The sequence below is a fragment of the Dendronalium sp. ChiSLP03b genome, assembly GCF_034531165.2.
Classification (GTDB): Bacteria; Cyanobacteriota; Cyanobacteriia; order Cyanobacteriales; family Nostocaceae; genus Dendronalium; species Dendronalium minutum.
Genome location: NZ_JAVRBR020000052.1, coordinates 1 through 57,671, shown reverse-complemented (window position 1 = coordinate 57,671; position 57,671 = coordinate 1). Strand labels below are relative to the sequence as shown.

The 57,671-nt window shown below is 40.0% G+C and carries 43 protein-coding genes and 1 pseudogene (1 of these 44 running past the window's edge); 29 read left to right on the top strand and 15 right to left on the bottom strand.

Annotated features, from left to right (window positions below; genetic code table 11):
- The 5 genes from mobV to RMY31_RS13675 form a co-directional block, all read left to right on the top strand.
- Window positions 1–602: the end of a MobV family relaxase gene (gene mobV / locus RMY31_RS13695; protein WP_322657186.1), read on the top strand. The gene continues 1,135 nt to the left of window position 1, outside the view; 602 of the gene's 1,737 nt are visible here — the last part of the coding sequence; its start codon lies off the left edge, out of view; it ends in the stop codon at window positions 600–602.
- A 226-nt stretch (window positions 603–828) separates the two neighbouring features.
- Window positions 829–2,448 (top strand): ATP-binding protein, encoded by a 1,620-nt coding sequence (locus RMY31_RS13690; RefSeq protein WP_322657187.1) that lies wholly within the window; start codon window positions 829–831, stop codon window positions 2,446–2,448.
- Window positions 2,449–2,451: 3 nt separating this feature from the next.
- A complete protein-coding gene (locus tag RMY31_RS13685; RefSeq protein ID WP_322657188.1) occupies window positions 2,452–3,006 on the top strand; it encodes a DUF192 domain-containing protein in 555 nt (184 codons plus the stop codon).
- Window positions 3,007–3,464: 458 nt separating this feature from the next.
- Entirely contained in the window at window positions 3,465–3,623 is a 159-nt protein-coding gene (locus tag RMY31_RS13680; protein WP_409877911.1) for a hypothetical protein, read from the top strand.
- On the top strand, window positions 3,596–4,555 hold the full coding sequence (locus RMY31_RS13675; protein WP_322657189.1) for a tyrosine-type recombinase/integrase: 960 nt from the start codon (window positions 3,596–3,598) through the stop codon (window positions 4,553–4,555). The genes RMY31_RS13680 and RMY31_RS13675 overlap by 28 nt, the downstream gene beginning before the upstream one ends.
- Before the next feature lie 120 nt (window positions 4,556–4,675).
- Here RMY31_RS13675 and RMY31_RS13670 read toward each other — a convergent pair whose 3' ends face one another.
- The gene (locus RMY31_RS13670) at window positions 4,676–5,308 is read right to left on the bottom strand and encodes a hypothetical protein (protein ID WP_322657190.1); all 633 of its coding nucleotides are present in this window, start codon (window positions 5,306–5,308) and stop codon (window positions 4,676–4,678) included.
- A 553-nt stretch (window positions 5,309–5,861) separates the two neighbouring features.
- On the opposite strand from RMY31_RS13670, the gene RMY31_RS13665 reads away from it, so the two are divergent.
- The 13 genes from RMY31_RS13665 (at window position 5,862) to RMY31_RS13605 (ending at window position 22,001) form a co-directional block, all read left to right on the top strand.
- The gene (locus tag RMY31_RS13665) at window positions 5,862–6,464 is read left to right on the top strand and encodes a hypothetical protein (protein ID WP_322657191.1); all 603 of its coding nucleotides are present in this window, start codon (window positions 5,862–5,864) and stop codon (window positions 6,462–6,464) included.
- 234 nt (window positions 6,465–6,698) lie between these two features.
- Complete coding sequence (locus tag RMY31_RS13660) at window positions 6,699–7,007, top strand: hypothetical protein (protein WP_322657192.1); 309 nt, start codon at window positions 6,699–6,701, stop codon at window positions 7,005–7,007.
- Window positions 7,008–7,081: 74 nt separating this feature from the next.
- On the top strand, window positions 7,082–9,928 hold the full coding sequence (locus RMY31_RS13655; protein WP_322657193.1) for a hypothetical protein: 2,847 nt from the start codon (window positions 7,082–7,084) through the stop codon (window positions 9,926–9,928).
- 98 nt (window positions 9,929–10,026) lie between these two features.
- Window positions 10,027–10,716: a hypothetical protein gene (locus RMY31_RS13650; RefSeq protein WP_322657194.1), complete on the top strand. Its 690-nt coding sequence runs from the start codon at window positions 10,027–10,029 to the stop codon at window positions 10,714–10,716.
- 123 nt (window positions 10,717–10,839) lie between these two features.
- A complete protein-coding gene (locus tag RMY31_RS13645) occupies window positions 10,840–11,958 on the top strand; it encodes a hypothetical protein (protein ID WP_322657196.1) in 1,119 nt (372 codons plus the stop codon).
- Between the two features lie 20 nt (window positions 11,959–11,978).
- A complete protein-coding gene (locus tag RMY31_RS13640) occupies window positions 11,979–12,776 on the top strand; it encodes a hypothetical protein (protein WP_322657197.1) in 798 nt (265 codons plus the stop codon).
- Complete coding sequence (locus RMY31_RS13635; RefSeq protein WP_322657198.1) at window positions 12,773–14,323, top strand: TrbI/VirB10 family protein; 1,551 nt, start codon at window positions 12,773–12,775, stop codon at window positions 14,321–14,323. Before RMY31_RS13640 ends, RMY31_RS13635 begins: the two co-directional genes overlap by 4 nt.
- The gene (locus RMY31_RS13630; protein ID WP_322657199.1) at window positions 14,320–15,081 is read left to right on the top strand and encodes a hypothetical protein; all 762 of its coding nucleotides are present in this window, start codon (window positions 14,320–14,322) and stop codon (window positions 15,079–15,081) included. The genes RMY31_RS13635 and RMY31_RS13630 overlap by 4 nt, the downstream gene beginning before the upstream one ends.
- Window positions 15,078–16,292, top strand: a complete 1,215-nt coding sequence (locus RMY31_RS13625) for a hypothetical protein (RefSeq protein ID WP_322657200.1) — start codon at window positions 15,078–15,080, stop codon at window positions 16,290–16,292. The genes RMY31_RS13630 and RMY31_RS13625 overlap by 4 nt, the downstream gene beginning before the upstream one ends.
- 144 nt (window positions 16,293–16,436) lie before the next feature.
- A complete protein-coding gene (locus RMY31_RS13620) occupies window positions 16,437–18,239 on the top strand; it encodes a type IV secretory system conjugative DNA transfer family protein (RefSeq protein ID WP_322657201.1) in 1,803 nt (600 codons plus the stop codon).
- A 96-nt stretch (window positions 18,240–18,335) separates the two neighbouring features.
- Window positions 18,336–18,890, top strand: coding sequence for a hypothetical protein (locus RMY31_RS13615; RefSeq protein ID WP_322657202.1), 555 nt, complete (start codon window positions 18,336–18,338; stop codon window positions 18,888–18,890).
- Between the two features lie 57 nt (window positions 18,891–18,947).
- Window positions 18,948–21,173: a DUF3854 domain-containing protein gene (locus tag RMY31_RS13610; protein ID WP_322657203.1), complete on the top strand. Its 2,226-nt coding sequence runs from the start codon at window positions 18,948–18,950 to the stop codon at window positions 21,171–21,173.
- Window positions 21,174–21,188: 15 nt separating this feature from the next.
- Window positions 21,189–22,001, top strand: a complete 813-nt coding sequence (locus RMY31_RS13605; protein WP_322657204.1) for a hypothetical protein — start codon at window positions 21,189–21,191, stop codon at window positions 21,999–22,001.
- Here the strand turns inward: RMY31_RS13605 and RMY31_RS13600 are convergent.
- Both RMY31_RS13600 and RMY31_RS13595 read right to left on the bottom strand, forming a co-directional pair.
- Window positions 21,998–22,237, bottom strand: coding sequence for a hypothetical protein (locus RMY31_RS13600; protein WP_322657205.1), 240 nt, complete (start codon window positions 22,235–22,237; stop codon window positions 21,998–22,000). The two genes, RMY31_RS13605 and RMY31_RS13600, sit on opposite strands and share 4 nt — an antisense overlap.
- Window positions 22,221–22,982 carry a HAMP domain-containing sensor histidine kinase gene (locus tag RMY31_RS13595; RefSeq protein ID WP_322657206.1) on the bottom strand — a complete coding sequence of 254 codons (762 nt, stop codon included), beginning with the start codon at window positions 22,980–22,982 and terminating at the stop codon, window positions 22,221–22,223. The genes RMY31_RS13600 and RMY31_RS13595 overlap by 17 nt, the downstream gene beginning before the upstream one ends.
- A gap of 266 nt (window positions 22,983–23,248) precedes the next feature.
- On the opposite strand from RMY31_RS13595, the gene RMY31_RS13590 reads away from it, so the two are divergent.
- A complete protein-coding gene (locus RMY31_RS13590; RefSeq protein WP_322657207.1) occupies window positions 23,249–23,953 on the top strand; it encodes a response regulator transcription factor in 705 nt (234 codons plus the stop codon).
- A gap of 1 nt (window position 23,954) precedes the next feature.
- Here the strand turns inward: RMY31_RS13590 and RMY31_RS13585 are convergent, their stop codons facing one another.
- From RMY31_RS13585 to RMY31_RS13555, 7 genes are all read right to left on the bottom strand, one after another.
- On the bottom strand, window positions 23,955–24,566 hold the full coding sequence (locus tag RMY31_RS13585) for a DUF6753 family protein (protein ID WP_322657208.1): 612 nt from the start codon (window positions 24,564–24,566) through the stop codon (window positions 23,955–23,957).
- Between the two features lie 35 nt (window positions 24,567–24,601).
- Window positions 24,602–25,279 carry a hypothetical protein gene (locus RMY31_RS13580; protein ID WP_322657209.1) on the bottom strand — a complete coding sequence of 226 codons (678 nt, stop codon included), beginning with the start codon at window positions 25,277–25,279 and terminating at the stop codon, window positions 24,602–24,604.
- Between the two features lie 10 nt (window positions 25,280–25,289).
- Window positions 25,290–26,147 (bottom strand): hypothetical protein, encoded by an 858-nt coding sequence (locus RMY31_RS13575; RefSeq protein WP_322657210.1) that lies wholly within the window; start codon window positions 26,145–26,147, stop codon window positions 25,290–25,292.
- A 77-nt stretch (window positions 26,148–26,224) separates the two neighbouring features.
- Window positions 26,225–27,058: a hypothetical protein gene (locus RMY31_RS13570; RefSeq protein WP_322657211.1), complete on the bottom strand. Its 834-nt coding sequence runs from the start codon at window positions 27,056–27,058 to the stop codon at window positions 26,225–26,227.
- Window positions 27,059–27,320: 262 nt separating this feature from the next.
- Window positions 27,321–30,806: a plasmid replication protein, CyRepA1 family gene (locus RMY31_RS13565; RefSeq protein ID WP_322657212.1), complete on the bottom strand. Its 3,486-nt coding sequence runs from the start codon at window positions 30,804–30,806 to the stop codon at window positions 27,321–27,323.
- A gap of 657 nt (window positions 30,807–31,463) precedes the next feature.
- Window positions 31,464–31,766, bottom strand: a complete 303-nt coding sequence (locus RMY31_RS13560) for a fertility inhibition FinO-like protein (protein WP_322657213.1) — start codon at window positions 31,764–31,766, stop codon at window positions 31,464–31,466.
- A gap of 11 nt (window positions 31,767–31,777) precedes the next feature.
- Complete coding sequence (locus RMY31_RS13555) at window positions 31,778–33,286, bottom strand: ATP-binding protein (protein WP_322657215.1); 1,509 nt, start codon at window positions 33,284–33,286, stop codon at window positions 31,778–31,780.
- Between the two features lie 520 nt (window positions 33,287–33,806).
- On the opposite strand from RMY31_RS13555, the gene RMY31_RS13550 reads away from it, so the two are divergent.
- The 5 genes from RMY31_RS13550 (at window position 33,807) to RMY31_RS13530 (ending at window position 42,518) form a co-directional block, all read left to right on the top strand.
- Window positions 33,807–35,672: a serine/threonine-protein kinase gene (locus tag RMY31_RS13550; protein ID WP_322657216.1), complete on the top strand. Its 1,866-nt coding sequence runs from the start codon at window positions 33,807–33,809 to the stop codon at window positions 35,670–35,672.
- 93 nt (window positions 35,673–35,765) lie between these two features.
- Complete coding sequence (locus tag RMY31_RS13545) at window positions 35,766–36,803, top strand: hypothetical protein (RefSeq protein WP_322657218.1); 1,038 nt, start codon at window positions 35,766–35,768, stop codon at window positions 36,801–36,803.
- Window positions 36,804–36,998: 195 nt separating this feature from the next.
- Window positions 36,999–39,776, top strand: a complete 2,778-nt coding sequence (locus RMY31_RS13540; protein ID WP_322657219.1) for a Mu transposase C-terminal domain-containing protein — start codon at window positions 36,999–37,001, stop codon at window positions 39,774–39,776.
- The gene (locus RMY31_RS13535; protein WP_322657220.1) at window positions 39,745–40,944 is read left to right on the top strand and encodes an ATP-binding protein; all 1,200 of its coding nucleotides are present in this window, start codon (window positions 39,745–39,747) and stop codon (window positions 40,942–40,944) included. The genes RMY31_RS13540 and RMY31_RS13535 overlap by 32 nt, the downstream gene beginning before the upstream one ends.
- Window positions 40,941–42,518, top strand: a complete 1,578-nt coding sequence (locus tag RMY31_RS13530; protein ID WP_322657222.1) for a TniQ family protein — start codon at window positions 40,941–40,943, stop codon at window positions 42,516–42,518. The genes RMY31_RS13535 and RMY31_RS13530 overlap by 4 nt, the downstream gene beginning before the upstream one ends.
- Window positions 42,519–42,660: 142 nt before the next feature.
- On the opposite strand, the gene RMY31_RS13525 is transcribed toward RMY31_RS13530, so the two are convergent.
- The 3 genes from RMY31_RS13525 to RMY31_RS13515 form a co-directional block, all read right to left on the bottom strand.
- Entirely contained in the window at window positions 42,661–45,111 is a 2,451-nt protein-coding gene (locus RMY31_RS13525; protein WP_322657223.1) for a CHAT domain-containing protein, read from the bottom strand.
- Window positions 45,112–45,169: 58 nt separating this feature from the next.
- Entirely contained in the window at window positions 45,170–47,671 is a 2,502-nt protein-coding gene (locus RMY31_RS13520) for a filamentous hemagglutinin N-terminal domain-containing protein (RefSeq protein ID WP_409877909.1), read from the bottom strand.
- A gap of 370 nt (window positions 47,672–48,041) precedes the next feature.
- Window positions 48,042–49,391, bottom strand: a complete 1,350-nt coding sequence (locus tag RMY31_RS13515; protein ID WP_322657225.1) for a cytochrome P450 — start codon at window positions 49,389–49,391, stop codon at window positions 48,042–48,044.
- Window positions 49,392–50,009: 618 nt separating this feature from the next.
- Between RMY31_RS13515 and RMY31_RS13510 the strand changes: the two are divergent.
- Window positions 50,010–50,717, top strand: a pseudogene (locus RMY31_RS13510) (DUF1822 family protein).
- A 179-nt stretch (window positions 50,718–50,896) separates the two neighbouring features.
- Here the strand turns inward: RMY31_RS13510 and RMY31_RS13505 are convergent.
- Window positions 50,897–51,169, bottom strand: coding sequence for a hypothetical protein (locus RMY31_RS13505; protein ID WP_322657226.1), 273 nt, complete (start codon window positions 51,167–51,169; stop codon window positions 50,897–50,899).
- A 282-nt stretch (window positions 51,170–51,451) separates the two neighbouring features.
- On the opposite strand from RMY31_RS13505, the gene RMY31_RS13500 reads away from it, so the two are divergent.
- Entirely contained in the window at window positions 51,452–52,387 is a 936-nt protein-coding gene (locus tag RMY31_RS13500) for a hypothetical protein (RefSeq protein ID WP_322657227.1), read from the top strand.
- A 136-nt stretch (window positions 52,388–52,523) separates the two neighbouring features.
- Here RMY31_RS13500 and RMY31_RS13495 read toward each other — a convergent pair whose 3' ends face one another.
- Window positions 52,524–54,041: a cryptochrome/photolyase family protein gene (locus RMY31_RS13495; RefSeq protein WP_322657228.1), complete on the bottom strand. Its 1,518-nt coding sequence runs from the start codon at window positions 54,039–54,041 to the stop codon at window positions 52,524–52,526.
- 207 nt (window positions 54,042–54,248) lie between these two features.
- Between RMY31_RS13495 and dinB the strand changes: the two genes are divergently transcribed.
- The 3 genes from dinB (at window position 54,249) to RMY31_RS13480 (ending at window position 57,557) form a co-directional block, all read left to right on the top strand.
- Window positions 54,249–55,361: a DNA polymerase IV gene (dinB, locus tag RMY31_RS13490; RefSeq protein ID WP_322657229.1), complete on the top strand. Its 1,113-nt coding sequence runs from the start codon at window positions 54,249–54,251 to the stop codon at window positions 55,359–55,361.
- A gap of 72 nt (window positions 55,362–55,433) precedes the next feature.
- Window positions 55,434–56,981 carry an FAD-binding domain-containing protein gene (locus RMY31_RS13485; protein ID WP_322657230.1) on the top strand — a complete coding sequence of 516 codons (1,548 nt, stop codon included), beginning with the start codon at window positions 55,434–55,436 and terminating at the stop codon, window positions 56,979–56,981.
- Between the two features lie 279 nt (window positions 56,982–57,260).
- Window positions 57,261–57,557 (top strand): metalloregulator ArsR/SmtB family transcription factor, encoded by a 297-nt coding sequence (locus RMY31_RS13480; RefSeq protein ID WP_322657231.1) that lies wholly within the window; start codon window positions 57,261–57,263, stop codon window positions 57,555–57,557.
- Window positions 57,558–57,671: the final 114 nt, after the last annotated feature.

Below are 57,671 nucleotides of genomic sequence, written 5' to 3'. Positions count from 1 at the left end.
GGCAATTAGTTTCTAATTACCTCACCCAAAAACGGAGCATCCCACCAAAATTTGTAGAACTTCTACACCAACGGGGGCTGATTTATGCTGATGATCGGCAAAATGCTGTGTTCGTCATGCGGAATCTTGAGGGGATTCCCCAAGGAGCCTTCTTGCAAGGGACACAGAACAACACTTTCAAGGGTTATCTTAAAGGCACTAAGCGCCGTGATAGCTGGTTTTACTTTCATTTAGGCAAAGAGCCTACCGCACCAGCAGAAAGATTAGTGCTTTTGAAATCGCCTATTGATGCCATATCTTTTGCCATGCTGGAATATCAAGTCAAAGGCGGTTTACCACCCACTAGAACACTCTTTCTGGCAGTCGATAGCCCTAAAAGCTTACCAGTAGAGCGATTGCAAAATATTCCGATTGTGCAAGTGGCTTTTGACGGTGATGACATTGGTAATGCCAATGCACGGGCTGTTAAGAAATTGCTGCCACAAGCTAAAAGGAACAAATCTAAAGCTACTGACTGGAATCAGGAATTGGTTAATTTCTCTTGTAAATTGCAACAACATCGTTATCGTTTACCTCAATTTCACCCAGAATTAGAACTGTAAACTGCCTAAGTCAAACTTCGCTCACACGCATCAGCACAGCTCGCTATTGCCAACTACAAATTGCGAATTGCGAATGGGAACAAGCGAATTGGAATTGACTCCTGCATTCTTCTTCCTTTAATTCGTAAAAGCAATAGCCAAAAGTACGAAAAATAAATCGTACTTTCAGCTATTGCTTTTATTTTCAAAACTTTTATTATCTGGTTGGCTATACTACGTCAAACCAATGAGTTCAACATTAGTCAACCAAGTATTTGACCTGATAAAACTGAATAATAAGTTGATTGCCATAGAATCTCCCCTGCAAGAGAGAATTAAACTTTTCAAAAACCTTGCCAGTGAATGCCAACAAAAAAACATTAACTGCTACCTGTGGACACTGGAAGATGATGCACTGCATCAGCTGGTTATCAATGAGCAGGATTTGATTTTACAACCTGTAAGCCAATATCAGGCGAGCGCCAAAAACCGACGCGAACATTACTTTGAAATTCTGCGTTTTTGGAAAACCACTGAACTTGAAGGCATTCTCATATTAGAGGGGATATTCCCCTGGCTAGGAGAATCAACCACTGACCCCGATTTTTTCTTAACTGCTGAGTGGATCAAGTCGGCTCTCATTAACCTCAAGCTCTACAACCGTAACTCACAAAAGACTGCTATCCTTCTGGGGCCAAACGCCAGTTTGTCATCTGATATTGCACCGGAAATACCCATTCTTATTCAACAGTTGCCAACCGTTGAGGAAATCAGCACTCACTTGCCTTTGATGCTACCCAACTACAGCCAAACGGAAATTTACTCTGTAGCGATCGCATCTGCCGGGATGTACTTGGCTGATATTGAGTATGGCATCAAACAGGCACTTGCTTCTGGATTTTCTACTGCTCAAGAACTGCTCGAAAAACTAAGAGCTTACAAAATCGACCTGTTCAAGCGAGTTTACAATATTGAGTTTATGCAACCACCAACTATCTCAGTTGGTGGGCTGGAACTGATGCAAGAAGCCTTCAAGAAATACAAGCGCCTCTTGACTCCACTGGCTAAAGCTTACAATCTTCGCCTACCCAAAGGTATTTTACTGATCGGCCCGCCCGGTACTGGAAAATCTTACTCGGCTAAAGCTTGTTCTGGGCGCTTGGGACTTCCCTTAATTATGGTTGAATGGGGCAGCTTTCGCAGTTATGGCAATTTGGCTGAGTACAAGCTGAAAAACTTGTTGGCACTGGTAGACCGAATCAATCGTGTCATCCTGTATTTGGATGACTTTGATAAGGGATTCGCTCTTGATGATGACTTGTCTAGGCGGCTGGCGGGGATGTTGTTAACCTGGATGCAAGAGCGAACTAGTGAAGTATTAATTTTGGCTTCAGTGAATCGCTTGGATTGGCTACCACCAGAACTGACTAGAAGTGGTCGCTTTGATGACATCTTCAAGGTGGATTTACCTAATAACGGAGAACGCCACTCTATTTTCAAGATTCACTTAGCTAGATTTGACAAGCGTTTCCGTAGTGGAGATGGTTTTACAGAAGAAGAATGGCGGAGATTGCTCAAAGCCACACATCGCTGTGTCGGCGCTGAAATTCAAGCGATTGTGGAGAGAGCAGCTATTTCTACTTTCTGTCAAATGTTTCCAGATAATGTTCCACCTGTGGGTGAACTGCCACCGCTATTAATTACATTGTCCGCATTGTTAGAAGCAAGGCAGAATATTAACCCTCTGGCCATCCGCGAAGCTGACAGAATTGAAGGTATACGAAACAAAGCTGATTTACAAGGTTTGCCGTCCAGTCCCGTGGACTCTTCTATATATAGTGTCGGCAATATCGATATTTTTGGGTAACTTATGCAGCTTAGAAAAATCCGTTCTCAAAATGACTTATTTGGTGAGGCGCTAAAACTTCTAAACTTTCTTGGGCCTGTCGCTGGAGTATCAATTATTGTCGCTTCAACAAGCATTTGTTACTTACAAACTCGACCCCAGCATTTACCTGTCACTCATACCCTTACCCACAACAGGCGGACATTTCAGTTGGAAGTTGCCACCACAGCAGAGGAATTAGAGAAGGGGCTGAAGTTTCGCTCCTCCTTAAGGGGCGATCGCGGAATGTTATTCATCCTCGGCAGAGAGTACAAAGATGTCCCCTTTTGGATGTCCCAAGTCAAAATTCATCTGGACATTATTTTTCTCAAGGACAATGTGGTGACAACTGTGGTTTACAATGCTCCACCCTGTACCGAAAATCCTTGTCCAATTTACAAGGGCAGGGTTGCTACCTCTGTTTTGGAACTCACCCCTGGTGCTGCCAAAATTCGAGTTGGTGACAGGCTCAATATCCAGCCCGTTTTACCTAAGAATGATATCGGTTTTGATAGCAAAACTCCAGTTGCTGGAAAATGATTTGTGGGATTACCACTATTGCTGTGATATCAGTATTGCTATCGCCATTGTGTGGACGACAGTAAAGACAATATTCTACACGAATCGACTTTCAGCGCTGCGTTCAAATTTAGCGTGTGGAATACAGTGCAGAAATTCATCTATATTCATTAGCCCCGTCCTGAAATTTTTAGGACGGAGCAACACAGTTGTCAGTTTGTGTGCGATGAGCTACAACGGGGCCTATCCCGGAAGCAAATTTCCAGAAAACCGATCTGCTCACCCCGTTCATTCTTTAACTCTTGCTGGGAGTGTTGGCACTTTACTTGAGATTTTTCACTTTCTGGGTCACAACTTTCATCTCATGTGAAACCCGACATTGATAAGCCTTTGAGAAAATATCAGCCAAAATAAGTTATGGAAACTGGACTTTACCAAAACTATTTTTAGGGATGAGAGGGCGATCGCCTATTAGACTTGTGTACGGAGATAAAAAAGTTCTACCTACAATTTCTGGCCTTAGCCCCAAGGCGATCGCGTGCATCGTATTGGTGAGAAGATGGAGATGTACCCTACCTGATACAGAAGGTGTTGTGGCGCAACACGGAGCATGGCAGAACAATCGACAAGACAAATAGATTTAGTGCTGACCACACCGCCGCCTTTGACACTTCATCCTGCGGCAGTCTATTTGTCTAGTTTGACTGCGGGTTCACGGCGGACAATGCAAAAAGCACTCAATGTCATTGCCCGATTGTTGACAAAAGGTGAATGCGATGCTTTGTCGTTAGATTGGTCAAAGTTAAGCTACCAGTATACAGCAGCAATTAGAGCTATATTAATGGAGCAATATTCTCCAGCGACAGCCAACCGAATGCTTTGTGCTTTACGGCGAGTGCTAAAAGAAGCTTTACGGTTAGGGTCGATGAGTGCCGAAGATTATACTCGTGCTGTAGACCTCAAAAGAATAAAAGGCGATTCCCCGTTACGGGGAAGATTATTAAAAACCGAAGAAATTGCTAGGCTTTTGCACGATTGCTACCTTGACCAAAACAAAATTGGGATCAGAGATGCAGCACTGATTGCAATTCTAAGTGGTTCTGGGGTTCGACGTTCTGAGGCTGTAGCCTTAGACAAGAAAGATTTTCACCGAGAAGATAACTCGTTGAAGGTACGCAAGGGGAAAGGGGGAAAATACCGCACTGTGTATTTGCCACCAGGGGCAGTTGCCGTTTTGGATGATTGGCTCAAGATTAGAGGTAAATCCCCAGGAGCTTTAATTTGCCCTGTCAGGCGTGGCGGACACATTCATATCCGCCAGATGACAGACCAAGCTGTGATGGCAATAGCCCAAAAACGCGCCGTCAGTGCAGGGATAGAACGTTTTAGCCCTCATGATTTTCGGCGGACGTTTATCACTAGATTACTAGAATCTGGTGTTGATGTTTTAACAGTCTGTGAACTAGTCGGTCATGAATCTCCAGCGACAACTCAAAAATATGATTTGCGGTCTGAAACTGCTAAGCGTCAAGCTGTTCAGTTTTTGAACGTGCTTTATGACCAAAACTAGGCTGAGTGGGTGTAGAGTCGGCAAACTACCCGAAGTCAAATACAAGAATGGTTGCAATTAAAAAAATTCAGCTATTCTGACTCCTGAATTCAGGATAGCTGAATTCTTTGTTGTTAATACTCAAGAGTTACTATTGTTCTTTTCCCAGTCATTAAATGATTGGCAATCGTCACCACCAAGCAAGCCTAATGTCTGATAGTCCCTTGTCAGTTCGACATTAGCAACTTGCTGACGGATTTTACTCTCTTTTTCTTCTTTTGAGAGACGTTCGGCTTTGATATTGCTAGATGTAACTGGGGCATTTTTATCAACAACAAATCCTCGCACCTTGTATAACTGCTCATTCTTAGGCGTTCCTGATGTTAGGCATCCTCTTGATTTGATAAAGGCAGTAGCATATATTACTCCCGGTGATATAGGATTGGTTTTTTGATCCACTTGAACCTGTCCTATAGGGCCCCACATAAATAAAGGTTCTTGAAATCCCTGAGTGGTAGGTTCTTTCGCCTCATCACATCCACCGTTGAACTTCCGAGCCAAGTTTACCTTTTTATCTTGGCAGACCTTCCAAGAAACTCGATATATATCAGGAGTACTGGATATCAAAGCCTTGATTTGTTGTTCTTTTTCGGCTCTTGCTGTTTCAATCTCCTTTTTTCTCGCTTCTGCTGCTTTCTGTTCTGGTGATTGGCACGATACTACAGCAATACTTAAAAGTGAGATAAGTGCGCTAATCAAGTATTTTTGATTCATATTCGATAAACTTTGCGCTTTACAAAAGTTTTTAGTTAATTCAAAGCGCAGATTTCTCTTTAAGTAAGTATAGAGCTTGCAAATATATTTATATTGACATCATTTAGATCGATATTAATCCTTAATTTTTCTTCTTTCAAATATTTTATTTGAAGGGGGAGGGTTTGAAGCTTTTATTCACAATGAAAATAGTGCAACTTGTAGGCACAACAGCTTAACGGGACATGGCACGTAGACCTTTCTATATTTTGTACCCCCAAGGAGCGGTACGACCAGCATGACCCAAGCCTTTATCAATGAACAGCCCCAGCCTCAAACTTTGTCATCTCACTCTCATCGCATTGCTCCCGTGCCGCCAAAAGTACGATTTTTTTCTCGTACTTTTGGCGGCTAATTGCTCTTTTAGTCGCCAAAAGTATGATTAATTTATCGATATTTCGGCTATATCTTTTTTGAAAAAAGGCTTGAATAATGTTCTAGGTAGTTTAGTTGGAGGTGAATTCTTACAGCTAGACTCCATTCAACTGAGAGTAAGTTATTCAAGTAAAGATAAATGCATACAGATTACAATACCGAAGGTTTTACCAATACAGCAGTGCTAACTCCACCCAAAAATCACAACAGGATGAAGAACAGCACACTCATTCTAATGGGTATAACAGGTGTGTTGATGATCGCATCCATGTCAATCCACAATATTTTAGTAGGTGGATTGATGATTGCAGCAGCTATCATAATTGCACTGCCAAAACAATCTCGATACCTGCTGACCAATTTTGACAAACTACAACGCAAGTACGGCATCAATCTCTACGCAATTTTATTCTGTATTCTTGCAGTAATTTGTGTACTAGATTTCGCTAGCGCTCCCGCACAAGCACAGTTCTTTCAAAACGCACAAACCTGGATGACTACCAACTTTGGGAATGGAGGTAATGCTCAAACAACAGCAGTAATTACATTATTTTTTAATGTGCTAAGGGGGTTATTTTTGCTGTATGTGGGCATTTCCCTTGTTCGGATAATTCAAGCAGCTCGAAACGATGAAGATTGGCAATCTCTTGCCAGAACTCCACTAATTATAGTGTTGGCAGTTCTTGTAGGAGATTTAGTAACAAGTTTAATTATTGGTACTGGTGGCGCTGCGGCAGTGTAATCAATGAAGTCGGAAGTCGGAAGTCGGAAGTCGGAAGTCGGAAGTTGGGAGCCATTCGCTTGCAGACAATTCGCTCATTAATAATTCAAAATTCAAAATTCAAGAAGGGGAAGTAATTTTGAATTTTGCCCCCGTGAATTTTGCATTGTTCTGACTCCTAACTCCTGAATTCTGTTTTGATAACTTTTCTCCCCTCAGAAAGTTGAGTTAAAGCCAATTTAATGGTTTCAAATTATGAGAAATGAACAGAGATTTAGGACTGTAAATAGAATTCTAGGAGACAGACCCAGGCTAGGGCCATTTCCCGCTGACCAAATATTTCCTTGGTCATTAATAGTAATACTCAATGTATTTGTGTTCAACTATATGCTGAAAGCAAGTTGGTTGGGAACTGGATTGAGTATTGCTTGGGGGTGGGCTACTTGGTGGGTTTTATCCTCAAACAAAGATTTTTTTGGTAAGTTCGTCAATGTTCCTCGAATTAGCAGAGGCTATATGCCTTATAGGACATTAAAAAAATCAGGATTAAAAGGCAATAGGTGAAGCAGTGTGGTCTTGGGGGTTTCCCCCATGAGCAACTGCTGAACCCGAAGGGCAATAGAGAAACCATAATTAAAATGAAATTTAGTAAGTCGAAAGTTACTGATAAATTAGGTAAGAAAGCTCTAGAAACAGAGCAGATTAACGTTGTCAAAACACTGACACCTTTTGAGGACATTATTCATTTAGCAGGGATTTGTGACCTCAACTTAGGAGGTAGGAAAGGCATCGGAGCATTGATTCTCAAAAAAGGTGAAGATATTCAAATTAAGTTCTGTTTCGATTGTCTAGGGATTCACCCCAACTTACCTCAAGAGCAAATATTCCCAATGTTTGATGGCATAGAAGCCGGACTGAAAGAAATTCCTGAGCGCGAATTTCTCACTATACACTTAGGCTCTTTCACTGACGACTATGAAAGGCAAAAGCAACTCAAAACCTTAGAACAAAACTGTGCAATAGACTCTCTGAAACTCTTGATTCGTAGTGAGAGACTACGCACCCAAGAGCTAACTCAATCTGGAAATCGTAAGAATAAATTCTTGAGATTATGGTGTACCTATACTGTTGCCGATGATGATGGCAAGAATTCCGACTTGGTTGAATCTCTGATTAAAAAGTTAGAAAAAGGTTGGTATAGCTTCACTGGAGAAATTCATTCGTTTAACAATCTTAGAATTGAAAATATTCTGAAGAACTCGTTTAACGATGGATTTTTGCTGTGGTCATCCATACTCAGCAATAAAATGAAGCTTGGAATTCAAGTTCTGAGTGCAGAAGAACTATGGTCGGTCATCTGGCAACAATTCAACTATTCTCAACCAACAGCCATCCCTAACCCTTTAAAGATAAACGAAGTTACGGGACTAGTCGAAACGCAGACGAGTGATTTTCATATCCGACATCACATGCTCGAAAACGAGCAATCTGTGCCATTTTTTGATAGAAAATGGGTCAAAATCCAAGACAAATATATTGGAGCGCTCAATTTCAGCCAAAAGCCAGGAGGCTGGATTGACGAACAAGCTCAACTGCGTTATCTCTGGGAGCTAATTTCTAGGGATAGTATTTTTGATACAGAAATCTTTTGTCAGCTAACAAAAGCAAACCAAGGCATCACAAAAACTAATCTACAAAGGCTGACCAAACAGTCAATCACTTCTACCACACTATCTAGCGGCAAAGGTAACATCGATGTTCGGTCAGGATTGAATATTGAAGAGTCTGTAGAAGCCCAAAAGACAATTTACAAAGGTAGTGTTGTAGTTCACACAGCTACTGTTTTTTTGATTCACAGAAAATCTACACTCCAATTAGATGAAGCTTGCCGTTATTTGGCTAGTTACTTCTTACGACCTGCATCTGTTGATCGCGAAGTAGAGTATGCCTGGAAAATATGGTTACAGTGCTGTCCTACGGTGTGGGAGCCTCTGTTAACAAAACCCTTCAACCGCCGACTGCCTTACTTCAGTTGTGAAGCTCCAGGGGTTATGCCTTTGATTCGTACTGCCACAGGCGATCGCTCTGGTTTTGAGTTAATCGCAGAAGAAGGCGGCACTCCCGTACACTTGGACTTGTACAAGAATCACAAAAACCTTGCACTTTTTGGGGCGACTCGTTCGGGTAAGTCAGTATTAGCAGCAGGGATTCTGACACCCGCGCTTGCCCAAGATATCCCAGTAGTAGCCTTGGACTATCCCAAACCAGACGGCACATCTACTTTCACCGACTACACTAATCTACTTGGCTGTGATGGCGCTTACTTTGATATTTCCAAAGAGTCAAATAACTTATTTGAACTGCCAAATCTGGGAGGGATGGAGCCAGAACTGATTAATGAGCGGTTGAATGATTTCAAAGAATTTCTCAAAAGCGTCCTAATGACCATGATCGTTGGTACTAGCATGATTGGTGTTAGTCCTTCGATGATTACTAATATTGAATCAATTATTGCTCTTACTCTCAAAACTTTCTTTAATGATGATGAAATTAAACTCCGCTATAAAGCAGCATTATCAGCTGGAGTAGGAACTAAAGCATGGACGGATACCCCAACGTTACAGGACTTTTATCAATACTGTTCGCCTGCCTTTATTAAATTGGATTCAATTGCTAGTAATAGTCGAGATATTTTAGAGGCACTAGAGCAAATCAGATTACGTTTAAATTACTGGCTAACTACCAGAGTAGGTCAATCAATTTCACGCCCTTCCAGCTTCAGAACTGATGCCAAGTTATTAGTATTTGCTCTCAAGAACTTATCAAGTGAAGCTGACGCGGCAATCTTAGCGCTCAGTGCTTATGCGGCAGCTTTACGTCGCGCTCTTAGCTCAAAAGCTTCTATTTTCTTTCTTGATGAAGCACCAATTTTATTTCAGTTTGAATCAATTGCTGAGTTAATTGGCAGATTATGTGCTAACGGTGCAAAAGCTGGTATCCGCGTCATTCTCTCTGCACAAGAACCGGAGAGTATTTATCAATGTAAAGCAGCTGCCAAAATCTTTGCCAATATTACTACCCGATTAGTAGGAAGGATTCAATCATCGGCAGTAGATCCTTTTGTTACTCGATTCAAATACCCTTATGAAATTATTCGAGTAAATAGTACAGAAGCTTTTTATCCCAAAAATTCGGGCATTTATTCACAGTGGCTATTAGATGATAACGGCAAACTCACTTTCTGCCGCTATTATCCAGCGCACTGTTTGTTAGCAACTGTTGCTAACAACCCACATGAACAAGAACTGCGTACTCTTTTCCTCAAAAAATATCAAGATAATTCTCTATTGGGGATAGTCAGATTTTCTGAGGATTACATCAGAATGATTCGTAGTGAAGAACTGTCTGTTGAAGCTCAACAATTGCTTTATCAGAACTCAGCACCCAGAAGTCATCAGTCAGAATTTACTAAAAACTTAGTCTAATTAATAGCTTAATTCATCATAGTTGTTCTAATGTTTTAACTAAGATAAATTCTGATTTTTGACTCCTATATTCTTCCACAAAAGCTAGGAGGTACAACATGAAAATTCAATCCAAAAAAGTCATTGTTATCACAGCTATTACTTTGATTATAAGTAGTACTTTCATGGTAGCCCCAAGCTACGGCTTACAAATTGACAATTTCCAGAAGATTATAGCTCTCATAACCAAGATTAGAACAGCTTGGGGAGAACAAGGTCAAGAGGCAGAAGATTCAACTAAAGATTCGGTTGGAGACATGGATGAGCCAAATCCAATTGCAGCCAGTGAAGATTTCAAGGATAAAACTGCTGATACCGAATCGTTACCGACAGCCCAAGAAAAGGGTGAAGCTTTGCAAAGAGCGATCGCTAGATTAAAAATTGAAGAAGCTTTAGGAAAAGAGGGGCAAGGGGAAACAAAAGCTAAAGTTGATAATAACTTACAAGTTGCACAAAAAGCTCAATATCTTGCTGATGAAGCACAAAATATGGATGCTTCTCAAAATATTCTTAAAGTATTAGCCGCACAGAATGCACAAATTGTCGGCATGTTGTCCAACCAACGTACTGATTCATTGCAAAGACGGTACGACACAGTTCATTCAAATATGATGCTGACTCAGGTTGCAGAAAACTTAGCTAGCCAACGTATTGAAGAAGATTCAAATACTACAGGGGTAATTTCGGTCACTCATGAATTAATCGGAATGTCACGCTTAGATCCAACATATATTGATTCTCAACCTTGAGTTAAGAGGCAGAAGGGAGAGTTTGCCCTTGAACTTTCCTCTGCTACTAAAAGCAAAGAAATGTTTTAACCCAACTGTCAGGCTGACATTCCCTTGATATTTTACATTTTCCGAATTAGTACTATGCTTTTACTCAATTATTTGTTTGCACAATCTCAGTTTGCTGGTGGCGATTTAATTGAACAAGCAGCAAAGACAGCAGATTCATTAGCTCAAGGATTTAATGAGCTTTGGACAGAAGTTGTTACAGGAGAATTGTATGCTGCCCTTTGTAATGTCGGAGTGTTGTTTGCGGTTGCAACATTTGTTTTTTTCATGGTTGAATGGACAAAACAAATGTTAAGTGGCGAAGAACAAAGAGCCTATACAGATTTTATTTGGGTACTGATAGTTATCGTTTTGTTAGCGAATAAAGGAAAAATTTTAGGAGATAGTACTATAGCTATCAGAAATTACATCAACAATACTAATACTGTAGTTTTACAACAAGCTGCTGCTGGAACTAATTTGAGAGGTGCTTTTCAAAGAGCCGTGGGCGTTGAAGGAGTTCGCGGTGCTATTGGTAACGAAATTCAAAACTGTAGAACTTCATCACTAACGCCTGAAGAATCTATTAAATGCTTAGAAGATGCTAAACAAAGGTTAAGACAACAATACCCTGATTATTTTCGAGAAAATGATACTGTTTTTTCTCCCATAATTCAAACAATTGATAGGGTTATCCAAGCTCCTATAGATGCTCTTAACAATAAAGCTAATCCGCTGCAAGTACTTTTTTCTCCTTTCAGCGCATATATAGGTTCACAGGTAATTCAAATCGTTTCTATAGTTTTACTAGGATTAAATGGTGCATACCAATGGGGTATAGAACTGACAATGCTAGTTACAGCATTCCTTGGCCCTTTGGCTGTTGGCGGTTCTTTATTACCTTACGGTTCCAAAGCTATTTTCGCTTGGTTGATTGGATACTTTACTGTCGGTATGGCAAAGCTTTCATTCAATATTATTGTAGGGTTTGCTGGTCAGTTGATGGCTACATCCCGTGCCGATCAGCCTTTATTTTTTCTGTTCACAATTGGAATTATCGCTCCTTTTTTGGCTACAGGTTTAGCAGCAGGTGGTGGACTGGCAGTATTGCAACAAATCAATAAAGCAGCTGAGACTTACAGTACAATTGCTATTGATATTAGCAAAGCAATAGCTACTAAAGGTGTTAGTTTGGCTGAGAAAGTCAGCAAATAGGATTGAATTAGGATTGAATCATGAAGATAAAAAACCAAAATATTACTAAGCCGAAGCCAGAGCCATTGCAACTCTTAAAATACAATAAATCTGTCCCAACTAGAGTCGGAATAATTTCTCTAGCTGGATTTTCAATGGCAATAATTTCCCTAATCTTACAACTTCTCAATTATGGAGCTATTAACGTTTTAGGACGCAAACAATTAGCCCTAGTACAACTCTCTAGTGGAGACACAATTTTGGCGGCATCTGTAGAGCCTCAATCACGGTCAAATGAAGTTATTAAGAAATTTGTTTCTGACACTTTCATTAAAATGTTTAACTGGGATGGATTACTGCAAACATCCAATGAAAAAGGAGAATCAATTACTAAACAAGACACTGGAGTAGATGTAGGTAGAATTGAGCGTTCTAACGGTAGAGTAGCTACCAAAGCTTACGAAGCTGCATTTGCTATTAGTGAAAATCAAAATTTTCGTGCGGCTTTTTTGCGTAAGCTAGCTCAAATGACACCAGCAGAGATATTTAATGGTAATGCACAAGTCTCTCTTATACCTCGCTTTGTCTCTGAACCCCGCCAAATCAAAAATGGAAAGTGGGAAATAGACTTCATAGGTACTCTTGTTACTTTTACTAGAGAAGACAATGCTGGTAATGGTATTTCTTTTAATAAAACTATCACTGTTGAAGCCGTTAGCACTCCAAAAGTAATTCCAAATGGTACTAGTGACATGGCTAGGAAAATTTACCAAGCTAGACAGTCAGGACTAGAAATTACACAAATTATTGATTTAAATTACGCTAGTAGAAAAAGATGAGTGACATTAATTCTGATATAAACAATCTGCTTTCTATAGATTATGATGACAAAGATAAACGTACTTTAGTTCCAGAAGAGTTGGAACTCAATAGTTTACCAGTAATAACCAAACATACAGTAGTTACTTCTCCCTGGTCAAGGTTAGGGATAATTGCCGTTCCTTTTGGTCTAAGTTTTTTAGCTATATTTTGGCTGCTCAACGGAATTTTCAATCCGGCTCAACAGCCAATCAAAACGACTAAACAACAACAAAACTCATCTGAAACTTTAGATAAGGTTGAGCAAAAAGATGGTGATGTTTATGCTCTTCTTGCACTTGACCAGCAAGAAGAGGAATTGAGCAAGATTAATTCCTTGAATAAAACTCAAAAGCCTCAACTTATCCCTAAAACTAATAGAACTCAAAATATAGCTTCAAATCCTACTCCACCAACCCCACGTCTGGTTCAACGTTATAACCAACCAGAAACACTCAAGACTACTACTACTAGCCGCACGAAAGAACCGCTACGTAGTTTTGTCAGTGCTAGAGCAAATCCTACTTCTTCCATAACTTCTATAAAACAAACAAAAGCGCTAGACCCGACTGCTGAATTTAACCGACTCCGTAACATTGGCTCATTTGGGAGAATAGCTTATGTCGATAACACTATTGGTGAATCTCAAATTGCCGATCCGCTTGAGTCATCTCAATCACTAGATCCCGCATTACTCCCGGCAAAATTACAACAGTCAGGTTTAGACGCTAAACTTACCGATAGAGAGCAAGAAGTTACAGAAAACTCTATTGAAAAAATCCTCCCCAGGTGGCAGTTGCAATCCTTAGCTACCAAATCCGTCACTGAGGCTTCTTACTATTTGCCACAAGAAGACCAAATCATTGAAGAGCGACAAACTCGTTATTTAACTGTAGGTGAGTTTGCTAGCGGGGTTTTGGTTACTCCAGCAGTCAAGCAAGATAGAAAAAATAACACGCAACTAACTGACGATGGCAAGAGATTTGTTGCTAAACTGACTCAAGACCTGCGCGACAACTATGGTAATGTGGCAATCCCGACTGGTAGTTTGTTGGCGGTTGAGGTGGTGTCAGTCGATGGTGGCAATGCCCAGCTACAAGTAACTAGCATCATCAAAGACAAAACTGAATACCCAATTAGCTCTGGAGCGATCGCGGTGTTGGGATCGGGCGGGAAACCCTTGATTGCCAAGAAGTTTCAAGGTATTGGTGGTGAAATCGCACGATACGACCTGACTGTTGGGCTGGTTGGGGGATTGGTTAAAGTTGGTGAGGTTATCAATCAGCCTGATGTCCAGCAATCTATACAAAATGGAGGTATTGGTTTTTCTAGTAATACCACTATTCAAAATAACCGACGCAACATCGGTGGTGCATTCTTGAATGGTGCATTTGGCAAGCTGGGCAACGTCATTAGTAATCGTGCAGAACGCTCCAATCAAGAAATCTCTGCTCGTCCCAATGTTTGGTACATAAAAAAGGGAACCAAAGTTACATTTTTGGTCAATCGCACCCTGGAGTTGCCATGAAAAACTTACTTGGTGCGATCGCCCTTCGAGCCGTGCCTTTAGCAATTATAGTTGCTTGTTGCCATCCTATAGATGCACTCGCTTCACCTGTAGTTCGCACCATTAAACAAACTCAAGCTAGTGGTCAATTTGCCAAACTTCAAACTATCAACGTCTGGAGTGGTCATGGTGTAGTTATTTCATTTTATGAAGTCAGGGAAAAGATTCAGCGTGTATGGCTAGATGACCCCTCGCAAATCCTGATTGACACAGATGGCTGCTTAAAAGGTATTGACCAAGATTGTCCTAATCCTGGTGCTGGGTTAATCCACCTGCGACGCATCAAGAAAGTCAATATTCCTGGTTTACCACAAACACCAAGCACTTTGCTGACAGTAATCACGCAGACAGAAAGTGGCGAGCGCAAGGCTTACAGTTTTCGTTTGGCTGCTTCTAGTGGCAGTCCTAAATATAGTCAAGTAGTAATTATTAACGATGTCGTTAATCAGGATAAGAAAGTCCCTTCACTTCAACCATTAGTAATCACTTTTAAAAATGTACGTGAATTGAGAAATGGACTAAATATTGCCATTAGAAATAAGTGGCTCCGTCCTTCAGATGAGTTACACCAACGGCTACAACGGTTAATCACTTATCTACAACAGGGTATGGACATTAATACTGCTGCTGATAAAGCTGTTGTCTCTATTCAATTAGTTCATAAACTAACTGCTCTTGGTAGTAGCTCTCCTTTTAGAAAAACTAGAGGTGGAATATGAAAACAAAGGCTCAATCACCAATCAATAATAATCTTCTCCGTTACTTACTATTATTTGGTTTGCTGGGTGGATTATTCATTCATAGTTTTTGGAGGTACGGAATCCTCAACCAAGCCATTGGATTTCTTCTGCCTAAAGCCTCTGCTCAAGTTCCTTTTGTTAAATCTGCCAATGGCTTTTTTCCTGACTGGTCACGCCTCAAGTTCAGTGACATGATTATCACTTCTTCGGGCAGTGTCACTTATCCAGGCAGTCGAGGAAATGAAACTAGAGTCTGGAAGGCTGGACAAAGTATTGGGGAATTTATGGAACTAGGGGATTTTGAAACCCCTCAGTTACAGATAGAAAAACTCAATGTTTCAACAATAGTTGAAGCATCAGGATTAAATTTAGATGATTTGAAACTTTCAGATTTTCAATTACTGAAGTGGCAGACACTACCCGATTTAGTGAAAGCTAACCCTGATTTAGCCGATGAGCTTGTTAACAGTGTCAAGCCAATTAGTGATTTTTTAACTCAACTTGGTATTCCTGATACTGGCACAATAGGTAATGTCTTGTCTTTTCACAACTCACAGCTACTTAATGCAGAATTGGGCAAGTTCATTAATTTAAAATTTTATGACTTGAAATCAATTCCTAATATTCAAAATATACCAATTAATCATTTTGCTAATTGGCAAGATAGCAAAATAAATGGTGTACCAGGATTATCTAATCTTACCTGGGATAATCTGCCTGGACTACAAACACTTGACTTATCATTTATTGGCAAAGTGGATTTAGTACTCAGGGAGATTGAAGCTAACCGGACCCGCTCCATTTCTGGCAGTTATCAAGAGGGGTTTAATGTTCCCTGTTTGCAAGATAATTGCGCTCATGCAGAGATGTCCGGCATTGGCAGAACTACTGGTGTGCAATGGATTTCTGGTAAATATCAAAAAGTCAGAGGTGGTTTTGGGATTCTCAAAGCTCTCAATGGAGGTCAAGAACCTACTGGTAGAAATCCTTTTGGTTCTGCTTTTAAGCAAGTGGTTTGGGATATTGATGAAGCAAGCGGTTCTATGGAAACTGCTATGTTTTTTAGAATCTGCAAAACTATTTTCTTTGTTGGTCGTACTTGCTCTCCTTACTTCATCGGCCCTGTTCCTTTTATTGAATATAAAGAAAAAGACCCGATTATTTTTGGTAAACCCGCTTCTCTGTTTTAAGAGAGCCAAGTCGCTTTGCTCCAATTCGCTCATTCGCTCATTCAAAATGACAAAGCCTATGTCTTGAGCTAGGGGCTTGTATCCTTAATTAAACAAATCGCTCACTGAAGAAATAATTTTGCATTTTGAATTCCCAAAATGGCCATGAATAAAGATTTTCAATTTGCATCTACAACCAAAAATCAACCATTTATTTTCGAGCAATTACAAGACCCTCACAGTGATATTGGTAGATACACTCAGCACTTATTTACACCAAATGGGTTATCAGTTTTAAGTATATTGGCTGCTTATATCCTGATGAGAGTATTCTTCGGTAATGACTCTAGTAAGAAGAAAATTGCGACTAGTTACTGGGGAGGAAGTAAAGAAACTAGCACAGCTAAGAAAAAGGCACTTCAACAAATAGCCAATCCCAAGTGTGATAGTGCCGCACTTTATATTGGTAAGCATCATTTTAAGGGTACTCAAAAACAAAAAGGTAGTGGTAGTACCTTCTACATTCCTGATGTACAAAGGGGTACAGCCGCTATCGGCGCTCCCGGTAGTGGCAAAACTTTTAGCGCGATTAACCCGATGATTTACTCGGCAATCGATCAAGGATTCCCTATAATCGCCTATGACTTTAAATTTCCGTCACAAGCCAAAATCGCTGCTTATGCTAAGAGTCAGGGTTATGATGTTCATATATTCGCACCGGGATTCCCCGAATCTGAAGTTTGCAATCCCCTCGACTTTTTAAGAGATTCTTCTGATGCTGAAACCGCCCGACAAATTGCTACTGTCATTAATAAGAACTTCCGACTTTTGAGTAATAGTAATGAGGATGGTTTCTTTGCGCCTGCTGGCGACCAGTTAACCCAAGCCATCCTGATGTTAACCAAAGAGTTTGGAGAGCGCGCTGATGTGATGACCAGCGCTGCCATACTCTCAAGCGAACAAATGGTACAACGCCTGATGGCTGCTAATCTAAACCCGTGGATTAAGATTGCTTTTGGTCAATTGTTCAGTTCGGCAGCTAGTGAAAAGACTGTCGCTGGGATTGTCTCTACTGCCAGCATCATGTTTACTCGCTTCATGGCTAAGAACACCTTGGGTTGCTTTGTTGGTAGGACAACACTGCCCCTTGAAATCAAAGGTAAGCAAATGATTATTTTTGGTTTAGACAGGGAACGCCGCGATGCGATCGCACCTTTGATGACTAGTATCCTGCACATGACAATTGCCCGAAATATTGCTAAGAAGCGTCTTGACCCGTTGATAGTTGCACTTGACGAACTACCTTCTATATATCTGCCCGACTTATTCAAATGGCTCAACGAATCACGTTCTGAGGGATTCTGCGGCATCCTCGGTTGGCAGAATATGGGGCAGTTGGAAAAGAATTATGGTCGGGAAGTAGCGAAAACTATTCTTGGTGCTTGCAGTACGAAATTTATTTTCAATCCAGGTGAAAACGAATCGGCACAATTATTCTCCAGCTTTCTCGGTGATGAAGAAATCAAATATAAGCATAAAAGTCGTTCGACGGGTGGAGGGAAACCCAGTACTACCACTAGCGAACAGGAAAAGACTAAGAAACTATTTGAATCAGCTCAGTTTCTTAAACTCCTAGCAGGTAAATGTGTATTTATTAATCCTGCTTACTCCAACAAACAAGAGGGGTCAGTTCCTTTATTAAAATCTATCAAAATCTCCAAAGTTCTTGAAGATATTGAAGAATACAATCAACTACATTGGCAGAAACTTGTCTCACATCTAGCTCGTAAAAGTACTCAGCGATTTCCAACTCAACAAGATTTAGACTTAAGGATTGCTGATATTAATCGTCGTTTTCCTATACCTCAAAACTCATCTGAAGCTCCTCAAAATTCTTTACCTTTAGATATTTCTGAAGTGAGTTCCTTAATGAGTGCAGAGTCAACAGATTCAAATGTATTTATTTAGAAGTATTCAGAAGTCAGGAGTCAGGATTCAGAATGAATGTAGATTATTCTGAATTCTGAATTATGGCTTCTAATTTCAGTTTCAGGAGAAAAACCAATGCGAATAGTAATTGAAGAGTCTGCTATTGATGACTTTAATATAATTGCCAAATTAGCCCAAACTAAGATTACTGGCTTGGGTAATTTTATCGTAGATATCCATGCCCCCGTTACACGAATCATTGCTGGCTTTCATTCTCTTGCCTGTCAAAGACCAAAACTTAAAAAACTGGGTATTTATTGCCAAATTTGTTTATCCAACATCTCTGCGCCTCTTGCCAAAAAATCTTGTCTGCAAATTTTAACTGAGTATGTTTATAGCATCGGCTGGGATGACTTGCAGTATATTAGTTTTTTTGAAATTACTTTGAATGGCGTTGAATTTCACCTGATTTTTAATCGCGTAACTCCTGAAGGTCAACTTATTGATTTAAGCTGCCTTGGTGCTACTAGTCAGCAGTACGATATTTTGCGAAGGTGTTGTTCTCATCTTATTAAATCCTTAAACCAAAACCCAGATTATTCTAGAAGCGGAAGTGACATAAGAGGGTTAATTAGTGACGGGTACAAACAAAGAGCTAATTTTACCTACACCCTACCCTTCACACCCTAATATTTACGAAAAAAGTTAGGCTCATTTAATTTTGAAATTTGAATTTTGAATTGATTCATGTTTGATGAACGACATCTCCAACTAGCTTATTCCTATGCCAAAATCAATGAATATTTTTTGAGGAATATCATATATCCTTTACTTGATTGGGCATCGGAAAAACTTATCCAAAAAATAGAATTTGAACTAGATAAAAGACTAAAACTTGAACTTGGTGAATCAACGTATGTGATGCGTCCTGATGAAAATGGTGGTTGGAAATGGTCGAAGTTTGACAAAGAAACTAATGAATTTATTAATGCCGAATTTGAAGAAATTCAAGAAGTCGAAGAATTATTAACAGAATTATTAACCCCGCTTTTACCTGCTGGTGATGCACTACCACTTTTAAAGAGTTCCACAGCTCCTCCTGATTTACCTCCTAGCGATTCACCTTTGGTTGTATCTCCCTCTGACAAACCTCCTTTTTTACCTCCTTCGACTATATCTGTTGAGGAAATAGCTATACCAGTAGAACAAAAGAGTATTCACCGACGCGAAGTCATCAACAATAACTCTGTTATCCTTAATTCCTCAGATTTATCAGATTCCACGGAACCTTCAACTTTCTTAGATTCCTTAAATTCTCCAACTGACTCAACTTCATTAGTTTCAAAAGACTCAAAAAATTACTTGGAACCGAATCATAGAAAAGAACTAGTAGATGGTAGTGCGATCTACCCAGAAATTGCCGAGTTAAATTTTAAAAGTTTAGAGACTGACCCGATAGAACAGTCACATCAAGCGTGGGAATATTTGATGTACAGCGACAAAATCTCCCGTCGTAATGATGGACGACTGCGGGACTTGTACTTAGACAGATATCAGCATATTGAAAAAGGAGGTTGGTGGTGTGATGCTGGCGTTGACCCTCGTTCATTCTCAGACCTACAGCCAAACCAACAGCCCCTAAGAAAACTTTGGGGATGCTACAAACCCAATGAACCCAGGTATGACAAAGAAAAACCTGACAAAAAAATTAAGTATGAACATCCACCCAAAACTGAACTTAGTATTTTCTTGCTAGATGTCCCTGATGATATCGCTGTTCATATCTATGATAAAGCCGGGGTTGATCCCAGTCAAAGCGATCGCACCTGCGGATTTTGGTACTGCGTGTGGAAGCACAATGTACCAGTCACCATTACTGAGGGTGCAAAGAAAGCTGCTTGTCTATTAAGTCAAGGTGAAGCTGCTATAGGATTACCTGGGATTTATGCTGGCTACCGTAGTAGGGATGAACTGGGTAATCCTATCACACCCACTTTACATCCTGAGTTAGCTGTCTTTGCATCGAGCGATCGCAACATCAAAATTTGTTTTGACTACGAAACCAGACTCAAAACCAAACGCAACATTAATATTGCTACCTACCGCACTGGTCAACATTCCACCCGTGACATTGAAGTGCCTGTTCATCCTCAAATTGCTAAACATCTTCAAGATTTAGAACAGAGCGAATCTCAAAATCAGACGCAAAACTCAAAGCACATTACTACAACAGAGCGACCAAAAAAGCGACAATCTAATTTTCAAACTTCTCATCATCAAAATAGTCAGCCTAACCCTGACAGTGTTGTTTTACCGCTTCACTCTGAACTTGCTCGGCATTGGCGAGACTTAGAAGATACTAATCAATGGCTTGGTCTTGCTATTCAAGGCAGCAATGAATTTCGCTCCTTAATTCAAAACAACGCTCTCCTTACCATGAGCGAACAACGCGAACTTTATTTCGTACTTCAAACTCAAGCTCAAGCTGAAATTCAAAGCCAAGGAATAACCGATATTATACTTTCGCCTTTGAACGAGATCGTCAAAGATTTGAGACAACAATCTCCCCTTAGCAACCAAGCTAATTTTAATGAAAGTGAACGTGATACTCAATTACCCCTTCATAGAGAAATCGCTCGTCACTGGCAAGATTTAGAAATTAATAAAACATGGGTAGGGGTTGCAGATCAATGGAATTATCCTTTGCGCCAAAAACTCAAACAAACTGGTAAATTAACTATTGGCGAACAACGCGAAATTTACCAAAAACTTTTAGTTCAAAGTTCAGTTGAGCAAAATCGCAAGTCCCAAACTGATATCTCTCTTCCACTACTGAGCGAAATTCTTCAAGATTTGATGGATGAGCGTAAAAAGGTAATTGACAATACTTACAGCCCAAAGGTTGAAGTTCGCTCTCCCCAACCGAAACAGCATCAAAACCCTAAGTCTACATCTGTTGATCTCGAATTGTGATACACCTACATTCAAATGGATAAAAACTCTTCTTCTACCTCAACCATCTCCTCGATCCGCGCTGTCAATCGTGACAGTGGACTATCCAACAACATTATGGTGTATCGACTAGCGCTACTATTGGAGCAACACCCGTTCCCATTACAATCGACCACCACACTCTTAACTACTGAGCGCGAAAGTCTAATTGCTCAACTTCAGACAACTCTATCTCAAAATGCTCTAACTGTTGAAGATTATAGACAAACTCTCAAAAATAAATACTACGAAGAATATCTTAATAAATTTGGTGGAGTTCAACAGTCACAGCAAGATAACTCAAGTAGAGTTGGTAACTTGATTGAAAAGAAAAAACAAACATTTCTACAACAAATGTTTTCAGCAGGACAGCACAACCTACCTTTGGAACAAAGCTCTAACTACCAAAGTTCTGACAAAGATAAGGAAGTGATTCAGCCTGAACCATCCTCGACTCAAGAAAATGAAACGCTCAAACAATCCCTGATTCCTGCCGTCATGAACACTATTATGACGATGGGTAAGGATACTACTAATACTGGGCGTGTTTACAATGGAATTGTTTACCGACTGCAACTGTTGTTCAAAGAGGATATACAGTTTCTCAACGTTAACCGCAAAACCGATCCACCCAACGCCATCGCTTTTTCTGCATATAAAGATGAGTCTAACGAGTTTAAAATTACTGAAAATAATCTTTCGCATCCAGAAACTCTGAGAATTATTGCCTTTGACAAGCAGCAAAGACAACAGTCCCAAGCTCAAGACAATTATAAGGATCGAGATCGTGGTTCTGAACTTGGCGACTAATCAAAATACCCAGCAAATAGCCCTAAAAAAAATCCGCCCAATAGCAAATAACGTTTTGTCCGCCTCTCTATTCCAGAGAAGGGGGCAATTATTGCTCCTAATGTGACATAGAATGCAGCCTCCACTATGTCAGTATTGAATTTAATCACACCTGCGATCGCTAACCCCAGCATAATCAGAAATTCAACTACTGTTTCGATCCGATCCCAGAGCTTTGCGTCAAATAGATAGCGCATCTTTTAATCTCTGTGCTTTAGAGAGCGTTGTATCAGTCAGCCCGTAGTGGCTCTCATTTTGATATGGGAATATTATCGTAAACTTTGTTCCGCTGCCGACTACAGATTCTACTGTCAGCTTTAATCCGTGCGCTTTCGCTACCATCATCACAACATATAAGCCAAGCCCCTCGCCGCTACTATCAGGCGATCGCCACAAAGGCAGGAAGATATTCGGGATTTGTTCTTTTTCGATCCCAATACCAGTATCTTCAATCTCGATTGCTAAATCATCTCCAACGTTAAACAACCGCACGAATATATCTCCAGAATGCGTATACTTTATAGCGTTCTGTATGAGATTCCCCAACATTCTGCCCATATCAATTGTATTCCCCACCACAAGAGTTCCATGTAAGTAAGCTGGACTGGTTTCGTAATGAAGTGTTAAAGAGCGCTCCTTCGCTTTAGGTAAGCTCTCTAGATATATCTGCTGTAATAAATACAACATGCTGAATCCGTTAATCAATTCTGGATTAATACTTAATTGTGGTTGATTATTCCTTTGTGATTCAATTAATTGAGTCACTCTATCAGTAGCCTCTCTAATTGCTCTTAGCAGTGGTTTAATCTCTGATAAATTATTACCATACCAACCATCAATTACTTGATTTAGACTTAAATTTATTCCCGTTAAGGAATTGTAAACATCATGCGATAGAGCTGCTAAACAAAGCTTTTTGTTTAAGGTACTATAGTTAGTCATTAACGCAGTCCTTACTCTTAAAAAACTACCAAGGTAGTCTAATTTTGCTTATTTAATTATAGAACAAAAATGAAAAACTTCTAGTTTTATTAATTATTATAAATTAACTTTCTCTCAGTTATTTTGCTGTAAAAATCTGCTGAAAACTACGAGAACTTGTGTATAAATTCAGAAGGTATTTTCTTGTTGAGATTTGGGAAAATAAAAGCTACACCGAAGTTAGTTATGTTATAAATATTGAATCAACTTGAACTCCAGGTATCTATATGATTAGAGTCGTTATTATTGAGGATGAGCTTCTTTTGAGGTTAGGTATCAAGGCAATTATCAACCACGAACCTAATATGTCAGTCTGTGGCGAAGCAGGTAATGGATTGGATGGACTTAAGGTAGTAGAACAATTCCAGCCTGATGTCGTTCTAGTTGATATAGGCTTGCCAGATATCAGCGGCTTGGAAGTCACATATCAAATTAAGAATCATACTGCCTCTAAGGTGGTCATCTTTACTGGTCATCGGAGCGAAGAATTGGCTGACTTAGCCTTGAGTTATGGTGCGGATTCTTTTCTTTTGAAAAAAAACGATCCTAACTGGATTAAGCAAGCCATCATTAGCACTTATAGAAATGATTACTTCATCGACCCCAGCATTACTAAAAGAATTATCGACAACCATATCTGGAGGAAAAATCATGTTTTACGAAAAGGTAAAAAGTATAATGAGCCTCTCTCTACTTGTGAAACCGAAGTCTTGAAAATGATTGCCTGCGGCTTCTCTAATGATGAAATTGCCAGAAAGTTATTTGTCACCTTGAGTACCGTTAAAACTCATGCTAATAATATCCTCATTAAACTAAATGCTCGTAACCGTTCGCACGCCATTATCAAAGGTATTCAGTTCGGTTATCTTAACTCTCTTGAGGTTTTGGAACAGGAAAATTTCACATCAGAAAAATTTGGTACTGTTTGTTGAATTATTTCTTGGTTCTGTCCATCCGAATCAAGCAATATCCTTGTAGTCGGTTTTCTTGTTCGCAGGCCCTGATGGCTGATTTATTATCCTGTAACAAATTGTACATTTTTCTCCCCTCTCTTGACTTTGCCCATTGCAATACTTTCAAATCACTGTTTGATACTACTACTGTCTGACTTTCACCTAGATTTGATATCACATTCCATGTTGTCAATGAACCCAACAACGCCCCCGCTGCCATTAGCCCACCGCAGATTGCTGACACTGCCCAAAATCTTAACTTGACATTACTAATAACTGAAGTATTAAAAGCTTTGGTTGCCGATTGTAAGCTTTTCATTTCTTCGCGCACAGCACTGGATACTACTGTATAGTGCATTGACTGAGCCGCTTTAGTTGTCGATTCCAACTTCTGATCGATCAATACTGCCCAAGCTTCGACCATTGCCTCCATTCTTGCCTGGAGGTCAATCATTGTCTCCTCATATCTCCCCAATGTTGCCATTATTTGAAACATTGGATCGTCTCGTGAGATTCCTAACTCATGGCACATTTGAGCTATGCGCTTTTGCTCTGCATCGGAATATCCTTGTAATATTTCTTCTGCTCTCATCTTTCACACAATTATTAAAATTTCCAAATTTGGTTTCAAATACCTAAATATTTACTAGCTATAGTTTCATTCATGATTGAGTCATGAAAGTTTTTTATCCAGTGATAAATATAAGTCCGATACACTAAGTAAACTGATGTATTTGTCACACACTGAGATATTGGTTCTGCTGTTCTTTCTATTGCTTCATAATGATCCCGATGTAATGGTGTCAATTCTATTTCAGCACCTCCAATTATCCTAAATTTACTTTGCATTAGTTCTTGGTAATCTCTAAACCTTTCACCAAAATATTGGTTTTTTACTAGTACGTAATTAGCATTGTCAACTGTAAACTCTAATAGAGCTTTTAGATAATTTACGCAATCTATTCTATGTGAAATTGGTTGAACAAATGTTAGGCTCCATTGGTAATCAACTAAAAGACTAAATAAATCTGTGCGCTGAATGTACTGACAGATTTTCTCTAAATATTGTCCCGGCATATCTACCATAATTATCTCAAGCTCATCATTATTTAAATCTTGAAGTATCTTATCTGTTTCCCCTCTAGAGAAATCTAAACTATCTATTGTGACAACTGTTTCATAAGCCTTCAATCTTTGAAGATTATCGTGGTTATATACTTTGATTCTTCTATTTTGAGATTGGAGTAAATCAATTAATAGTTTGATGACTGTAGATTTTCCTACCCGCGAATCACCTACAGTCATAATCATCCGTTTAGGAGATTTTGACATCATCTAACCCTAATATCTCTTGAGCTGGTTTAATCTGTTCTTTAAAAGTCCTTAGCCAACTTGTAACTCTTCCTTTTACAGAAGGCAAATCCTTTTGCTCCATCCCTTGCTTAAATGTCATATTTTTCTCGTCTAAATAATCATAAGCGTGTTCAATCAATTCGGGCATGGTAATCGTAATAAATGAGCTTTTATCTTTCTCCATTTCATTCATAATTTCTGTAATTTCTCTTGATTTGTTGTAGCGAGTGAATTCCTCTTCCTCGCCAAAGAAGAGATTTTTAACTACCAAGTAATCTACCCGCTGACCGCAAAAACTATGTAGATTTATTAGTTGATTTACTGAATCACTAATTCGACTAATAACTACTACCATTGTTACACGCATATCATAATCTGCTTCTGCTGTTTCTAGAAAATCCATTCCTTGGATAAATCTTTGTAGTATTATTCTCGATTGCGGTGGTAGTTCTAGTAGAAACCGAGATTCTTCTTTCGGTTTATACCCATCTTGATTCGGTTCTGGATAAATCTTTTTTTTCAATCCATCAAAAAACTTATCTATATTGCCATTTTTAAATATATTTAGTGGTTCTATTGGGCAATGCTCTCCATAAAATCTGACTAACTGTGAATTAGAAATATCCGCATCAAAACCCACAAATCTTTGCTGTGCATCTATATATGTTTGCACCAGCCCTCTAGCAAATGTTGATTTTCCTACGCCCCCTTTATCTCCTGTTACTATTACTAATCTCCGCGAGTATTTTTTAATTAACTGCTCTTTTTTATTAATATTTTGAGCTTGGATGTCAGCCTTAGTTGTGATTGTATCTGTCATTTAATTTTTTCTCCTCATGGTTTTCACAAAATTCAAGTGGTGTAGAGAATCCACGTTTTTTGTGGAAATTATATATTTTACTCTGCCAGTATTTCATTAGAGAAACACTCAATTAATCTTAAGTAAAATAGTGTTAATGATTCCAGATTTCTGAATCTATTTTTATCTACTGAATGTAAGGCTTGGAGAAATAATCCTTGTTTGATTATGTTTGTTGATTCTTCGTACTTCAGTTTTCTTAACAAGTTTAAAACCAGTAAGTCTAGTTCTTGCGCTTTTAACAAATTTGTTGCTAGCAATACTTGCTGTTCGTACAAATCTTGATAACTATATATCTGCTCTGTTATTTTTGACGCTATTGTAAAATATTCTTGCCTCAATACTACACCCCAAGTATCACTGGGCATTGGGCATTCTGTAGATAAAGGAATTTTCTTGTTGACTAATTGTATGTACCAGTCAATACATTCATCATGCCAGCTTTCTCCTTGGGTTAATAAATAATTTATTAAGGAGTTTTTCTTACTATAATCAATATTGCAAAATGCATACTTCGCATAGTGTAATCCTAAGTTTTTTTCCCATCTTTCTCGGAAATTAGGCATAATATGCACTCTTACCCATTGCATGAAACTCCTCACTTCTCTAGCTTTAGCCTTTGATATTGATGATAATGAATGGACAGCTAAAGCATTTATGGTTTTTACTTCTAGATTTTCTCCTTGGTTGATTACACAATGTTTATTCACCTCTATATTTATTTTTTCTCTCGATTCCTTATCTAATTCTGGAAAAATTATTTTTAAAACATCTTCCTGAAATAACTCAATTCCAATTGCTGTATTGATCGCGCGAACTTTTACTCCTGATGGATGCTCAAATTCCCACGTTCTTTGCCATATTTCATCCATTTTTCATTTCATTTCTTTGTCGGAAAAACGATATCACTATGACATATTCATCCAGATTTTCATATAGTTAAAAGTATGAACTTCAAATCGTACTTTCAACTATTGATTTCTCCAATTTTCTGTTATATATTTATCTATTTGACATTTTTGATGTGCAACAACTAGCCTCTTCCTATCTCGTTGGCAAAGGCTACAATTCTTACTAAAGATCCATCAACAGCTTCACTTCAAACAAAGCAAGTGCGCTCTTAGATAATTGCTTTTATTCAGCTTGAGTCTCTAGAGGCAGCACATCTTCGCACAGCCAGGAGTAGAATTCAGGTACTGCTTCCTCCAAGGAGCGCAGTTCACTCGCCGCTAGAGCCTCCAACTCCAGCACCACCTCCCATCGCCAATCACCAGCCCACCTGCTGAGGATGCCTTTGATAGCTTCTGCTCCTTTTGCAAGTCCGTCTCGCAACATTTGTATACAATTAAGCAGAAAATGGGGGTCATTTTCCGTAGTATCCACCCCCTCTACTAGGGGGTTCCCTATACAATTATGGAGGGGGGTGGATACGGGAGAAGAAACAGGTTCAAAGCTGGGCGATGACTGCGTTTCGATGTATGAGCTACGTTGTCTTTGACGATGAGCGATAACATGTTTTGCAAAATCTAATTCCGACTTAGACAGGGAATAAAACTTCACCTGCATTCCACGAGGCCCCTGCTTACGGCAAACCAACTTTAGTCCCAGCTGTTCGACCAAAGTGGCTAACAGCCAAATCGGTTGACAATCACTTGGAACTGTAAAACCCAGGATTGCTTTGATGTGAGCAGCACACTCAATGGCCATCGCTGTCATATTTAATAGATGTGGGTCAGTCGCCGTAATTTCTGATGAAGCTACTAAACGCCCCAGGATGTGATGTAACCCCAAGTTAAATCTGGCTAACCACTTGGCGGAATAATTTCCCCAGTCCATGCAAAACGGTAGCTTGTCGCGTTCGGCGCGGTCTTTTCCCGTAACAAATGCTGGTGGTAATGGGTACTGTTTGCCAGTTTTGGAGTCTAATATGATTTCATCTGGAGGTGAGAGAATAGATTCGAGTGCAGCGATCGCCCGAATTAATCGACCGCCATCATCTTTCTCAACCAAAGATTCAGTAACTTCCATACCATAGGCATCATGAATACGGAACTTCTCACACTCGTTAATTTCTTCAGGTGAAAGGTAATCTTTAGTTTGACGTGCCCGGTATTCACTATATGAAATATTCTTAGCCTTGGCGACGGCATGATTGTGAGCAGTATCCAGAGCATCAGCAGCATTTTTCAAATATTCCAAAGCTTGAGCATCATGCTCTTCACCTACTGGTACTATAGAATTGCCCATCTGGGTTAATAAGTCCCGAAGGTCAGCCCGAAGATTCTTAATTGATTGATGGCGGTTGGCTTGAATTTGGCAGTAAGCGTCTAATGCCCAATCCTTCTCAGCTCCGCGCTTGCCAGTTTCACGGTCAATCCGCAACAGAAAAGCAGTGATTTCGTTGGTTTGAAGCAATCGCTCCTTAATTTTGGTGGGGTTGGTATTGAGGTAGCCAAATGGGGGTTTGGGGGCCACCCAAACATGAATCGGCACTTTTGGACGATAGCGCCACAGCTGTTGAGCGCACTCAGTTGCAGTTTGACTGACGGCATGAAACACCCCAAACACTAAATCAAAATGATAGTCTGGAATGTCTACACCAGTTCCAAGACTAGGAGAGGTGAGTAACACATCTATATTTTTGACGGCATTGGTGATGTCTTTAATGAAGGCTACATTCTCCTCACTACCGGAGTTGTCTGAATGTACAGACCAGATGCGTAAACCAGGGGTGAAGTCGGAATTCGGAAGTCGGGAGTCGGAGGTAAAGTCTCTACTTCCGACCTCCGACTTCAAACTTACGACTTCATTATCAATCCTGACACTCAATGATTTTTCCAGTTTCTTGATGAAACGCTTACTGTCGCTGACCACCATGACTTTCTGATTAATCATCAGTGCGGCCGAAATCCGAGCAACCAAAGCACTTGAATCCTGACCTTCGTACCAATAGATGGTGCGATCGCCATTATTCCATTCATTCTTAATAATGTATGGTTGTTCACCTTGTGGTCGCATTGAATGGAAAAAGTCAATTGTCACATCATCCATGTGTGCGTCGGCAATGACGACGAGGGGCGCATTGTAGACAATATAATGTAGTACTTCCAAAATGGCAGCGCGATGTTCTTTGCAAGTATTGCTGTGTAGTAGGTGAGTTAAATACTGGCAAGCTTCATCAATAAATATGCATCCATAAGTAAGCGCTTGAGTGTTTAGTTTATGGAGGCTGTCAATGGTGATGCTCAATGCAGTAGCTTTAGTCATGCCTACATAACCAAGGTCTGAATACATTTCGGTTTCCAGGCGTTGAGCTAAATTTTTCAGTAGATTGACACGATGCCCGTTATTGAGAAATCTTTGGTTAGGGTTCGCATCACGCCAAGCGCGCATGAGTTCAGTTTTACCAGTTCCCATGTCGCTGATTAGTACTACCAATCCGGAGCAGGGGAAGACAAAATATTTTGGTTGATTTTGGTGAGCTTTTTTAAGTCTGTACTTTCTTTGCGACTCTTCACTTTGAGTGTTGTAAATCCTGGGTGATTGCAGATAGACAGGTGATAAAACACCAAAGTCACAATTAGTTAGTTCTTCAGTTGGGGCTTGACTACTCCCAAGTTCATCCACTAAAAGGGCTTGAGTTAGATATTTGACATTTACTACTACTTGCGGCTTGTACTTTCTCAATCCCCGGTGCTTAATTAAAAACGAGCGCTGGTAATCCGGGAGTGATAGGGCATCATCAATGATTGCAGTTAGTAATGCATTGGCATCAAATCCTCGCTCAACCACGAAATCATCCACACCTTTTTCTGGGCCAGGAAGCAAGGCCACTTCACACTCTGCACCAGCAGCCTCAATTGCCTTACCAGTGCGAACTGTGGCTTGAAACACTGACCACCGGGTTTTAGGTTTGGTTTCGTAGTCGAATAAAATAATGAACTTGCGTCCCGGTTGTGCCAGTGGCATTAAATCTGGGTGTAACCGTTCGTCAAAATCCAGCTTGCCTACGCGCCCGTTCCAAATTCCAGGGAGTGCGATCGCTACAAACCCCAGACTCAGCAAACAGGCCGCCTTTTTTTCACCTTCGCAAAGTATAACTGGGATCTCTGGATGAGCAATCACCCATTCCCAAAATCTTAGTAGGTTGAGCCTATCTTGTAAGCGTAGCGCCAAGGGTGAGTGATAGCGCTTAATATTGTACCGTCGCGCAACTTTGTCCCAAATACAATCGGCTACATCAAAGTATGTAACTCGGTTAGGCGTTTTGGGTGGTGATTCATACTTAACGGGTTTCCCTTTTTCCCAGTCAATGCGGGGTTGAGTGGGTTTCATCCGTCCCCACTCCATTGGTCGCCAGTTGTTGTGTGGGTCAAGTCCCGATATCCATATCCCCCCGGTGGTCAAGTGCTGGTAGGCTCTCAAAAACCCGTCTGTAACTCGACCCGCATTTTTTCTGGGGATGGCTGGGGAGATAAACAGATAATCGTAAACTGTTTCTCCTTCAATATGCCTAAAGTTGCGCTCGATCAACTCAGGATGAATGGCGCTGCTCACCGCTAGCTCATGGTATTCAGCAGCGGTGAGGTTGTTGGGGTATTCAATTGTGCGATCGCTCATCTGCTTCTACCCCCACCCGTCGGGGTAGTTCCCTTAATCAAAGCTCTTGAAAGAACAGAGTTGTTAATCGGCACTCTTACAATCCCCTCAAGCCTAACCTCAATACCCTCTTGTATTGGGCATTCTTGATTTATCACAATATTTACCTCTGAATCTTGGTTTGCAAGCTTCAAAGGGGGTTTATGACGCTGCTAGTTGTTTTAACTATGAAGTTCGTGAATTTTCTTCATCAGACTTAATTTTTCTCAGATTCCAGAAAATTCAACAGCTAAAATTGCCACACAAATGCATTACATTTGTGTGGCTTCTCGCTATAATACGAGAAGCAGCAGCGTGGACTAAATCTCTTTTGACCAGTCAGTGGATTCAAGTCGCCAAACTTTAAACGCCACTTCCTCGGTTTCCGTGAGATCAACCCCGCTCTGAAATTATTCAATTTTTTCATTTTGGGCAAAGCGTCACTCTAAAAGTGCGGTTTGTCCTTTCAATTGTGATTGTCTTGGTAAACCTCCATTAATCGCCTCATTCAGTTAGTAGCTCGATCTTACAGAAATTCTGCTCTTTTAGGATCTAACAATGTTCTGATTGTTTACTATTGACACCTCCGCAATTTATTAATGTTGTGTTCCAACTTACCCCTCTGGTTGAGGGGTTTTCTCAAGCAGCCCCCGGTGTAGCTGTTGTTTCTGCCTTGGGCTTGCGCTCGAAAACTTGTATGTTGGGTTCTGACAGCACGAACCCATTTTCTGTCTGTTGACCGAGTTTACCAGCGATTGCTGCTACCCATTGCGGATAATAACTTGCAGCGTCGGTCAGTTTCTTGTAAATCTTAGGTTTAACTGTGACTGAAATGATGCGACCATCACAGTCAATCTCAAATTGTTGCCAACCATTCTCCACAGTCTTAGCTTCTGGTAGTTCGTTAATTTTGATGGTTACTTCTAGTTTGCCTGCAATCATAGTTACCTTTGTTAAGATGCAATCGCTATTGTTGTGGAAGCATGAGATGTATGCACTAACCCTAGCGGGTCTGTCTTGATATACTTTTTAATTACTGGTTGGAGAGTAAAACTGATTTCTTTTGTAATTGGGTCTTTACTACTTTCTACCAAGGAATCTTTTTCAAGCCCTTCTATAGCCTTAATTATCTCTAATGTTGACACCAGTTCTTTTTGTTTACTATTCATGTCAGTTAAGAGTTTGGCAAAGTTAACAGAATTTGAGTTTAGAGTTAATTCTTCTGCCAAGTAAATCATGATTTGCCGTTGAATTTTGCTTAATACTTGTTGGCTGAATACCTGATTAAGCATTTCTTGAAACTGATCGCTAACTAGCGTTGTTGGGTTTTCAAAAAATTTTTCAGCACTACCTGCAAAAAAATGATGAATTCGATTAGCTACAGCTTTTAATTCTGAAGGATTACCGCGATACGTTTTGATTAATTCATCGCACTTTTCTTGGTCTGTTAATCCCTTGCTACATAGAAGCTGTATTGCAGCATCTGTATCTAAACCTTCTATTCTGAGAAAATCAATAGGTAATTCGGTTGCTATCAAACTCTCCATCTCATCAGGGAAAACTCGACTAGTTAAAAGTATGGAGCTTTGATACAGTTCCTCTGACAAGCGACGAAAAAGTAGTCTATACTCTAGCCGCTCCTGGAGGTTATGCTTTTGAAATAAAACCTCAGATGTATCTAATACCAGCAGACAGCGACGTGATTGCAACTGCTTAATTAATGCCGAAATCATAGCTTGGGCATGAGAGGACGAGTTTAAGGATGATTCTGAAGGTTCAATTAACTCTATGAGATCAGCTACTAACTCTTGAACTGACGGCGCATGGGCTACGGATTTCCAAACTAGGCAGTCAAATCTGGGACGAGACTCTACACTAAGTTCTGCTATTAGTTTTGCTGCTAATGCACTTTTACCAATTCCTGCCACTCCTACTAGCAATACGCATCGTTGCTCAGTTATTAATCCCTTTAAGTGTCTTATTTCTTCTGCCCGACCGTAAAATTTAGATATGTCAGGTATTTTACTTCCTGTAACTTGGACTAAGTTATTGGCAGTGATTTTTTCTTCATTTAAAACTTCTAATGACTGATACTTTTTAGTTACTCGCTCTAAAAAATACCGCAAGCTTTTTTTTCCAACTCGTTCTCGATTTCCGATCGTTTTTGAGAGCATATCCCACAAGGGGGGAGCAACACGCCGTTGCAAGTAGTTACGACTATAAGTTGAGTTATTTGCTATCTCCTCGTACTCTTTGTCATTCCATGCTCCTTCAATAACAAGAACCTCAGCTTCAGATAAGTGCCTACGTCTTTCGGCTAATACTAAGTCATTTAGTAAAGACAAAGCTTCTTCAAAAGTTACAGTTGCTGAAAACCTTTGCCATCCCAAAAGCCTCTGTTCTTTTGGAATCATGGAGGAAGGTGCAGTATAGTTGAGTTTTGATTCAGCACTAAAATCCATAACCTTTTAAATCTGTTGAGTGTAAAGCTGAAACCCTTATTAATACATTGGAAAAACGTCACTTTAACAGGGATAGCGTTAAAGGGAACATATAAAAACCTATACTGCACCGCAATGATACTCGCTTTTTCTTCATAATTATTTACAATAACTTGAGGTCATAAGATTCTCTAATGAGGCTACTTTGACTTATAAAGTTAGCAAACTTGATTTCTACTTGATTAGGACTTATGCATTGACAAAAAGTAATATAGATGCATTATAAGCGGCACAAGTATTAGTGAGATTGTCCACAATGTACTCACGCACAACTAAAATGCTGGGGGTTCCTTCGCAATTCATACCAATTAGAAATTATGTTTTCAGATGCGTAAGTCCTAGATCTCCCTTAATAAACAGTACAAAAGGCTGACATTTATGAATACACATGTACAAGATGAAAATTTGCTATTGCTCAGTTATGACATTGGCGACAATTCTTTAAACTACGGAAGTAGAGGAAAAAGTTTGAGGAAAGCTGGTGAGTTATTGTATTAATCCTCTTTGCGCTCACCGTGAAAATCCCAACGATGCTGAAACATGCCTCTGTTGTGGTACTTCATTGCTGATTAACAACCGTATCCGCTTAGTCAAGCCATTGAAGCCGTTAACAGACAACCCGTACAATTACTTTGACGTTTTTGAAGTAGATGACGTTGGTACTAGGTGGCATCCCGTTCGTGAACATCGAGTCATGAAAGTTCTAAAATGGAACACACCTAAGCTAACAGAGTTAATCGAGCGGGAATCTCTCACTTTGCAACTAATTCGACATCCAAATATTCCTCGCAGTACCTTAGATGACTATTTTACTTTTGTTCCAAACAATAGTCTTCTAACATTACATTGCTTAGTTATGAGTAAATTTGAGGGACAAAACTTGGAGGAATGGATGGAATCTAATGAACAAATATTACAATCTTTAGCATTAGAATGGTTGAAACAGCTAGTTGAAATCCTTCATGAAGTACACCGCTGCAATTTTTTTCATCGAGATATTAAGCCTTCTAATATAGTCCTTCAACCAAGTGGTCAACTCGCATTAATTGATTTCGGAGTAGCGAGGCGAGTGACTGACACCTATCTGGCAAAAGTTAGTGGGAGTGGGGGAACTAATACAGGTAGGGGAGGAAAATATGAAATTACATCTGTAGCCACACCTGGTTACACTTCACTAGAACAAATTGAAGGACAGGCAGTGCCACAGTCAGATTTTTTTGCTTTGGGTCGGACTTTTGTACATTTAGTTACTGGTACTCAGCCTAATGATCTGCCTAAAGACAAACAAACGGGAGGACTAATCTGGAGAAATAAAGCGCCCCAGATTGATAAGCCCTTCGCTGACTTTCTAGATGAGTTAATGGCTCTTTTTCCAGGGCAGCGTCCAGCAACTACTGAAGTAATTTTACAGCGATTAGAAAAACTGCCTCAGCAAATTAAAACTTATAGATTAGCTAATTCTCAATTATTTAAAATTAGCAAATATGCATTAATTAGTTTAGTTGTGTTTGGAAGTGTGTTTGTATCTATACCTTTAGTAGCTAACTACTTAGTAGCTCAAGGTCAAAAGTTAGAATCAGCAAATGATTCTCAAGGCGCACAAGAGTTTTTTAAATGGGCTACAATAATAACCCCTCAAACTAAACTTTCTATTTCCAATTTCTACTTTGACAAAGGACTTCGCAGTACCAAAAGCCTTGACTCAGCTAAAAAATATTATGAATTAGCAATTAAGTATAACGAGCAGAACGTAGAAACTTATAATAATTTAGCTATAGTCTGCCAACAATTACAACAATATAACTGTGTCACCGATAATTATCAAAAAGCTATTAATTTGAATCCTGATAATTGGGAAGGATATTATGGACTAGGAACATTTTACGATGAGCAAGAAAAATATGATTTAGCAGAGCAACAGTATAGCTTGGCTATACAAAACAGCCCAGAAGCAACTTTAGCCATTAATAATTTATCAAGGTTGAAAATTATTAATGGTGATTATAACGCAGCTATAAAATTGGCTTTCAAGGGTTTAAAGAAGGCTAAACCCCCGGAATTAAAAGCAGTTTTATACAAAAATTTAGGTTGGGCAAAATTTGAACAAAAGAAATATTTAGAAGCAAAAAAATATTTAGAAAAAGCGAAAGAATTAGACATTCAAAGAACAGCCACTCACTGTTTACTGGCACAAGTGCAAGAAGCACTAGGAGATGTTGATAATTCTTGGCTTTCTTGGGAAGCTTGTTTGTTAACTCAATCAACAGATCCAGATGTTTTTGGTTGGCGCTCAGAAGTCTTACAAAGAATTAGGCTAAAAGCTCCTACTCCTATAAGCAGAGATTAGACTTATTAAAAATCAGATTTTTTTCAAATATGTCCTATTATAGGAAAACGTGCATTATTTTCTATTTTTAACAGTTATAATTTACTTTTAATTATGAAAATAAATATAAAAAAAGCTAATATTAAACATAGCAAGCTTGACGAAAAGAAAGTGCTTAAATATAAATTCCAAGTTTTAGTGATCGCATCAATATTACTTTTTTTACCCTGGAGCAGTGGATGGAAGGAATCTCAAGCAATAGCAAAACAGGCGTGTGTCAAACCGATTGGTAGAGTTTATAGCCCAGGTGATTTTAATTTACCAGTAGGCAGCCAGATATGCCCAAGAGGTCGTATTAATCCAATTAAGGGGCGTACAGTCACAGTTCTATGCTATTTGAACGGAAAATTCTTAAATATTAAGCACGGCAGTGTTTTTGATGCCCCCGATATGTGTGCGTCGCCACAGACACCGATGGTATGTACAGGACGGAATCCAAACAGATGCAACAATGTTAAAGGGCCAGGCGAGGAGCAAAATGTACCAACCATAATTAGTCCCTACGGCAGTTCAATGTTAAGTACCAGACCTTCAATCTCTTGGTATCCTGTTGCAGGCGCTACTAGTTATACAGTAATTGTTAGTGGTTATGAGTTTTATTGGGAGACAACAGTAGATAAAACCGTTACTACGCTGCCATACCCGAAAGAAGAAAAAGAGTTGCAATTTGGCAATACTTACAAATTTACTGTACTTGCAAATAAGGGTGATACTCCTATTAGCTCCTCTGAAACTTTAGTAGTTAGTGTTTTGACGCAAGAAGAACAAAATGCTTTTGCACAAAGGGTGAAGCAAATTAATCAACTAAACTTATCTCCAGATGAAGCTGCTATTTGGGATAAGGATGCTGTATATATGTCGAGACATCTTCTAAACGAGACGATTGAAACATTGAAAGCAAGAGTAAGGGCAGGAAGCCAAAACCCTACTGTTTATCGATTACTAGCAGATCGATATTTAGAAGCATGGCTACCAGATGAAGCCTTTCGTGAATACACAAAAGCGGCACAACTCGCAAAGAGTACTGATAACTTAAATGAATTAGCTAGAGTGCAAGAAGGATTAAAGTTAGTGAAATGGTACAACAGGTAAAAGATGATCGACTTGACAAGCATAAGTTGATCAAAATATAGTCTGTAAACACTATTCTTGTGTTGCTCCTCCTTGGAACAGGCAGCCGCGTGACAACCATAAGTTGATCAAAAGTGCCAACTTAATAAAAGTTAGCAAGCGTTCTTCAAAATTTTTGTATGCTAGGAATTATAGCTATTTGGAGGACTTTCCTCCATGTTGACACCTGAAGAATTTGACAATTGGTGTCGTAGTGTTGGTCTTTCGCCCCAAGTTCGTGAGATCATTCAAAAAATTCGGCTTTCAGAACCAACGCGGCGGGTTGGAAGCGGTGCTGGAAACGTCTGCGGGCGCTATCCAAGCCGCAAAATGCAAAGAATAATTCAGTTTGAGTCTCATCGCAATGAGTTGGCGTATATTTGCAAACTAGAGCATGAGCCAGGAGTGCTGGAATATTATGATCAGCCATCACAAATTGAACTGAACTACTTGAGTAAGAGACAGCGACCTGTACGTGTTCTACACACACCAGACTTCTTCGTTATTAGACTCACCTCAGCTGGATGGGAGGAGTGTAAAACCGAGCAAGAGTTACTGCAAAAATCTCAATCCAGTCCAAATCGATTTGGGCAAACGCAGCAAGGGCAATGGCGGTGTGCGCCTGGAGAACGATTTGCTTCGTCTTTAAATTTATACTATGCAATTCGCTCAGATGCTGAACTCAATTCAACGTTTCAACGAAATTTTGTTTGGCTAGAAGATTACTGGCACAGTGATAACATTAGCGTTGATTCAACAGTGGTTGCTGATGTTTGTGCTTTGATTCAGGCACACAGAGGTATAACCATTACCGAGCTTGTTCAGCAGCTAGAAGGTATCAAGATTGACGATTTAAATATTTTAATAGCTACAAATCAAGTGTATGTAGATCTTGAAGCTGCACCGTTAAGTTGCCCTGACCAGGTACAGGTTTTTTTATCGGCAGAAGATGCTGTAACTTATGCAACTGCCGTAGCTCTTGTAGAAGCTTCTGTCCCTGTCACTTCATCAATCAATATTGTTGCTGGAATGTCAATTAATTGGGATGAAAATATTTGGCTCATCCTTAATTTTGGAGAAAAATGTGTTGCACTACTTGGTTTAGATAACCAATTTCAAGAAATTCCCATCCATGTATTTGAAGCTTTAGTGCAGACGGGCAGAGTCGTAGAGGTTCCAGCTAACGTAAATAAAACTGTAAATGAAACTGAGCAGCGATTACGACATGCAAGTCGAACAGATCTGCGAATTGCCACTGCTCGTTACAGTCAAATTGAGCCATTTCTGAATAAAACTACATTAACACCGCCATCACCAACTCAGCGCCGTTGGATAAGTCAATATCGCCAGGCTGAAAGAACCTACAATCGCGGTTATTTAGGTCTTTTACCTCGTCATCAGGACAAAGGCAATTATTTACCTAAAATGAGTGAGCAAGTCCACCAAGTGATGAGAACTCACATCGAAACTGAGTATGAAACGCTTATTCAACCTTCAATTCGACAAACATACCAATCATTTAAACAAGTGTGTGAAGAACACTATCTTCAACCCCCTAGTTTAGAAACCTATCGTCAGGAGATAAACACTCGTCCTCGCGCAGAACAACTCAAAAAGCGTAAAGGATCTAGAGTCGCCTATCAGGAATCGATATCTTACTGGCAACTACATGGACAAGAAACGCCAATTCATGGAGAGCGTCCGTTTGAGATTGCACATATTGATCATACTGAAGCCGACGTGGAATTGTTGAGTGCGACGATGCTTAATTTAGGCATCAATCCCACGGAGTCGCTCAAAATTGCCAATTTTGGCAGACCGTGGATAACGCTGCTTATCGATGCCTACTCTCGAAGAATTCTAGCTGTGTATATGACTTTTGAAACACCCAGCTACCGTTCAGACATGATGGTACTGAGACTTTGTGTTCAACGTTATGGACGACTGCCGCAAATCATTGTAGTTGATGGTGGTAAGGACTTTGAGAGTACAGACTTTGAAGTTCTGCTTGCTTATTTTCAGGTAACGAAAAAGCAGCGACCAGCAGCAAAGCCTAGATTTGGCTCGATAATTGAGTCATTTTTTGGTGTTGCAGACAAAGAATTTTGGCACAATTTAGCAGGCAATACGCAAATTATGCGGAATGTTCGGCAAGTAACAAAGGGTATTAATCCAAAAAATCACGCTGTTTGGACATTGAGCAAACTCTATCAATATTTTTGTGAATATTGCTACGAGGTTTACGATACCAGTCCCCACCCTGCCTTAAGAATGAGTCCAAGTGAAGCCTTCAACATAGGAATGTCTCGTGGTGGAATGCGAAATCATGTGTTGGTTTCAATGGATGAATTTAAGCGCTTATCAATGCCTTCACCCGCAGAGCATAAAGGAACTAGGTTGGTGACTCGTAAAGGAATTAAGCTTCATTATCTTTATTACTGGCATTCTTGTTTCGCTCAAATTTTTAACACAAGAGTCGATGTTAAGTATGATCCATTTGATATCACCATTGCATATGCCTATGTGAATGGAGAGTGGGTTGAATGCCATTCAGAGTATTTGCAAGAACTACAAGGCTGCTCAGAACGTGGTTTGATGCTGGCAGCCGCTGAACTCAAAAAGTTAAATCAAATTCAACCCAAGCAATTTGACTCGATTACGGGCAGAAAATTAGCTCAGTTTTTCCTCCGAATTCGACAAGAGGAAGCCATTTTGACACCAAGTTGGAAACAGGCAAAACAATTAGTACAAGCGCAGCAGCTACGTGATGCTGAACTCAGACAACTCCATGCTTACCTTGACGAGGAAGCAATTGGTTCAACGTCTAAAAATTTACCGACTGAATTTTCTAACCCGATGAATAATCATGTACAGACTGTTACAACGCCTGAAGATTTAGAATTTCATCAGGAGTGTGAAGCAAATGAAGAGTTTGAACCCCTCCCAGAATGGTAATTCCAGCCAATATTATCGCTTTCCACCAGAACTGTTAGATCAACCTGCTCAAGTGCGCCTGGATTACTTTAAAAAGCCAGACATTACGGTTATGCATCACAATTTAATCACTGCGTACAATCAGGCGCATCGTGCTATCCGTGAACCGGCAGGGGCATCTATTCTGATGGTAATTGGCCCTTCCGGTGTCGGCAAGTCAACATTACTGCGGTTACTGATTAAGAAAATTTTGGAAGAAAGTTTAGAGCAGATGACAAAAGCCGTGAGTTGGCTACCGATTGTTTCTGTCAATGCACCAGCACCAGGGCGAGGAACGTTTCGTTGGAAAAACCTTTATCTGCTAATTTTGACTGCGGTGGATGAACCTGGAATTGACCAAAAGATTAACTATCACAACGGTAACATCGTACGTGGAGCAGATGGAGTTCTTAGAATCGCGGAAAAAGTAACGGAGGATGCCCTGCGGCTAGCCATGATTAAAGCTTTGACCCATCGCAAGCCGTATGTTCTCGCTGTAGATGAATTTCAGCACATTGGCAAAATGGCAGGGCCAGAACAACTCGAAGCTCATATGGATTGTGTAAAGTCTGCCGTAGATGCGAGCCAAGTTCCTTGGATGGGTTTTGGAACCTACCAATTACTCAAGTTTTTGAACCTTAGCCCCCAATTGCGACGACGCACGAAAACGATTCATTTTGGGCGCTATCGCTTGGAGATTGATAGTGAACTCAAGGAATTTAAGCGTGTGCTTGAGCATTTTCAGCATCGGCTAGCATTTTCTCAACCGCCTCCACTACGGCAGAAGTATTGGGAGTTTTGTTACGAGCGTAGTATCGGAAATATAGGAACTCTTAAGGACTGGCTAACCGATGCCTACGATTTAGCGCTTTCTGAAGCAGCTAGTACATTGACGCTTGACCACTTGATAGCAACTGCAAAGCCTGCTTCAGATTGTGAACGGATGGCAATTGAGGCAATTGACGGTGAGGAAGCATTAACGGATAGTCGAGCCAAACAGAATCAATTGCGTTTATTGCTCGGTTTAACCCAGGCGAAGTCTCAACAGCAGCCCAGCCCACCACAGGTAGCAACAGACATACCTTTACCCACAAAACAGGTATCTAAAAAGTTTAAGCGAAATCCCAAACGAGATCCCATTAAAAAATGAATAATACAAGCCTTAATCAACTCAATTCTCTCGAAGTCTATGATCTGCAATTACCTGCGGTTCCAAAGCGCAGTGCATTATATTCACTTGACCCAATTGGCATCGGCACCTCAATGGTAGAGAGCCTGACAAGTTATTTAATTCGTCTTGCTTACGAACATTGTGTTGTACCAGGAGTATTGGTCACAACAAGTATTGCACCCCTGGCGATCTCAAATGTTTCACCTCATGAACACCAAATTAACATCCAAGCAATTTGGGGTGGTAATTACATAAACACTAGCATGTGCAATGGGATGCAGACTACAGCCAGTAATATTACAACAATACTTAAACAGTTGACAGGGCGAGATGAGTTACATCTGCTGACAATGCAGCCTTGGGCAGAAGTAATATCAGCAATGCGATTGTTCCGAAACAAACGAACGTGGTGTCCCCAGTGTTATCAACAGTGGCAAAGTACAAATCAAATCGTATACGAACCCTTAATTTGGAGCTTAAAGGTTGTCGAGATTTGTCCGCAGCATCATCAACCCTTACTTCAGCAGTGTCCTCAGTGCGCTCAAACCTCATGTTTGTTAACGGCTACTTCGTTGCCACCTGGATACTGCTCGAAATGCGGGGGATGGCTTGGAACTACTTTGGAGGTTGAAGATAGTTCAGAAACACTATCACACAAAGAATTGAATTGGCAGTGTTGGGTGGTCAAAAACGTGAGTGAACTCCTAGCAAAAACTCCCAATTTAACGTCTTTAATCCCAAAAACTCGTATCAAAACTGTATTGTCAGCCTATGTACAACAACTGACAAAAGGTAATATCAATGCTTTATGTCGATTGACTCAGCAACCAGACTCGACCTTACATAATTGGTTGCATTCTAAAAGTGTTCCTCAATTATTTCAGTTATTACAAATTTGTAATTCTTTGGAAATCTCGTTGTGGGATTTTCTGACACAATCAATTGAAGACATGAGTTTTAACAGTATCGGTTCAGTAAAGACGCAACCAAAACAAACAAACCAACCAAAACGTAGAAAGCGACTCAATGTGGCTCTAGCTCACACAACTTTGCTTGCAGCACTCCATGAATTTCCACCACCGCCGACTCAAGAGATCGTCAAACGCTTGAAGACAGAGCGAACCACTCTACGGTACAGATTTCCAGAATTATCTCATGCTATTTCCGTTCGATATGCAGATTACAAGAAAAATCAGCGATTTGAATCAATCCGTTACCAATTAGAAACTATTATTGAGACAGAATTTCCACCACCTTCGTTAAAAGAAGTTGCAAGACGACTCAAAACCTCAAAGGATCTTCTGCGTCGATATTGTTTGGCTCTGTGTAACGCTATCTCGCAACGACATGCCACTTACAGCAAAATGCTTGTTGAGCAAAGTCAAGCAGAGCTTGAGCAACAAGTTCGGGACATTGCACTTGAGCTTCATAGTAGAGGGATTAATCCAACCAGTGGATCTGTATCACGGCAAATGTTAGGACATTCTTTGGTTTTTAAGAAAAAATATATTCAACAAATATTACAAGAAGTGCGTAGGGAACTAGGTTACTAGTTTTACTCTCGCGGATTGATGTGAACAAACTTAAAACTTTTGTGGGACACAACACATAACTGACAAGCATAAGTCGATCATTAATGGTGACAACCATAAGTTGATCATTTTGATCAACTTATGGTTGTCAGACCATGAAATTTTACAACCATCCGCCAACCAGAACGAATCCTGCCCAAAAATAAGGATGCTTGTATCGAGAATTGGAGGATAAACTTAACTGCGCTTGACGTAGTGCCTCTGCTTTAGTCAACCTATTTTTCAATCCCTCGTAGAACTTTTGCATGAGTAAAGCGGTGGATTCATCATCTACTAACCACAAGCTAGCGATTATACTCTGTGCGCCTGCTTGTGCTGCCACTCCAGCGATTCCCAAGATTGATCGCTTGTTGCCTTTAGCTGTTCGGCAAGCACTCAGAACTAGTAACTCGATTGCATTTTCATTCTGCTGAACTTTATTTTTTAGTAAACTATCAAATTCTAAGATGTTAATCGCTTTGTCATAAGCTAAAAATACAGTTTTATCAGAGTTAGAACTAAATTGTCCGTGAGTACTGATGTGAACAATTGGAAAATCATTTTTAGTTAGTTCTTTTTGAAACTGTAGACTAGTAAACTTTTCATTTAGTAACACTCTTGATGAAGTAGTTTCTTTTTTAACATCTGCTATTTCTATTGCTACTCCTGGCAATGCTGTCAAACCTTTGGGAGCATTTTCGTCATAAAAGCTGGGACTCTCCTTGCTGAGTCCAGCGATTAATGCTGTTAACTGCTTTTTAGATAAAGATAATGGTGGTTGAACTTTGGAACCTACAGATTCTGCAATACTGTATTGGTTTACTAAATAGTCTTTGCCATCATGGAGCAATCCCATCGGTAAACTTTGAAAAGATGCATCTAAAGCAAACACTAGTGTTCCTGATGAGTCTAAATATGTCTTGAGAGGTGCAATGAGTAAGTTATAAAGTTTTTGAGAATGTGAGATAATATCAATGTCATTACTAGATGAAAATCTCAATGACTGTAAAATATCTAGTAGATTATTGACATAGCTTCTAATTAACTGAGCGTCAACAGAGTTATAGTGAAGAGAACGGTCTGGGGATTGGACAATTACTTCTATACTGCTGCCTAAATCAATAACGTGAACTATTGCAGCGGTGCTAGGCAATTTCTGGAGATTATTTAAAGGTACAAGGTCAAGTTTACCACAGCGAAGGAAGTTCTCTAGTTCTGCTATTTGCAGTTGTTGGTTCGTTTGAATTACTTTTTCTAGGTTTGGGTTGGGAGACAAGAGCAGTAATCGCATATACTCACGATAAACAGGCTCTACTTTCTCATAAAATGAAAACTGTAAATCTACGTTACTTGCTAGAAGATTATCACGAACTTGAGTTAGGTTATTAATTGCAGCACTGTAAGCTTCAAGGGCTTGTTGATATTTGCCCTGCTTTTTGTATAAACCCCCCAATTGCTGCTGCCAATGGTAAGCAATATCCCACGCTTGAATTGATTGGGCTAAAGTCATAGCTTGTTCAAGGTGGGCTTGCTTGCGTGTGGCTTGCTTTTCTAATTTACCCAAAGTGCCGAAACTCTCAGACTGTAAACGTTTGTTATCTGTGCTTTTAGCCGTATGTAAAGCAGATGTTGCATACTGAATAGCTAGTGAATGTAATTGTTCGTTGCTTATTTGGTTCAAACTTTCAGCAAAGTTCAGCTTGGCATAAATAGATTGACTAGCAGGTAATTCAGAGAAGACAGAAGAATTTTTTAGTATTCCCTCTACTGAAGGTTGAATCTGTTGATTAATTTGAGGCTGAATAGTAACTAACTGTCTATTGCCTGAGTTAGATTCGCTTGCCAGCCATTTGGAAAAGTCTAACAGTAAACTCAAACGCTGTAGTTGTGACTGTAGTTTTATTGCTATTGATATGCTTGGAGTATCAATCAGTAACTGGTGATCATTGAGTAATTTGAGTGCTTGTTTTTTAATAAAATTGACAGTTTCTTTTTTGAAAGCTGGTTCTGATATCCAGTAATATCTATCTCGCGCTCTCTCATAAATATATTGTTCGCTAACAACTAATGAAAGCTTTATTCCGCTAGCATCCTTTTCTGGTGTTACCTGATGAACAAGCGATAGTGTTTTTTCTAAGACTACAACAGATTCATTTAGCTTCCCAATTAAGCGCAAAGCATCTCCTAAATTATGTAATGCGAGTAAATTGATAGGAGTTGGAGCTACTTTCTGAATCGCTACTTTCAGTCTCTCTTCGGTAAATTCATCTGGTTGGTTTGAGGAGGGATCGCAAATCCACATATCCATCTTCAAAGCTTCTAAAGTTGTCTTGCAGGCACGCGGGTACAAACCTAAAGCTTGTAAGGCTAGGTTTTGGTTAATTAAGTTACCAGTAACGCCTTCAGCTAAATTGAGTTGGCGATAAATTTTTAACGCTTGTTTCCAAGCCTCATACGCTTCTGTTGCTTGCCCTTGATTGAGTAGCTCGTGTCCTTTTTGAGTCAATATTTGCGCCTTTTGGTGTTGCGTTTGTTTGCTGACAACCTGAGCCAGCATAAAAGACGGTTGACTCATAACGATAAATAAACTGAGACTAATGCTTAGAACTAAGTACTTAAACCAATATTGAAAGCTAGTCATTTTTTACTTCTGAATTAGCTGTAGAACACGAACGAGCAGACAAAGAGTTATTAGCAGTGACTGGATTAGCTTCTGCGGTTAAGACCACATCTCCACTGGAATTCAGCATCCAACCTTGAGCCTCTACAATCTTTGTCGGTTCGTCATTTACTAGTGTTTTAGGTTGTTCTGAATTATCAATAGACTGAGGAATAGAATTTTCCTGCCAACCAAAATTGCTATACACTTGCTTTTTAGGACTAGCTGGCAGCCCCCCAGTGCCAACATTCACAAACTTACTTGCTACTGAGCCAGAACGACCCTGGCATACTGATGCTACCTCTGGAGTTTGTGCGATCGCTTCTGGTTGCACTTTAGTTTGGCTAGGATTTCTATCTTGAAAGTTAATTTCTACTGTGCCGTCAATACCTCGTTCGGAACTCGCTGTAATCCTTGTGTCAGGCGAAATCAACAGTCCTTGTGTATTAATGCGGATATTCCCGCCCTGCCCAAGGAAAGCGTTGGCTGTGATAGCACTTTTGTTGGAAGCAGTCAGGATGTCTGTGTCAATAGTGATGTTGCCACCGATACCAAATCCATTTGGGCTAAGATTATCAGAAAAGTTGCTAGGTATATTTAAAAGACGCAGAGCCTCTTGTAAATTGCTGGCAGTAGCACTAATAGTACTTTCGTCACTTAATAGTACTTGGTTAGCTTTTAAAAAGATGTTTCCTCCATTTCCAGATGCTGTTACAGCACTAATAGAAGAATCATTTGTTAAAAAAACTTTATTTGCACTAATATCCAGCTTCCCTGCTAAACCAGAGCCTAAATTACTTACGGCAATCGAGCTTCTAGAGAGAGATAGTTGTGCAGTTTTTATTTTTATATCACTAGCATCTCCACTTACCTTATAAGATAAACCCAGTATTTTTTGTATTAAGGGAGGAGGAACTACTGCATAAGATGATATTCCAGACAAAAATTCATAAGATACATCGTTTGTGTTTGCAAGCGTTGTAATATTTATAAAATTAGGAGCTTCAATTGTAATACTTCCTGCATTACCACTAGAAAAAGTATAAGAAGCTATAAAGCCGCCGTTTTGTAATCTAATTTCAGGGGAATTAATTTTCAAATTACCGGAATTACCAGAATTATAAGTTCCTACAGCTATTTGACTTGGAGAAAAGAGGATAGGAATAAATCCACTCAGTTCAATACTACGATTCGCATTAATGATCAAATCTCCGCCCGTGCCAGAACTAAAAGTTCCAGATATTACAGTACCTCCATCCAAAGCAGTTAATTGCCCTGTATTAATTGTAATATTTCCACTTTTACCAGTACTAAAAGTATATGTACCAACGCCACTAGCAATATTAGCAGAAATAGGGTTAATCAAAGAAAATCCTTTAATTTCTATAGATTCAGAAGCATTTAAAACTATGTTACTAGCACTTGTTTCTGTAAATGCCTTGCTATTTATAACTGCTCCATCTTCAAAACTCAAAGACTTAGTAGAAACTACAACATCACCTACACTTCCTCCTAAAGTTTCTACTTCAACTCCACTTGGAATCGTTCCATCCGAGGAGATTCCACTTATTTTAAGTAAATTTGAAGCCTTTATATTTACACCGCTTCCGGCTTGATCGCCTTGATTTTGAATCAATACAAGCGATCCTTCAGTAAAAAAAATTTGTTTTCCTACTAATTGAATAGCACTGTTTCCTGAGCCGCTACTATCTACCAATGCTTGTTTAGACATGACAATATCTTGAAAGTTTTGCAATCCTTGATATCCGAACACCCAGCCAGAAGTTGTCGGGTTGATACTAACTGTTCCATCAACAACGCTACCCAGTTCTACCCGTCCTCCCGGTGCTGTCAGATTGCCTCCTTCTAAAGCAATGTTACCCCCTATCAAGGCTAAGGTTTTCCCCGGTAAAACTCGTAAACCCTTGGAGCTAGCACCTGCTCCTGAAACGGGTGAAAATAAGGAAGAAATAGCTAAATTATTTCCCGCACCTCGCACGCGGATCTCACCGGGATTGTTGTTTAACTTCAAGCCTATAGGCGCACTCACAATTAACAGAGGAGTAGTTTGAGGTGCAGTTGCGCTGTACTCTTTTGCATCAGCAAACTTTAAGCTACTCGCTGTGCTAGCCAAGAAAGAACCACCAACGTCTAATCGGGCATTAGAACCAAAAACAATGCCATTGGGGTTAATCAGAAAAAGATTAGCTGCACCGTTAGTGCGAAGTAGTCCGTCGATGTTAGAAACGGACTTACCTGTAATCCGGCTAATAATGTTCTGGATATCTAAAGCATTATTGAAGTAGGCAGTATGACCTGTAGATAAAGAAAACTGTTCAAAACTGTGGAATAGATTATTACCTGCTCTGGTTCCCCCATTAATAATTTGAGTGCTACCTTGAGTTGTGACACTAGAATCGTTAGGCAAGGTAGTATCAGTAACGATTTGAGCAGCAATTGGGTATGATAATGACAATTGATATAAAAAACTAAACTTTAAAATAAAGAAGCTATTTATCCAGTGTTTCATATGAAATCTTGTTTTTTATTAAATAGGATTTATCAAATAGAATTTAGAAGTCATGAGCCAGGATAAGGTCTGAATTCTGTGCGACTGGTGTTAGCGAAGCGGTAGCGAGTCTTCGAGCGTCAGCAGCGCGGTCTTGGGGGTTTCTCCATGAGCAACTGCACCAAGCCGAAGGGTGGATAAATAAACGGGTTTAAAACCCCCTCAAAATTGAAAATTTTGAGGTCTACAATTAGTGGGGGATTCAGACCCGCTACTAATTAATTCTGACTCCTGAATTCTTCAATAGTAAAAAATATACTTTATGCGTATGTACAGTCTAGTTTATTTCATCCCTAATGCTCATTTTTACTCCACCTTTAGGAGCCAATAAAAAACCTCGGCGTGTTGGAGTAACAGGGGCTTTATCCTCCAATTTCAACTTACAGTTTAAGAGAATCGTCGCCAGAATTAATTTCATTTCAAATAAAGCAAATACTTGACCTAGACATTGACGAGAACCTGCTCCAAAAGGCCAAAATTCGTAAGGTGAGTATTTACGATTGATAAACCTTTCTGGTTGAAATTTATCTGCTTGGGGATATAAATCTTCTCGACGGTGAGTTAGGTAAATAGAAGGTGTTACAAATGTCCCAGAAGCAACGTGATATCCCCTTAAATTAACAGAGCGCACAGTGACTCTAGGAAAAGTGAACAGAACTACAGGGTAAATACGCAAAGTTTCTTGACAAACTGCTGTCAGATAAGGAAGTTGAGCAACTTTAAGTGGGTCGGGAGTATTTAAACCATGTAATTCATCCAATAGTTTCTGATAGACTTGTGGTTGTTGATGAATCCAGTACAAAGCCCAAGCGAGCGCAGTAGCAGTAGTTTCGTGACCAGCATTAAGTAAAGTTAAGAGGTTATCTCTTAGTTCGGCATCACTCATACTCTCGCCATTTTCATATTTTGCTTCTATTAACAAACTTAAAATATCAAAACGACTCGATTGCACTTGCTGGCGACGCTCTAATATTTGGGTCATAAGATTTTCATCAATCTGCTGTCTCTTCCTAAGATATCTTCCCCAAGGACTCCAAGCACCTAAATCCTTTCGTAAAGACGGAAGCAATAAAGCACTGGCGATGAGTGGTGAACTATTCAACGAGAGCCAAGTTGTCATTAAATTTTTCAGTTTCTCAAATCTGGATTCCTGCTCAATACCAAAGACTATTTTTAAGATAATCGTCATGGTAATGTCTTCACTTAGATGACGAGCAATAAAGGTCTGACCTACTTTGAGGTGTTGTATCGCTTGTTGGGTAATATCACAAATTTGCTGCCCATAAATGAGCATCTGTTCCCCATGAAAGGGAGGCATGATTAGCTTTCGCTGACGCTGATGACGTTCTCCATCCTGTACAATTAATGAGTTTTCTCCGAGTTGAGGTTTGAAGAGTTCATTGGCAGCCCCTGGAGCATCAAGAATTTTATTTGTAGGATTGAATAACTCTTGAAGATCCAGGGGGTGAGTAACAACTAAAGTTTCTAGATCACCAAATGGATTAGTAAAAAAAATATCTCCATAATCCTTGGCAGAACGCTCCAAAAACTCCAATGGATTTAGGATCGATTCGATTTGTTGGATAAATCTAGGAGTTTTAATTTTATCAATTTGTCTAATTTTCATACTGTATTACTGCCCACAAGAATCGAAATGATGCCAATAAGATGGCTAAACAAATTGCCTCAGTCTGGAGTAAAGAGAAATATAAAACCTAAGAATGGTAGCACGAGAATTATTTTTCAAAATGAACATTTATAAATCTTGACACCTTACAAAAAACTTTGCAAGTGAAAATATTGGTTTTAAGCTTGATTTTAAGACAAATAATTACTTATGGTTCTCGTTCGAGATTAAAAACAAGATTACATCCACCAAAATAAGTATAAAAATAAAACTTATTATTTGTAAAATTAATAATCATATTATAAAATTATAACATCTAATTAAGTAGAAATATTTTGGGATTAAAATTTTCAAATACATGTGAATATGTATAATAATTTTCAGATCGTAATTTAAACAGTTTCAAGAAGTAGAGCTAAGGGTCAGAAAGTAAATCAATTAACAATTTTATAGAAATTAATTGTTGCGGAGTTTGTATGCATAAGAAAATAAGCAGTCTCATGTGCAGGGGCAGAGAATGCCAGTAGCTTCTCGGTAGAAACTTAATAAAAGCAGCTACGTCGGCTGTTTTTTTCTGAAGGCTACGCCTAGTTTTGGAACATTTACTGAAGATATCCAATGGATTTGCAATTAGAAATATCCCCATCTCAACAAAACACAGCTTGGCAACAAAAGCAGTATTTATCGATACTAAATATTCGGTTTGGTGCTTATATAAATCGACTGGCTCTGTTATCTGTCCTACCTTGGTTAGAATCAGCATGGAGAATTACAGCTACACCAGCATCAAGCTTTTAGGAAGTAGTAAATGGCACAGCTATTACTGTTGAACAAGCCCGACTGGTACTGATTCCTAGTCAAGCTATCGATACTAGTGAAATTCACGTTCCCCAAGAATGGGTAGATATTCCTAGTTGGGCGGCTGATTATTATTTGGCAGTCCAAGTGAATACTGAAGATGGTTTAGTAAGAGTTTGGGGATACACAACTCATTTGCAACTCAAACAACAAGGTAATTATAACCAACGCAATCGCACATACTCTTTGGACGCACAACAGCTAACTCGAGATATCAATTTGCTGTGGGTAACTCGTCAATTCTGTCCTGATGCACCAACTCAAAGTGAAATTCAACCTCTACCAGTTCTGTCAAGAGAACAAGCGAATGAATTGCTCAAGAAACTAACACAAAAATATCTGTTTTTCCCTGGACGTACAGTTCCCTTTAGCTTATGGGGAGCATTGTTAGAACAAGACGAGTACAGACAATGCTTGCTGGAGTGGCAGCAATTTTCACAATTTGAAGTTACACCTTCTCTGGGCTAGTACAGCACGGCGTAAATAAACCACCCATTCCGAATCAATGAAACGCCTACGCTGTATTCCTGCTTGAATTTTGAATGCGCGAATTCCGCCCTGCGGTACTAGTCCTATATACTTTGTTTGGGCCCAACACTGTCCGCTCGCCAGCCACAGATTTATCTATAGCGATTGCTTCTGGGCTATCAATCACAAAATTCATCAACCCGTAACTCGCGCCAGATATCGGACGGTTGCCACCCGGAGTTACTAGCAGACTGAAGTATGGGATAGTCTTGCACCGGAGCGTAGCGAGTAAGATATTCTGTGGCTTGGCTTTGTGGCTCAATCAGGGGCTGTTGCTCAATGGCAGGTTCATTAATAGAGGCAGTATCAACTTGAGAAAGTTCCTCTTGTGTTGGCTGCGATGTCACAGACTTCTTGAGAATCAGTAGCTCAGATTTTTTGATAGGTTTCATGTTTATCCAAATGTCAAAAGCTTTAGGCAAAAAACAGATGCAACTTGAAATTGAGTAAACGCCTCATTTATAGTGTGTGATTTAGGTAAGATTGAACAAGTAGTGAAAACAAGATAATTTGTTCGGTCTGTAAATAAAGCAATTGACGACAAATGCAAAGATAGAAGAAGCTAATAAAAACCCCAACCTCAATCAAAGGGTGGGGAATAACTAAAATAAGATTACTACCATGATCATACAACTAAATAGCTGTTCAACCACCTTCTATGGAGAGGTGGCAGAATGAACAAATCCGCCTCTAGACGCAAAAAGGCTACTTCTGCTGCATCTAGCGATCCAAAGCCAGCACTTGAGCCTGAAAAGGAAAACCCAGCTTCAGTAACAATTGAGGTGACAGCTGTCGAAATTCCAGAGGAGTTGTCAGAGTCAGAGCAGCGCGACCGCCTGCATTTGGAGCGAAAAGTAGAACATGCTTTTTACGAAGCGGGGAAGGCACTCATGGAGTTGCGCGATCGCCGTCTTTACCGTTCGACGCACAAAACATTCGAGGAATACTGCCGCGATCGCTTTGGCTTTACTCGCATGGCAGCGGCTCTGAAAATAGCATCAGTGAAAGTCATTGATAATTTGTCAACCAATGGTTTACAGGCGGCAAAAATGTCAACCAATGGTTTACAAATTTTGCCAACGAATGAACGGCAAGTGCGCCCAATGACAAATCTAGAACCCCAGCAACAACGAGAAGTTTGGCAGCAAGCAGTGAATAAAGCTGGTGGTAAGATTCCTTCTGGTCGTATAGTCCAAGATATTGTAGATAAAATACGTGAGCGAACCAAAATCCCGAATCCTTACCAAGTCGGGGAAATCTGCATTCTTTTGCCCAAAGATAACCCAGACTTGAGGGGCAAAGGCGGTTGCTGGGGAGTGGTTAGTCACGTAGGAGATTACAGTTGTACTGTGCAGTGCTGGGATGAGGACTACACAATTAAAATCGAACACCTGAAATCTTTAGAACTTTTGGATGATGACTGCAAGTTTATGCAACAGTTATGTATGCGCTTGAGGCAATTGCATACTGTGGGCAGCCGCGATGAGGCTGTGGATTGGCTGTTGCAGGGATTGGGAAAGCAAGCCAAACCGTATCTGTCATCGTTGCAGGCGAAGCTGCTGGCGGCTGTTGAACGGGAGTATAAACTCAGCTGGAAGCAGCAGAGGTGATGCAATCATGTAATAAATTAAGGCGTTGTATGTTCCGCGATCGCTTCAATGAAATAAAAACGCAGCTTCAGCTCAATAACTGCTGGTAACGTTAAGCAATTTATCTGCATTGATTTTAACGTTGACAAGTGGCTGCTTAGATAGTATGCCAATTATCAGCCAAAGAATGGATTTTTTGAAGTTCCAATGGAGGAATTTGCTGCAAGTTACGCAAGATTTGAGTCATGCGTGGCTGGTTTTTGAGCTTGTCATAATGACGAGCTAGGAAGTCCCAATAAAAAAAGTTGAAAGGACAAGCATTATCTGTACTGCGCTCACGATGGTTATAAGCACAATTTTTGCAGTAGTCACTCATGTTGTTGATGTAGTTAGCAGAAGCAGCATAAGGTTTAGATGCAATCATTCCACCATCAGCAAACTGACCCATACCAATAACATTAGTTTGCATGACCCAATCGTAGCCATCGATAAAGGCGGCATGAAACCAATCTTTGAGTTCTTGGGGTGAAATGCCAGCAATCAAAGCAAAGTTGTTCAATACCATCAACCGTTGAATATGGTGGGCATAACCGATTTGTTTGACCTGAGTTAGAATTTGGTGCAGACAATTCATCTGTGTATCGCCAGTCCAATAAAAAGCAGGCAAAGGATGAGTATGGTTAAACCAGTTACTTGATGGATATTCATCATCTAGGTAAACATAAACACCGTGCATATACTCTCGCCAACCAAGTACCTGACGGATAAAGCCTTCAATGCTGTTTAGCTCCCAGTTACTGTTGTTGTCTAAATATGCTTGTTCTACTGCTTGAACAACTTCCAATGGATGAAGCAATCCCAGGTTGAGATAAGGGGAAAGCATCGCGTGCCACATAGTCTGCTCTCCTGTGACCATTGCGTCCTGATAAGGGCCAAAGGCAGACAATCGAGTTTGGACAAAAAACCTTAGTACTTGTTGTGCTGAGGAGCGCGTTACTCCCCAACGAAATGGCTCAAGGAGCCAGTAACTTTGACTTTCTTTGAATGTCTCAGATTGCTTGACGAAGTTAATAACATCTTGTGTAATTGAGTCAGGTTCAAACCATAAGGCTTCTGGTAAGGTCAGTTTGACTTTGGGTGGTTTGCGATTCTCCCGGTCAAAATTCCATCGTCCGCCAACAGGTTGATTCCCCTGCATGAGAATGTTGAACCGCTGTCGCCCTTGGCGGTAAAAATCCTCCATGATTAAGCGTTTGCGCCCCGCCGCCCATTGTTTGAACTCTTCATCGCTCCAGATAAAACGGTTACTGGGTGTGAAAGTGACTTGAATTGTCAGATTTAGCTTTTGAATCAACTCAGCAAAAGGACGATCCGTTGGAGTCATCACGCGCAGTTCAGTAATTTGATACCGCTCAATCCACTCTTTTAAAGGTGTGTTGAATTCTAATGCTTGAGTGTATGTAACTGGCCAATCTTTGGAACGAAGTTCATCAGCAAAGTGACGCATTGCTGACCAGACTAGTACCAGTTTTTGCAAATGATAAGGAAGTTGCCCTGCATGAGCAAGAGATTCAATAAAAATCACAGGAGTCTGTTGGCGTTGTTGCACACAACTAAGTAATGCTGACTGCCCATCCCAAAGTTGATCTCCAAGAACCCAAACACCAATGGTCATGCTTTTACTCCCTCTCCTACCATGTGTGAGCAACGTGACGGCAAAACGCTGTTAAATTAAGCTTAACGCTGTTGTTACGAAGCTGTTACAAAGACTCTTTCAATAAAAAAGCAGGTAAAATCGGTAAATTAGTGCTAATGTACTATAAAAAATCAATTTTCAATTATCTTGCCCAAACATGAATTTTTCGGAAGATTAATCGCATCAATGTGTGATGCCTCAACAAATAAGCAGATAAGAAAGATAATTCACCTTGATATGGATGCCTTTTACGCATCAGTAGAACAGCGGGACAATCCGCAATACCGAAGCAAACCATTAGTAGTTGGTGGCAGTCCAAATCAAAGGGGTGTGGTAGCAGCAGCCAGCTATGAGGCAAGGAAATTCGGCATCCACTCAGCCATGCCATCAGTGGTGGCGCTCGCCAAATGTCCGGGATTAATCTTTGTTAGACCGAGATTTGATGTTTACCGAGAAGTTTCTGCTCAAATCCACTCCATATTCAGACGCTACACCGATTTTGTCGAAGGGGTAGCCTTGGATGAAGCATACTTAGATGTGACTGAAAATAAGCAAAATATAACTTACGCTTCCACCATTGCCAGACACATTAAAGCAGGAATACTACAAGAAACCAACCTGACGGCGACGGCAGGCATATCAATTAATAAGTTTCTTGCAAAGATGGCATCAGGACAGAACAAGCCCAATGGACTAACAGTGATTCTACCCCAGTCAGCTGAAGCTTTCGTGGAAGGTTTGGCGATTGAAAAGTTTCATGGAATTGGGGAAGTAACAGCAGCAAAAATGCACTCTCTGGGTATTTACACTGGTGCTGATTTGAAGGGGCGATTGCTCAAAGAATTAACCCACCATTTTGGGAAGGTGGGGCATCATTACTATAAGATAGCCAGAGCAGAGGATGACCGAATAGTTGAGCCTAACAGAGTTCGCAAGTCGATTGGTGCAGAAACGTCATTTGCTGTGGATCTGAGCGATCGCGCGGCTTTGCTACATGAACTCGAACAGATTGTCCAAATTGTCCAGCAACGACTAGAGCAGCACCAGACAAAGGGGCGCACGTTAACGCTGAAAATTAAGTTCTCTGACTACCAGCAAATCACGCGCAGTAAGACGATACTCGACTACACCCGTGAGTTTGATGCCATATTCACCACAGCCACAGAATTGTTTGAGGCGGTTGAGCTTGAAAATCGTAGTATCAGGTTGTTAGGAATTGCATTGTCCAACCTGGAGAATGCGAAACAAACACAAGTTATTCAACTGCCACTGTTTGAATATGTGGTCAATGAGTTGTAACCATCTGATTGCTAGGTAGAAAAACATCACAGCCATTTGGTACAAATGTATTGTAGGCTGAGAAGTTGAGTTATGCACCTTGTGTGGTTCCGTCGAGATTTGCGGCTAACTGATAACGAGATTGTGACGTTGGCAACTGCTGATGGTGCAGCAGTTTTACCATTGTTTATTATTGACCCTTGGTTTTATACTTGGGCTGATGTGGGAACCGCCAGAGTCAGGTTTTTATTTGAGTCTTTAGAAAACCTGGACTCGAACCTGCGGAAGTTAGGAAGTCGATTGTACTTATTTGAAGGCAATTCCACAGATATTTTACAAGAGTTGACTAGACAATTAATGCACTCTGGGTATAAACCTAAGCTTTGGTTTAACAGAGATGTACAGGTAGAGTATGGTATCAGTCGAGACAAGCATGTAATCGATTTCTATAAAGAATTAAAACTTGATTACCATGTTGGATTAAACAATTTTCTCCAGTTGAAAGAAAAGCGTCATGAGTGGTTTGAGCAATATTATAGTTACCAAAGACAACCTCAATATCAAAAACCTCAAACTTTTAACACACCTCAATTAACTCTTCAATTACCACAGCTAACGTTTGAAGAACTTCAACAGAAATATTATAGTTTTTGGGCAGTAGATAAAGTTTATTTCCTAGGGGGAGAAACGCAAGCAATCTCGACACTAGACTCATTTTTGAAGAGTAGATATCAAGGATATCACTGGAAGTTATCGCGTCCAATGTTGGCACAGCTTGGTGCAACATCACATTTATCACCTTACCTGACTTTCGGAACTATTTCTGTTCGTAGTGTCTATCAAAGCACTAAAGCCAGGGCAGAAGAATTAAAAAGTCAACCGAAAGCAGAATTTTCTCTCAAAGCATTTCGTGACCGTTTGCGCTGGCATGATAGTTTTACACAGCGCCTTTATTTTTACCCAGAAATAGCTTACAAAAACCGTTACCCAGAATTTGATAGTTTGTATATACCAGAAGCATTATCGCCTGCAAAACAAGAATTATACCAAGCTTGGCAAGAAGGGATGACAGGTTTCCCTCTAGTTGATGCTAGTATGCGGCAACTAAAAACAATGGGTTGGATGAATTTTCGCATGAGGGCGATGTGTGCCACATTTTTGACTATTAACTGTGGGATTTCATGGCATCACGGAGCTAAACATTATATGAACTATTTAGTAGACGGCGATTTAGCAATTGATAATTGGCAATGGCAAATGCAAGCAGGTGTAACCAATCCCCTGAGCGATACTTTTAGAATATATAATCCGAACAAAAATATTTCAGAGAAAGATTCAGATGGAAGTTTTATCTATCACTGGATACCGTCACTACAGGGGTATAGCTTACCAGAAATTATCACTGAAAAATACATTAATAATAGTTCTTACCCTCAACCGATTTTAGACTGGTCAAAGACACGTAAAGTGAATGGAAAAATTGTTTCTGATTTACGTAAAAAAACTAAACAGCGATTGCTAACCCAAGGTGGAGATGAGTACGAAGGTGCTATGGCTGCGAAAGAAACTGTAGATAAGTACTGGCAGCATAAAGATAAGGAATATCAGGAATATCAACAAAAACTTACCCAGACAGAATAAGAGCGATGGCTACGCCAACCCCTAGCGGGGAACGCGTTACTCCACTCTTGATTGGGTACAATTCTGAAGTAGCTCCAGAGTTATTAATAGGAAAAATCTTTGCCCCTTACTTTTTTCTTGCCTGTCAAAAAGACTTTGGCAGACTACTAGCGCTACGTGCTACATGCTTTGGGAGAATGTAATAGCCCAAAGGGGAAGGGGCAGGCCCAGGATACTTGACACGGAACTAATTGGGGTTTATCATTCAACCATATGGTTGAATCAGGTATTGCTCTTGATATGATTTTTGGTGCTCTCGCTGATGCGACACGGCGAGACATTCTTAAGCGTGTATCGAAAGGAAAATACACCATCAGTGAATTAGCCCAATCCTATGCCATGTCTTTGGCAGCGGTAGCCAAACATGTCAGTGTGCTTGAGAAAGCAGGACTCGTTAGCAAGTGTCGAAGTGGCAAGGAGAAAGTTATTCACATTGAAGCAAAGACTATCAAAGTAGCCGCAGCGCATCTAAGTGAGTATGAAAAACTATGGGGTGCCCGCTTCGATGCCTTGGAAAAACTACTAGAAGAAAATTGACAACTAGGAGCATAACTATATGGCTCATCTAAAAGTAACAATCCCAGAAAATTCACAAAATATCTTGGGTATCGTCACAATCAATGCTTCATTAGAAAAGGTGTTCGAGGCGTA

Bases quoted from the DNA above. Each gene is read 5' to 3' on its own strand.
- RMY31_RS13645 (WP_322657196.1), top strand. From the start codon at position 10,840: ATGCTTTTACTCAATTATTTGTTTGCACAATCTCAGTTTGCTGGTGGC.
- RMY31_RS13660 (WP_322657192.1), top strand. From the start codon at position 6,699: ATGAGAAATGAACAGAGATTTAGGACTGTAAATAGAATTCTAGGAGAC.
- RMY31_RS13665 (WP_322657191.1), top strand. From the start codon at position 5,862: ATGCATACAGATTACAATACCGAAGGTTTTACCAATACAGCAGTGCTA.
- RMY31_RS13570 (WP_322657211.1), bottom strand. From the start codon at position 27,058: ATGGATGAAATATGGCAAAGAACGTGGGAATTTGAGCATCCATCAGGA.
- RMY31_RS13625 (WP_322657200.1), top strand. From the start codon at position 15,078: ATGAAAACAAAGGCTCAATCACCAATCAATAATAATCTTCTCCGTTAC.
- RMY31_RS13535 (WP_322657220.1), top strand. From the start codon at position 39,745: ATGAAGAGTTTGAACCCCTCCCAGAATGGTAATTCCAGCCAATATTAT.
- RMY31_RS13655 (WP_322657193.1), top strand. From the start codon at position 7,082: ATGAAATTTAGTAAGTCGAAAGTTACTGATAAATTAGGTAAGAAAGCT.
- RMY31_RS13555 (WP_322657215.1), bottom strand. From the start codon at position 33,286: ATGGATTTTAGTGCTGAATCAAAACTCAACTATACTGCACCTTCCTCC.
- RMY31_RS13575 (WP_322657210.1), bottom strand. From the start codon at position 26,147: ATGACAGATACAATCACAACTAAGGCTGACATCCAAGCTCAAAATATT.
- RMY31_RS13610 (WP_322657203.1), top strand. From the start codon at position 18,948: ATGTTTGATGAACGACATCTCCAACTAGCTTATTCCTATGCCAAAATC.
- RMY31_RS13485 (WP_322657230.1), top strand. From the start codon at position 55,434: ATGCACCTTGTGTGGTTCCGTCGAGATTTGCGGCTAACTGATAACGAG.
- RMY31_RS13585 (WP_322657208.1), bottom strand. From the start codon at position 24,566: ATGAGAGCAGAAGAAATATTACAAGGATATTCCGATGCAGAGCAAAAG.
- RMY31_RS13495 (WP_322657228.1), bottom strand. From the start codon at position 54,041: ATGACCATTGGTGTTTGGGTTCTTGGAGATCAACTTTGGGATGGGCAG.
- RMY31_RS13675 (WP_322657189.1), top strand. From the start codon at position 3,596: ATGGCAGAACAATCGACAAGACAAATAGATTTAGTGCTGACCACACCG.
- RMY31_RS13565 (WP_322657212.1), bottom strand. From the start codon at position 30,806: ATGAGCGATCGCACAATTGAATACCCCAACAACCTCACCGCTGCTGAA.
- RMY31_RS13505 (WP_322657226.1), bottom strand. From the start codon at position 51,169: ATGAAACCTATCAAAAAATCTGAGCTACTGATTCTCAAGAAGTCTGTG.
- RMY31_RS13595 (WP_322657206.1), bottom strand. From the start codon at position 22,982: ATGACTAACTATAGTACCTTAAACAAAAAGCTTTGTTTAGCAGCTCTA.
- dinB (WP_322657229.1), top strand. From the start codon at position 54,249: ATGTGTGATGCCTCAACAAATAAGCAGATAAGAAAGATAATTCACCTT.
- RMY31_RS13515 (WP_322657225.1), bottom strand. From the start codon at position 49,391: ATGAAAATTAGACAAATTGATAAAATTAAAACTCCTAGATTTATCCAA.
- RMY31_RS13685 (WP_322657188.1), top strand. From the start codon at position 2,452: ATGCAGCTTAGAAAAATCCGTTCTCAAAATGACTTATTTGGTGAGGCG.
- RMY31_RS13590 (WP_322657207.1), top strand. From the start codon at position 23,249: ATGATTAGAGTCGTTATTATTGAGGATGAGCTTCTTTTGAGGTTAGGT.
- RMY31_RS13670 (WP_322657190.1), bottom strand. From the start codon at position 5,308: ATGAATCAAAAATACTTGATTAGCGCACTTATCTCACTTTTAAGTATT.
- RMY31_RS13650 (WP_322657194.1), top strand. From the start codon at position 10,027: ATGAAAATTCAATCCAAAAAAGTCATTGTTATCACAGCTATTACTTTG.
- RMY31_RS13580 (WP_322657209.1), bottom strand. From the start codon at position 25,279: ATGACTGTAGGTGATTCGCGGGTAGGAAAATCTACAGTCATCAAACTA.
- RMY31_RS13690 (WP_322657187.1), top strand. From the start codon at position 829: ATGAGTTCAACATTAGTCAACCAAGTATTTGACCTGATAAAACTGAAT.
- RMY31_RS13545 (WP_322657218.1), top strand. From the start codon at position 35,766: ATGAAAATAAATATAAAAAAAGCTAATATTAAACATAGCAAGCTTGAC.
- RMY31_RS13560 (WP_322657213.1), bottom strand. From the start codon at position 31,766: ATGATTGCAGGCAAACTAGAAGTAACCATCAAAATTAACGAACTACCA.
- RMY31_RS13635 (WP_322657198.1), top strand. From the start codon at position 12,773: ATGAGTGACATTAATTCTGATATAAACAATCTGCTTTCTATAGATTAT.
- RMY31_RS13605 (WP_322657204.1), top strand. From the start codon at position 21,189: ATGGATAAAAACTCTTCTTCTACCTCAACCATCTCCTCGATCCGCGCT.
- RMY31_RS13500 (WP_322657227.1), top strand. From the start codon at position 51,452: ATGAACAAATCCGCCTCTAGACGCAAAAAGGCTACTTCTGCTGCATCT.
- RMY31_RS13630 (WP_322657199.1), top strand. From the start codon at position 14,320: ATGAAAAACTTACTTGGTGCGATCGCCCTTCGAGCCGTGCCTTTAGCA.
- RMY31_RS13640 (WP_322657197.1), top strand. From the start codon at position 11,979: ATGAAGATAAAAAACCAAAATATTACTAAGCCGAAGCCAGAGCCATTG.
- RMY31_RS13530 (WP_322657222.1), top strand. From the start codon at position 40,941: ATGAATAATACAAGCCTTAATCAACTCAATTCTCTCGAAGTCTATGAT.
- RMY31_RS13620 (WP_322657201.1), top strand. From the start codon at position 16,437: ATGAATAAAGATTTTCAATTTGCATCTACAACCAAAAATCAACCATTT.
- RMY31_RS13600 (WP_322657205.1), bottom strand. From the start codon at position 22,237: ATGCGCTATCTATTTGACGCAAAGCTCTGGGATCGGATCGAAACAGTA.
- RMY31_RS13525 (WP_322657223.1), bottom strand. From the start codon at position 45,111: ATGAGTCAACCGTCTTTTATGCTGGCTCAGGTTGTCAGCAAACAAACG.
- RMY31_RS13615 (WP_322657202.1), top strand. From the start codon at position 18,336: ATGCGAATAGTAATTGAAGAGTCTGCTATTGATGACTTTAATATAATT.
- RMY31_RS13540 (WP_322657219.1), top strand. From the start codon at position 36,999: ATGTTGACACCTGAAGAATTTGACAATTGGTGTCGTAGTGTTGGTCTT.
- RMY31_RS13480 (WP_322657231.1), top strand. From the start codon at position 57,261: ATGATTTTTGGTGCTCTCGCTGATGCGACACGGCGAGACATTCTTAAG.